Origin of the sequence: Pseudomonas sp. LAIL14HWK12:I10, from assembly GCF_900184205.1 — a bacterium.
Taxonomy (GTDB): domain Bacteria; phylum Pseudomonadota; class Gammaproteobacteria; order Pseudomonadales; family Pseudomonadaceae; genus Aquipseudomonas; species Aquipseudomonas kermanshahensis.
This window is the reverse complement of the sequence record NZ_FXWU01000019.1, coordinates 1-56,473: the sequence shown is the minus strand read 5'-3', so window position 1 is coordinate 56,473 and position 56,473 is coordinate 1. Positions and strand designations below refer to the sequence as shown.

50 protein-coding genes and 1 pseudogene (1 of these 51 cut by a window edge) are annotated in these 56,473 nt (G+C 63.1%); 26 read left to right on the top strand and 25 right to left on the bottom strand.

Features of this window, described 5'->3' with window-relative positions:
* The 6 genes from QOS90_RS26300 to QOS90_RS26275 all read left to right on the top strand — a co-directional run.
* A protein-coding gene (locus QOS90_RS26300) for an aldehyde dehydrogenase (RefSeq protein ID WP_027595376.1) crosses the window boundary here: on the top strand, window positions 1–1,235 show its 3' portion. The gene continues 247 nt to the left of window position 1, outside the view; only the last 1,235 of its 1,482 coding nucleotides appear in the window; its start codon lies off the left edge, out of view; the stop codon is at window positions 1,233–1,235.
* A 13-nt stretch (window positions 1,236–1,248) separates the two neighbouring features.
* Window positions 1,249–1,734 (top strand): flavin reductase family protein, encoded by a 486-nt coding sequence (locus QOS90_RS26295; RefSeq protein WP_027595375.1) that lies wholly within the window; start codon window positions 1,249–1,251, stop codon window positions 1,732–1,734.
* A 204-nt stretch (window positions 1,735–1,938) separates the two neighbouring features.
* Complete coding sequence (locus QOS90_RS26290) at window positions 1,939–2,328, top strand: carboxymuconolactone decarboxylase family protein (protein WP_016499260.1); 390 nt, start codon at window positions 1,939–1,941, stop codon at window positions 2,326–2,328.
* Window positions 2,329–2,417: 89 nt separating this feature from the next.
* Window positions 2,418–3,182, top strand: coding sequence for a GntR family transcriptional regulator (locus tag QOS90_RS26285; RefSeq protein ID WP_085274340.1), 765 nt, complete (start codon window positions 2,418–2,420; stop codon window positions 3,180–3,182).
* Between the two features lie 2 nt (window positions 3,183–3,184).
* Window positions 3,185–3,748, top strand: coding sequence for an NUDIX hydrolase (locus QOS90_RS26280; RefSeq protein WP_027595373.1), 564 nt, complete (start codon window positions 3,185–3,187; stop codon window positions 3,746–3,748).
* Window positions 3,749–3,952: 204 nt separating this feature from the next.
* Window positions 3,953–5,749, top strand: a complete 1,797-nt coding sequence (locus QOS90_RS26275) for a sensor histidine kinase (RefSeq protein WP_085274339.1) — start codon at window positions 3,953–3,955, stop codon at window positions 5,747–5,749.
* Between the two features lie 3 nt (window positions 5,750–5,752).
* Here QOS90_RS26275 and QOS90_RS26270 read toward each other — a convergent pair whose 3' ends face one another.
* The 3 genes from QOS90_RS26270 to QOS90_RS26260 form a co-directional block, all read right to left on the bottom strand.
* Complete coding sequence (locus QOS90_RS26270; protein ID WP_085274338.1) at window positions 5,753–7,888, bottom strand: response regulator; 2,136 nt, start codon at window positions 7,886–7,888, stop codon at window positions 5,753–5,755.
* Window positions 7,889–7,975: 87 nt separating this feature from the next.
* Complete coding sequence (locus tag QOS90_RS26265; RefSeq protein WP_085274337.1) at window positions 7,976–8,608, bottom strand: LysE family translocator; 633 nt, start codon at window positions 8,606–8,608, stop codon at window positions 7,976–7,978.
* 66 nt (window positions 8,609–8,674) lie between these two features.
* Window positions 8,675–9,289: a LysE family translocator gene (locus QOS90_RS26260; RefSeq protein WP_085274336.1), complete on the bottom strand. Its 615-nt coding sequence runs from the start codon at window positions 9,287–9,289 to the stop codon at window positions 8,675–8,677.
* Window positions 9,290–9,400: 111 nt separating this feature from the next.
* On the opposite strand from QOS90_RS26260, the gene QOS90_RS26255 reads away from it, so the two are divergent.
* Window positions 9,401–9,853 (top strand): Lrp/AsnC family transcriptional regulator, encoded by a 453-nt coding sequence (locus QOS90_RS26255; protein WP_085274335.1) that lies wholly within the window; start codon window positions 9,401–9,403, stop codon window positions 9,851–9,853.
* Window positions 9,854–10,325: 472 nt separating this feature from the next.
* Window positions 10,326–11,738 (top strand): purine-cytosine permease family protein, encoded by a 1,413-nt coding sequence (locus QOS90_RS26250; protein ID WP_085274334.1) that lies wholly within the window; start codon window positions 10,326–10,328, stop codon window positions 11,736–11,738.
* Between the two features lie 124 nt (window positions 11,739–11,862).
* On the opposite strand, the gene QOS90_RS26245 is transcribed toward QOS90_RS26250, so the two are convergent.
* From QOS90_RS26245 to glnT, 5 genes are all read right to left on the bottom strand, one after another.
* The gene (locus QOS90_RS26245; RefSeq protein WP_085274333.1) at window positions 11,863–13,164 is read right to left on the bottom strand and encodes an ammonium transporter; all 1,302 of its coding nucleotides are present in this window, start codon (window positions 13,162–13,164) and stop codon (window positions 11,863–11,865) included.
* A 62-nt stretch (window positions 13,165–13,226) separates the two neighbouring features.
* A complete protein-coding gene (locus tag QOS90_RS26240) occupies window positions 13,227–14,552 on the bottom strand; it encodes an FMN-binding glutamate synthase family protein (protein WP_027595365.1) in 1,326 nt (441 codons plus the stop codon).
* A 15-nt stretch (window positions 14,553–14,567) separates the two neighbouring features.
* On the bottom strand, window positions 14,568–15,242 hold the full coding sequence (locus QOS90_RS26235) for a GltB/FmdC/FwdC-like GXGXG domain-containing protein (RefSeq protein WP_027595364.1): 675 nt from the start codon (window positions 15,240–15,242) through the stop codon (window positions 14,568–14,570).
* A 27-nt stretch (window positions 15,243–15,269) separates the two neighbouring features.
* Entirely contained in the window at window positions 15,270–16,175 is a 906-nt protein-coding gene (locus QOS90_RS26230) for a class II glutamine amidotransferase (protein ID WP_027595363.1), read from the bottom strand.
* 65 nt (window positions 16,176–16,240) lie between these two features.
* Entirely contained in the window at window positions 16,241–17,575 is a 1,335-nt protein-coding gene (gene glnT, locus QOS90_RS26225) for a type III glutamate--ammonia ligase (protein WP_027595362.1), read from the bottom strand.
* Window positions 17,576–17,847: 272 nt separating this feature from the next.
* Here glnT and QOS90_RS26220 point away from each other — a divergent pair, with 272 nt between their 5' ends.
* Together QOS90_RS26220 and QOS90_RS26215 are read left to right on the top strand one after the other, a co-directional pair.
* Window positions 17,848–18,441: a helix-turn-helix domain-containing protein gene (locus QOS90_RS26220; protein ID WP_027595361.1), complete on the top strand. Its 594-nt coding sequence runs from the start codon at window positions 17,848–17,850 to the stop codon at window positions 18,439–18,441.
* A 294-nt stretch (window positions 18,442–18,735) separates the two neighbouring features.
* Window positions 18,736–19,665 (top strand): annotated as a pseudogene (locus QOS90_RS26215) (DMT family transporter).
* A gap of 26 nt (window positions 19,666–19,691) precedes the next feature.
* On the opposite strand, the gene QOS90_RS26210 reads toward QOS90_RS26215, so the two are convergent.
* Window positions 19,692–20,402: an NUDIX hydrolase gene (locus QOS90_RS26210; protein ID WP_085274332.1), complete on the bottom strand. Its 711-nt coding sequence runs from the start codon at window positions 20,400–20,402 to the stop codon at window positions 19,692–19,694.
* 138 nt (window positions 20,403–20,540) lie between these two features.
* Here QOS90_RS26210 and QOS90_RS26205 point away from each other — a divergent pair, with 138 nt between their 5' ends.
* A complete protein-coding gene (locus tag QOS90_RS26205) occupies window positions 20,541–21,191 on the top strand; it encodes an isochorismatase family protein (protein ID WP_085274331.1) in 651 nt (216 codons plus the stop codon).
* Entirely contained in the window at window positions 21,188–22,387 is a 1,200-nt protein-coding gene (gene pncB / locus QOS90_RS26200; RefSeq protein ID WP_085274330.1) for a nicotinate phosphoribosyltransferase, read from the top strand. Before QOS90_RS26205 ends, pncB begins: the two co-directional genes overlap by 4 nt.
* A gap of 209 nt (window positions 22,388–22,596) precedes the next feature.
* Here pncB and QOS90_RS26195 read toward each other — a convergent pair whose 3' ends face one another.
* Complete coding sequence (locus tag QOS90_RS26195; RefSeq protein ID WP_085274329.1) at window positions 22,597–23,484, bottom strand: LysR family transcriptional regulator; 888 nt, start codon at window positions 23,482–23,484, stop codon at window positions 22,597–22,599.
* Window positions 23,485–23,597: 113 nt separating this feature from the next.
* On the opposite strand from QOS90_RS26195, the gene QOS90_RS26190 reads away from it, so the two are divergent.
* Both QOS90_RS26190 and ppnN read left to right on the top strand, forming a co-directional pair.
* Window positions 23,598–24,659 (top strand): YeiH family protein, encoded by a 1,062-nt coding sequence (locus tag QOS90_RS26190; protein WP_027595355.1) that lies wholly within the window; start codon window positions 23,598–23,600, stop codon window positions 24,657–24,659.
* A gap of 50 nt (window positions 24,660–24,709) precedes the next feature.
* The gene (gene ppnN / locus QOS90_RS26185; RefSeq protein WP_085274328.1) at window positions 24,710–26,083 is read left to right on the top strand and encodes a nucleotide 5'-monophosphate nucleosidase PpnN; all 1,374 of its coding nucleotides are present in this window, start codon (window positions 24,710–24,712) and stop codon (window positions 26,081–26,083) included.
* Between the two features lie 346 nt (window positions 26,084–26,429).
* On the opposite strand, the gene QOS90_RS26180 is transcribed toward ppnN, so the two are convergent.
* From QOS90_RS26180 to pssA, 3 genes are all read right to left on the bottom strand, one after another.
* Window positions 26,430–27,590, bottom strand: coding sequence for a GGDEF domain-containing protein (locus tag QOS90_RS26180; RefSeq protein WP_085274327.1), 1,161 nt, complete (start codon window positions 27,588–27,590; stop codon window positions 26,430–26,432).
* Between the two features lie 194 nt (window positions 27,591–27,784).
* The gene (locus QOS90_RS26175) at window positions 27,785–28,564 is read right to left on the bottom strand and encodes an RHS repeat-associated core domain-containing protein (protein WP_085274326.1); all 780 of its coding nucleotides are present in this window, start codon (window positions 28,562–28,564) and stop codon (window positions 27,785–27,787) included.
* 273 nt (window positions 28,565–28,837) lie between these two features.
* Window positions 28,838–30,166, bottom strand: a complete 1,329-nt coding sequence (pssA, locus tag QOS90_RS26170; RefSeq protein WP_085274325.1) for a CDP-diacylglycerol--serine O-phosphatidyltransferase — start codon at window positions 30,164–30,166, stop codon at window positions 28,838–28,840.
* Between the two features lie 158 nt (window positions 30,167–30,324).
* Between pssA and cahR the strand changes: the two genes are divergently transcribed.
* Window positions 30,325–31,317: a transcriptional regulator CahA gene (gene cahR / locus QOS90_RS26165; RefSeq protein ID WP_085274324.1), complete on the top strand. Its 993-nt coding sequence runs from the start codon at window positions 30,325–30,327 to the stop codon at window positions 31,315–31,317.
* Between the two features lie 121 nt (window positions 31,318–31,438).
* On the opposite strand, the gene QOS90_RS26160 is transcribed toward cahR, so the two are convergent.
* The 3 genes from QOS90_RS26160 to katG all read right to left on the bottom strand — a co-directional run bounded on the left by QOS90_RS26160 (window position 31,439) and on the right by katG (window position 36,611).
* Window positions 31,439–32,773, bottom strand: coding sequence for an MFS transporter (locus QOS90_RS26160; RefSeq protein WP_085274323.1), 1,335 nt, complete (start codon window positions 32,771–32,773; stop codon window positions 31,439–31,441).
* A gap of 122 nt (window positions 32,774–32,895) precedes the next feature.
* A complete protein-coding gene (creA, locus tag QOS90_RS26155; RefSeq protein ID WP_085274322.1) occupies window positions 32,896–34,107 on the bottom strand; it encodes a creatinase in 1,212 nt (403 codons plus the stop codon).
* Window positions 34,108–34,352: 245 nt separating this feature from the next.
* On the bottom strand, window positions 34,353–36,611 hold the full coding sequence (katG, locus tag QOS90_RS26150; protein WP_085274321.1) for a catalase/peroxidase HPI: 2,259 nt from the start codon (window positions 36,609–36,611) through the stop codon (window positions 34,353–34,355).
* Window positions 36,612–37,062: 451 nt separating this feature from the next.
* On the opposite strand from katG, the gene QOS90_RS26145 reads away from it, so the two are divergent.
* Window positions 37,063–37,968 carry a LysR family transcriptional regulator gene (locus tag QOS90_RS26145; RefSeq protein WP_085274320.1) on the top strand — a complete coding sequence of 302 codons (906 nt, stop codon included), beginning with the start codon at window positions 37,063–37,065 and terminating at the stop codon, window positions 37,966–37,968.
* Window positions 37,969–37,980: 12 nt separating this feature from the next.
* Here the strand turns inward: QOS90_RS26145 and QOS90_RS26140 are convergent, their stop codons facing one another.
* Window positions 37,981–38,859: a DMT family transporter gene (locus QOS90_RS26140; RefSeq protein WP_027595346.1), complete on the bottom strand. Its 879-nt coding sequence runs from the start codon at window positions 38,857–38,859 to the stop codon at window positions 37,981–37,983.
* A gap of 247 nt (window positions 38,860–39,106) precedes the next feature.
* Between QOS90_RS26140 and QOS90_RS26135 the strand changes: the two genes are divergently transcribed.
* On the top strand, window positions 39,107–39,931 hold the full coding sequence (locus tag QOS90_RS26135) for an aldo/keto reductase (RefSeq protein ID WP_085274319.1): 825 nt from the start codon (window positions 39,107–39,109) through the stop codon (window positions 39,929–39,931).
* A 137-nt stretch (window positions 39,932–40,068) separates the two neighbouring features.
* Here the strand turns inward: QOS90_RS26135 and QOS90_RS26130 are convergent, their stop codons facing one another.
* The gene (locus QOS90_RS26130; protein ID WP_027595344.1) at window positions 40,069–42,168 is read right to left on the bottom strand and encodes a putative bifunctional diguanylate cyclase/phosphodiesterase; all 2,100 of its coding nucleotides are present in this window, start codon (window positions 42,166–42,168) and stop codon (window positions 40,069–40,071) included.
* A gap of 405 nt (window positions 42,169–42,573) precedes the next feature.
* Window positions 42,574–44,061, bottom strand: a complete 1,488-nt coding sequence (locus QOS90_RS26125) for an aldehyde dehydrogenase family protein (RefSeq protein ID WP_085274318.1) — start codon at window positions 44,059–44,061, stop codon at window positions 42,574–42,576.
* A 201-nt stretch (window positions 44,062–44,262) separates the two neighbouring features.
* Between QOS90_RS26125 and QOS90_RS26120 the strand changes: the two genes are divergently transcribed.
* The 8 genes from QOS90_RS26120 to QOS90_RS26085 all read left to right on the top strand — a co-directional run bounded on the left by QOS90_RS26120 (window position 44,263) and on the right by QOS90_RS26085 (window position 51,049).
* Window positions 44,263–45,414, top strand: a complete 1,152-nt coding sequence (locus QOS90_RS26120; protein ID WP_027595342.1) for an amine dehydrogenase large subunit — start codon at window positions 44,263–44,265, stop codon at window positions 45,412–45,414.
* A gap of 15 nt (window positions 45,415–45,429) precedes the next feature.
* A complete protein-coding gene (locus tag QOS90_RS26115; protein WP_027595341.1) occupies window positions 45,430–45,966 on the top strand; it encodes a MauE/DoxX family redox-associated membrane protein in 537 nt (178 codons plus the stop codon).
* 3 nt (window positions 45,967–45,969) lie between these two features.
* Window positions 45,970–46,611 (top strand): methylamine dehydrogenase accessory protein MauD, encoded by a 642-nt coding sequence (gene mauD, locus QOS90_RS26110; protein ID WP_085274317.1) that lies wholly within the window; start codon window positions 45,970–45,972, stop codon window positions 46,609–46,611.
* A gap of 14 nt (window positions 46,612–46,625) precedes the next feature.
* A complete protein-coding gene (locus QOS90_RS26105) occupies window positions 46,626–47,147 on the top strand; it encodes a methylamine dehydrogenase light chain (RefSeq protein WP_027595339.1) in 522 nt (173 codons plus the stop codon).
* A 4-nt stretch (window positions 47,148–47,151) separates the two neighbouring features.
* A complete protein-coding gene (locus QOS90_RS26100; RefSeq protein ID WP_027595338.1) occupies window positions 47,152–47,670 on the top strand; it encodes a cytochrome c family protein in 519 nt (172 codons plus the stop codon).
* 445 nt (window positions 47,671–48,115) lie between these two features.
* On the top strand, window positions 48,116–49,030 hold the full coding sequence (gene feaR / locus QOS90_RS26095) for a transcriptional regulator FeaR (RefSeq protein ID WP_027595337.1): 915 nt from the start codon (window positions 48,116–48,118) through the stop codon (window positions 49,028–49,030).
* Between the two features lie 118 nt (window positions 49,031–49,148).
* On the top strand, window positions 49,149–49,547 hold the full coding sequence (locus tag QOS90_RS26090) for a c-type cytochrome (RefSeq protein WP_027595336.1): 399 nt from the start codon (window positions 49,149–49,151) through the stop codon (window positions 49,545–49,547).
* Window positions 49,548–49,729: 182 nt separating this feature from the next.
* Window positions 49,730–51,049 (top strand): alginate export family protein, encoded by a 1,320-nt coding sequence (locus QOS90_RS26085; RefSeq protein ID WP_085274316.1) that lies wholly within the window; start codon window positions 49,730–49,732, stop codon window positions 51,047–51,049.
* A 42-nt stretch (window positions 51,050–51,091) separates the two neighbouring features.
* Here the strand turns inward: QOS90_RS26085 and QOS90_RS26080 are convergent, their stop codons facing one another.
* Window positions 51,092–51,604 (bottom strand): nuclear transport factor 2 family protein, encoded by a 513-nt coding sequence (locus tag QOS90_RS26080; RefSeq protein WP_027595334.1) that lies wholly within the window; start codon window positions 51,602–51,604, stop codon window positions 51,092–51,094.
* A gap of 13 nt (window positions 51,605–51,617) precedes the next feature.
* Window positions 51,618–52,742 carry an amidase gene (locus QOS90_RS26075; RefSeq protein ID WP_085274315.1) on the bottom strand — a complete coding sequence of 375 codons (1,125 nt, stop codon included), beginning with the start codon at window positions 52,740–52,742 and terminating at the stop codon, window positions 51,618–51,620.
* A 174-nt stretch (window positions 52,743–52,916) separates the two neighbouring features.
* On the opposite strand from QOS90_RS26075, the gene QOS90_RS26070 reads away from it, so the two are divergent.
* Window positions 52,917–53,396: a MarR family winged helix-turn-helix transcriptional regulator gene (locus QOS90_RS26070; RefSeq protein ID WP_027595332.1), complete on the top strand. Its 480-nt coding sequence runs from the start codon at window positions 52,917–52,919 to the stop codon at window positions 53,394–53,396.
* Between the two features lie 222 nt (window positions 53,397–53,618).
* On the opposite strand, the gene QOS90_RS26065 is transcribed toward QOS90_RS26070, so the two are convergent.
* From QOS90_RS26065 to QOS90_RS26050, 4 genes are read right to left on the bottom strand one after another with little or no spacing between them, the layout of a single operon-like run.
* Window positions 53,619–54,116, bottom strand: a complete 498-nt coding sequence (locus QOS90_RS26065; RefSeq protein ID WP_027595331.1) for a flavin reductase — start codon at window positions 54,114–54,116, stop codon at window positions 53,619–53,621.
* An 11-nt stretch (window positions 54,117–54,127) separates the two neighbouring features.
* On the bottom strand, window positions 54,128–55,087 hold the full coding sequence (locus QOS90_RS26060) for a PDR/VanB family oxidoreductase (RefSeq protein ID WP_085274314.1): 960 nt from the start codon (window positions 55,085–55,087) through the stop codon (window positions 54,128–54,130).
* Window positions 55,088–55,138: 51 nt separating this feature from the next.
* Entirely contained in the window at window positions 55,139–55,891 is a 753-nt protein-coding gene (locus tag QOS90_RS26055; RefSeq protein WP_085274313.1) for an SDR family NAD(P)-dependent oxidoreductase, read from the bottom strand.
* Window positions 55,892–55,901: 10 nt separating this feature from the next.
* Entirely contained in the window at window positions 55,902–56,378 is a 477-nt protein-coding gene (locus QOS90_RS26050; RefSeq protein ID WP_027593647.1) for an aromatic-ring-hydroxylating dioxygenase subunit beta, read from the bottom strand.
* Between the last annotated feature and the right edge of the window lie 95 nt (window positions 56,379–56,473).

Sequence of the window (56,473 nt, the reverse complement as noted above, 5' to 3'; positions counted from 1 at the left end):
ACAAAGAGCACCTGGCCCAGCTGGAAAGCCGTGATAACGGCAAGCTGATCCGCGAAACCCGCGGCCAGGTCGGTTACCTGCCCGAGTTCTTCCACTACACCGCAGGCCTGGCCGACAAGCTCGAAGGCGGCACCCTGCCGCTGGACAAGCCAGACCTGTTCGCCTACACCGTGCACGAGCCGATTGGCGTGGTCGCCGGGATCATCCCGTGGAACAGCCCGCTGTACCTGACGGCCATCAAGCTGGCCCCGGCCCTCGCCGCTGGCAACACCATCGTGCTCAAACCGTCCGAACACGCCTCGGCGACCATCCTCGAGCTGGCTCGCCTGGCCCTTGAAGCCGGCTTCCCGCCGGGTGTGGTCAACGTGGTCACCGGCTATGGCCCTAGCACCGGCGCGGCCCTGACTCGCCACCCGCTGGTACGCAAGATCGCCTTCACCGGCGGCGCCGCCACGGCCCGCCATGTGGTGCGCAGCAGCGCCGAGAACTTCGCCAAGCTGTCGCTGGAGCTGGGCGGCAAGTCGCCGAACATCATCTTCGCCGACGCCGACCTGGACAGCGCCATCAACGGCGCCGTGGCCGGCATTTATGCCGCCTCCGGGCAAAGTTGCGTGGCCGGTTCACGCCTGCTGGTACAGGACGAGATCTTCGACGAATTCGTCAGCCGCCTGGTCGAGCGCGCCAAGCGCATCCGCATCGGCAACCCGCAGGACGACGCCAGCGAAATGGGCCCGATGGCCACCGCTCAGCAACTGGCTGTGGTCGAAGGCCTGGTCGCTGCGGCCAAGGCCGAAGGCGCCAAGCTGCACCTGGGGGGCAAGCGTGCCGAGGTCGAGGGTGACGGCTGGTTCTACGAACCCACCCTGTTCGAGTGCGACAGCAACTCGATGACCATCATGCAGGAAGAGGTGTTCGGCCCCGTTGCCGCGGTCATCCGCTTCAAGACCGAAGAAGAGGCCCTGGCCATTGCCAACGACTCGCAGTTCGGCCTGGCGGCCGGCATCTGGACCCGCGACCTGGGCCGCGCCCACCGCCTGGCCCGTGACGTACGCTCGGGCATCATCTGGGTCAACACCTACCGCGCGGTGTCGGCCATGGCGCCGATCGGTGGCTTCAAGAACAGCGGCTACGGCCGTGAGAGCGGCATCGATTCGGTGCTGGCCTATACCGAGCTGAAGACCGTGTGGATCAACCTGTCCACCGCGCCGATGCCCGACCCGTTTGTGATGCGTTAAGAGGTAGCACGAGATGATCGAACCAGGCATCTACAAAGACGTGATGGGCTCCTTCCCGTCCGGCGTTACGGTGGTCACCACCCTGGACGCCGACGGCGGCATCGTCGGTATCACCGCCAGCGCGTTCAGCGCGCTGTCGATCGAGCCGGCACTGGTGCTGTTCTGCCCCAACTACGCCTCCGACACGTACCCGATCCTGCGTGACAGCAAGCAGTTCGCCATTCACCTGCTGTCTGCCGAGCAAACCGCCGAGGCGTATGCCTTTGCCGGCAAGGGCAAGGAAAAGGCCAAGGGGATCGATTGGCACCTGAGCGAGTTGGGCAACCCGTTGCTGGCCAAGGCCACGGCGATCATCGAGTGCGAACTGTGGCGCGAGTATGACGGCGGAGACCACGCGATCATCGTCGGCGCGGTGAAAAACCTGGTGTTGCCGGCAGATCCGGTCACCCCGATGGTCTACCACAAAGGCAAGCTGGGCGCCCTGCCCCCGCTGGGCTGATACCCTTGGGGCTGCCCTGCAGCCCAATCGCCGGCAAGCCGGCTCCCACAGGATCGCCACGGTCCTGTCTGCCTGTGCTGTACCTGTGGGAGCCGGCTTGCCGGCGATTGGGCCGCAAAGCGGCCCTGTTCCACCCATTTTTTAGGGGCCGCGCGACCCTCTCACCCTCGGTTGCGGCCCCTGTTTTGATTCGGAGCCAGACGCATGAGCAACGAAAAGTACGAGAAAGGCCTGCAGATCCGCACCCAAGTGCTGGGCGAGGACTACGTCAACCGCTCGATCCAGAACGCCGATGAATTCACCAAGCCCTTGCAAGAGCTGGTCACCGAGTATTGCTGGGGCCATGTCTGGGGCCGCGAAGGCTTGTCGCTCAAAGAGCGCAGCATGATAAACTTGGCCATGATTTCCGCGCTCAACCGGCCCCACGAACTCAAGCTGCACATCCGCGGCGCATTGCGTAATGGCCTGAGCCGAGAACAGATTCGCGAGATCCTGCTCCAAGTCGGCATTTATTGCGGCGTACCCGCGGCGGTGGACAGTTTCCGCCTGGCCCGCGAAGCGTTCGCCGAAGCCGATGCGGAGTCAACCCGTTAACAACGGGCTGTTCGAACCACCGTAAGGAGCAGCGCCCGGTTCGGCGTGCTCCGCGGGTTGGCGCAACAGCCTCATAAAGAGCGCACCTGATGAAACGCCAGCCACTCGACGACAGCTTCAAGGTCAACCGCAACCCCGTTACCCTGCGCGAAATCGTGCTCGACAAGCTGCGCGCCGCGATCATGAACTTCCACTTGCTGCCAGGTGACCGCCTGGTGGAGCGCGACCTTTGCGACCGCCTCGGGGTCAGCCGCACCTCTGTACGTGAAGCCCTGCGCCACCTCGAATCCGAAGGCCTGGTCGAGTTCGCCGACGCCAAAGGCCCGCGCGTGGCCATCATTACCCTGGAAGATGCCCGCGATATCTACGAGCTGCGCTGCGTGCTCGAAGGCCTGATCGTCCAGCTGTTCACCCTCAATGCCAAGGCCAAGGACATTCGCGCCCTGGAGCGCGCGCTGGAAGTCAACCGCGAAGCCCTGGAAGAAGGCGAGCTGCAACAGGTGCTCGACTCGGTGCAAGGCTTTTACGATGTGCTGCTGGAAGGCTCCGGCAACCAGGTTGCCGCCCAACAGCTGCGCCAATTGCAGGCCCGCATCAGCTACCTGCGCGCCACTTCGGTGTCGCAAGAAAACCGCCGCGGTGCCAGCAACCGGGAGATGGAAAAGATCGTCGAGGCGATCAAGGGCGGTGACCCACTGGTCGCCCACCAAGCCTCGGTCGATCACGTCCGCGCCGCCGCCAAGGTGGCCCTGGACTACCTGCGCCAGAAGCAGGATGACCACACCAAGGTGCGCGACATGGTCGAGCCCCTGGCCCTCAAAGAGCCACGTATAGAACCCCGCATAGGCCGCTGACCATGCCCAACGCCCCGCGCTACTGCCCGCACTGCACCACGGAACTGGCCCGGGGCGTTCCCACAGGCGACACCCACGAACGCCTGCATTGCACCGGCTGCGGCTACATCCACTACATCAACCCGAAAATCATCGCCGGCTGCATCATCGAGCGCGATGGCAAGTACTTGCTGTGCCAGCGGGCTATTCCACCCCGCCCTGGCACCTGGACCTTGCCCGCCGGGTTCATGGAAGCGGGCGAGACCACCGAGCAGGCGGCGTTGCGCGAGGTGTGGGAAGAAAGCGGCGTGCACGCCGAAATCGTCTCGCCCTACTCGATTTTCAGCGTGGCCAAGATCAGCGAGGTGTACATCATCTTCCGCGCCATCGCCACGCAGGAGACCGGCCAGTTCGGCCCGGAGACACTGGCCTACAAGTTCTTCGAGCCGGACGAAATCCCCTGGGACGAAATCTACTACCCGGCCATCCGGCAGATTCTCGAGCGGTATATCCTGGAGCGCCAGGCCGGGGTGTACGGCATCTACATGGGCAATGACGATACCGGTAAGGTGCATTTCATTCGCTGAGCCGGCACGATTCGGTAGGAGCAGCCTTGTGCTGCGAAGGGGCCGGGGATAACAGCGGAGATCTTCGCTGCTGTCGCTGGCCTCTTCGCAGCACAAGGCTGCTCCTACACGCGAAGAGGCCCGCACAGACGACATAAAGCCCTCGCCAATTCGCTATTCTCGGTGCACCCTTATCCTCCCAGGTATGAAGGATCGGCAGCACACATGGCGAAATGGCTAGACGGCGGCGGGCTGATGGCCGAACGCATCCGCCAGCACGATTGGACCCACAGCCCACTGGGCCCGCTCGAGGCCTGGCCGAGCGCGCTCAAGACCTCGGTGGCCTTGTGCCTGGCCTCGCGCTTTCCGCAAGCCGTGCTGTGGGGCCGCGAGCTGATCACTTTGTACAACGATGCCTTCATCCCTATCCTCGGTAGCAAACCTTTAGCCCTAGGCCGGCCGTTCAGTGAAGTGTGGCAGGAGGCCTGGGGCGAAATCAGCGCCATGGCCGAACACGCCATGGCCGGTGAGGCGGTCTACATCGAAGACTTTCCCTTGGTCATCGACCGCAACGGTGCCCCCGAACGCGCCTACTTCACCTTCTGCTACAGCCCGATCCGCGGCGAAGACGGCACTGTGCTGGGCATGCTCGACACGGTGACCGAAACCACCACCAGCGTGGTCAACAGCCAGCGCCTGAGCTTTCTCGACGGCCTGGGGCGCGAAGTGGCCAATGCCATCGACCCCGAGCGGATCATGGCGATCACCACCCGCATGCTGGTGGAACACCTGCATCTGTCCAGCTGCGCCTACGCGGTGATGGACCCCGACCAGGACGGCTTCAACATCTGCGGCGACACCGTCGCCCCCGGCTCACCGCGCCTAATCGGCCAATACCGCCTGGCCGACTTCGGTCGCCTGGCTGTCAGCCGACTGCGCGCAGGCGAACCGCTGGTGATCAATGACAACCTCAACGAACTGGCCGCCGAGGAAGCCGCGACGTTCCAGGCCATCGGCATCACCGCGACCATCTGCATGCCGCTGATCAAGGACGGTCGCCTGACCGCCCTGATGGCTATTCACGACAAGGCGCCCCGGGTATGGACGGGCTATGAACTGCGCCTGATCCGCGAAGTCACCGAACGCTGCTGGTCGCATATCCAACGGGTCCAGGCCCACGCCGAAGTGCGTGAAGCCTTGGCCGCGCTGGAGGCGCTCAACGCCTCCCTAGAGCACCGCGTCGAAGAGCGCACCGCCCAGCTGCTGCACACCGAAGCCGTGCTGCGCCAGGCACAGAAGCTCGAGGCCATCGGCCAGTTAACTGGCGGTGTGGCACACGACTTCAACAACCTGCTGACCATCATCCGCTCGTCATTGCACTTCTTGCAGCGTCCCAACTTGGATGAAGCACGCCGCGAGCGCTACCTCAAGACCATTGCCGACACCGTCGAACGCGGCGCCAAGTTGACCGGCCAACTGCTCGCTTTCGCCCGTCGGCAGGCCTTGAGCCCACAAGTGTTCGAGGCCGGGCCGCGGCTGCAGGCCATGGCCGATATGCTCGATACCGCTACCGGTGCACGGGTTCAGGTGGAAATCGAACTGCCAGAGGCGCCTTGCCATATCCGCGCCGACCTCAGCCAACTCGAAACCGCGATCATCAACCTGATGCTCAACGGCCGCGACGCCATGGCCGGGGAAGGCACCTTGCGCCTGCGCCTTCAGGCCAACCAACGCCTGCCCGTCCTGCGTGGGCAGGCCGCGCAAGCCGGGCCCTTTGCAGCCATCTCGGTAGTGGACAGCGGTGTCGGCATCGCCAGCGAGCTGCTCGATCGCATCTTCGACCCCTTCTTCACCACCAAAGCGCCCGGTGAAGGCACCGGGCTTGGCCTTTCCCAGGTGTTCGGCTTTGCCAAGCAGTCCGAAGGCGATGTGGAGGTGATCAGCGTCGAAGGCCAGGGCACGACGTTTACCCTGTACCTGCCGCAACAAGCGCCCTCTGCCGGCCCTGAGGCTTCTGAATAGCGGCTACCGTTGCGCGGCCAGTAACCGCGCCACACTCTGTGCCAGCTCGGCACGCCGGTACGGCTTGCGCAGCACTTCGAAGCCTTTGAGTTCGCGCGGAGTCAGGTTGGCGTAGCCGGTAATGATCAGCACCGGCAGGTTGGCCTGGCGCTGGCGCATCTGCTGGGCGAAGCGCACGCCAGTCATCTCGGCCATCACATGGTCGGTCACCAGCACATCCGGCACTAGCCCCCGCTCTACCAGCTGCAAGGCCGCCGCCGCACTGTCGGCCTCGATCACTTCGTAGCCGAGGTCGCGCAGTTGCAGCGCTGTGGCATGGCGTACGATCGCTTCGTCATCGACCAACAGCACGTGGTTCTTCCGGCCGGCCAATGGCGCTTCGGCTGTATCGCTGTCGCGGCAGCTTGCCGCCACATCGCTGGTCGGCAGCCACAAGGTCGCCTCGGTGCCCTCACCTGGCCACGAACGAAGGGTAAAACCGCCGCCCGACTGCACGGCCAAGCCCTGCACCATCGGCAGGCCTAGGCCGGTGCCTTTGCCCACCGCCTTGGTCGAGTAGAAGGGCTCGAAGCAGCGGCGCAGTTGTTCAGCGTCCATCCCACAGCCACTGTCGCGCACCTGTAGCCATGCCAGCCGCGCCGCGGCCACACCTTCCGGCCTCGGCGGGCCGTTTACATCGATACCGGCGACGATACTCAGCTCACCGCCGTCAGCCATGGCGTCACGGCCGTTGACCACCAGGTTGAGCAAGGCCAGCTCCAGTTGATGAGGGTCGGCCACCACGGCCGGTAGCGCCGGGTCGACCTGCACGTGCACGGTAATGGTCGGCCCCAGCGAACGGGCGATCAGCTCACGCATGTCTTCCACCAGCGCCGCCAGAGACACGGCTTGGGGTTTGAGGGTTTGCCGGCGGGCGAAACTGAGCAGCCGACCGACCAGGTTGCGCGCCCGCTCGGCAGCCTGCAGGCCGCCGTCGATCAGCCTGGGGGCACGCTCGGACTGTGGGTTGCGGCGCATCAATTCGAACGAGGCAATGATCGGCGTGAGCATGTTGTTGAGGTCATGGGCGATGCCGCCGGTCAATTGCCCGATCATTTCCAGCTTGTGGGCTTCGTGCAGCTGCAGCATCGCGGATTCGCGCTGAGCCAGGGCCGACGCCACGCGCTCCTCCAGGCTTTCGTTGAGCAGGTGCAGCGCGCGCTCGGCCCTGGCATGGGTAATCGCCGCCCACGCTTGCTTGGCGCTCTCTTCCACCAGCTGGCATTCGTCTTCAGGGCACGGGTGGGGGGTATGGAAATGCACACTCAGGGTGGTCTCCAGCCGGGCAGCGCGCAGGACCGGCACATGCAGGCTGTGAGGCTGCTGCACCACCTGCCCCGCTGCCAGTTGCTCGCGCAACGAAGCACCGAAGCTCGCGTAGGCATGCTGGCCGACGAACGAGGGCAAGCCCTCGGACCAGTCATGTGCTACCTGGAAATTGCTGCCGTCGCCTTGGTCTTCACCAAAATAGACCCGTGCCGCGCCGAGTCGCCGTGCCAACCGACTTACCGCGAACGCTTCGATCCGCTCTGCATCACCCAGCGCGGGTAAAGCACGGCCCAGCTCCAGCAAAAAGGCCTGGCGCTGCTGGAAGCGTACGCGCTCGGTAGTCTCAGTCACCAGGCACAGCACGCCACCGACGCTGCCGTCAGCCTCGCGCACAGCGGAGTAGGACACATCAAAATAGGCCGTTTCACCCACGCCGTGGCGCTCGATGTAGAAAGGGCGATCCTTGGCCGAGAAGGTCTGGCCGGTCTCGCGCACACCGCGCAGCAACGGCTCCAGGTCGTCCCACAGCTCACTCCAGTTTTCCTGGGCCGGCCGCCCCAATGCCTGGGGGTGCTTGGTGCCAATGCTCGGTGCATAGGCATCGTTGTACAGCGCCACGTAGGCCGGCCCCCAGAACAGCACGCACTGCGCTTGCGCTGGCAGCAGCGTGCCCATGACCGTCTGCAGGTGCGGCGACCAGGTGTGGGGGGGACCCACCGGCGAGCCGCGCCAGTCCATCGACTGGAGCAGGCTGCCGACGCTACCGCCGTTGAGCAGAAAGCCCAACGGTGGGTCACCCGCGTCGGTGGGGGGTTGTTGAAGCGATCTCATGTCAGGGAAGTCCCGGGCACATTGCCATCCATCTGATGGATAGGAGGCCTGCAAGTACCCGTTCGTTCCCTTGCTCTCAGACGTTTTTCAACGGCGCCCTTCAGCCAGCATGCGCAAGGCCAACCCGGCCAGCACAGTGCCCATCAACCAGCGCTGAACGCGCTGCCACAGGGGCCGCCCGCCTAAGAACACGGCGATGGAGCCGGCCATCACCGCGATCAAGGCATTGACCGAAACGCTGATGGCGATTTGCGTAGACCCGAGCACCAGCGACTGCACCAACACGCTGCCGTGACCGGGCTCGATGAACTGCGGCATCAACGACAGGTACATGACGGCGATCTTGGGGTTCAGCAGGCTGGTGGCAAAGCCCATGGTGAACAGCCGCCGCGGGCTGTCCGCTGGCAGGTCGCGGACCTGGAATGGCGAGTTGCCGCCAGGACGAAGCGCCTGCCAGGCCAGGTACAACAGGTACAATGCGCCACCGATGCGCAGCACGTCGTAGGCAAACGGCACGGCCATGACCAGCGCGCTGATGCCCAGCGCAGCGCAGAGCATATAGATGACGAAGCCCAAGGCCACACCACCGAGGGAAATCAACCCCGCCTTTCGGCCCTGGCAGATCGACCGGGAAATCAGGTAGATCATGTTCGGGCCGGGCGTCAGCACCATGCCTAGGCAGATCAATGCGAAAGTCAGCAGTTGGGCGGTGTCGGGCATGGGGCACATCCTGGTTGTGCGAAAAGTAGCGGCGAGTGTATCCGAGCGGCGTCAGCGCCGGTAGCGTCAGCCCAACTGCCCGGTAATCAGCCCCAAGGCCACGGCGATCATCGCCACGCCCGACACCCGCCCGACCACCTTCGCCGCCCCTGGCCGGGTGCTCAAGATGGCCTTGGCGCCGTACCCCACCAGCGAATAGATCACCAGCGAGCTGCACAGGTGCACCAGCCCCAGCAGCAGGATCTGCACCGGCACCGGCCAGCTTGACTGCGGGTCGGTGAATTGCGGCAACAAGGCCAGAAACAGCAGGAATACCTTCGGGTTAAGCCCACTGACGCAAAAGCCTTTAAAGGCCCAGCGCGAGCCGGACTCCCCCACCCCGTCCTGCCCCGCTTCCGGCACGCCGGGGCTCAACAACAGGTTGCCGCCCAGCCACAACAAATAGGTGCAGCCTGCCAGGGTCAGCAACGTCAACGCCAACGGGTGCCCCGCCAACAAGCTGCCCACGCCGGCCGCCACCACCAGCGTCGCAAGGAAGTGGCCCGACAACATGCCCGCCACCGCAGGCATCACCCAGCGGCCACGCATACCCGCCGAGATGGCGTAGGCCCAGTCGGCACCAGGGGTAATCACGAACAGCAACGACACGGCCCAAAACGCCGTCAGCACACTGATTGCCACTTGAATCTTCCTTATGTCTTGGCTTGGTATGCAGAAAGATTACGGATTCCTTCGGGGCATTTTCTTTCGTATATTCCCCGTCATCGCACATAAGCTGGAAGATTCTTCCCCATGGACAGAACTGATCGAAAAATCCTTGCCGAGCTGCAAAAAGATGGTCGCTTGTCGGTGACCGAGTTGGCGGATCGCGTGGGCCTGAGCCTGTCGCCCTGTCATCGCCGGCTGAAGGCGCTGGAGGAATCGGGCGCCATCCTGGGCTACCACGCGCGCCTGGCGCCGGCTGCACTGGGGCTGAACTTCGCCGCGCTGGTGTTCGTCACCCTGCGCGAGGTGACGCGCCAGCCGGTGGCTGACTTCGAGGCAGCGTTGGCCGAAATCCCCCAGATCGTCGAGGCGCAGCGGCTGTTCGGCGACCCGGACTACCTGCTGCACGTGGTGGCCAAGGACCTGCCGGCTTTTCAGAAGCTGTATGACGAACACCTGACCAGCATTCCCAACGTGAAGCGGTTGAGTTCGACGTTGGTGATGAAGGAAGTGATCCAGGACCGGCTGTTGCCCATGTAGCTGTGCAGGCCTGCTCTGGCCTCTTCGCGGGCAAGCCCGCTCCCACACCGACCGCGTTATGCCCCTATTTACAGGGCATGCGCGAACATTGTGGGAGCGGCCTTGTGCCGCGATGGGCCGCAGAGCGGCCCCAATGCAGGCGATGGATAACTTAAGTGAACAGCATTACGGCACAGGCGGATTATTTATCTGCACTGATAACGCGCACCCCGCACCACCCCGGTTCCCCAGCCATTCACCTGGATGACGCCAACCCCCCAGGCCCAGGCCTTCCAGCCCTATGGCCCGCTCCTTGCTACCACTCGTCCCTTAACCTTTTGTCAGCCTTAGGTTTTTTAAGGTTTATGGGCACATATTTACTAATTTCTCGTTATCCCCGCACCCCCCATCATCCCTCCAACAAGAACGCGTCGCCCTTCGCCGGCACGCACCCGGGCAGTACCCCATGCCCTACCTTGCCTTGGAGTCAGTCATGACCAGTGCAGCCAACTCGGCACCCCTCATAGAAAAACACACGATCGGCTACGTGCCCCCGCAAGACCGCCATGGAAAGGTAAGGGATCTGTTCACACTGTGGTTCGGGGGCAATATCGCGCCCCTGCCCATCGTCACCGGCGCGCTGGGCGTGCAGCTGTTTCACCTGAACCTGGTGTGGGGCATCGTCGCCATCCTGGTCGGCCACCTGGTAGGCGGGGTGCTGATGGCGCTGCACTCGGCCCAGGGCCCGCAGATGGGCATCCCGCAGATGATCCAGAGCCGCGCCCAGTTCGGCACACTTGGCGCGCTGCTGGTGGTGGTGATCGCCGGGGTCATGTACATCGGGTTCTTCGCCTCCAACATCGTCCTCGCGGGCAAGTCGCTGCATGGCGTGGTCGAAGCCGTGCCGGTACCGGTGGGTATCGTCATTGGCGCACTGGGGTCGGGCATCATCGGCATCATCGGTTACCGCTTCATCCATGTGCTCAACCGCATCGGCACCTGGGTGCTGGGCATCGGTATCGTGGTCGGCTTCGGCTATATCTTCACCCACGTGCAAAGTGACGACTTCCTCACCCGCGGTGGTTTCAACCTGGCCGGCTGGCTGGCCACGGTGTCGCTGGCAGCGTTGTGGCAGATCGCCTTTGCCCCGTATGTGTCGGACTATTCGCGCTACCTGCCGGCCGACGTCAAGGTCAGTTCGACCTTATGGACCACTTACTTGGGCTCTGTGCTGGGCTCGAGCCTGTCGTTCATCTTCGGCGCGGTCGCGGTGCTGGCAATTCCGGCCGGCATGGACACCATGGACGCGGTGAAACTCGCCACCGGCACCCTGGGCCCGATCATGCTGGTGCTGTTCCTGCTCAGCGTGATCAGCCATAACGCCCTCAACCTGTATGGCGCGGTGCTGTCGATCATTACCCTGATCCAGACCTTCGCCTACCGCTGGATCCCCACCGCCAAAAGCCGTGCGGTGCTGTCGCTGATCGTGCTGGCGGCTTGCAGTGTGGTGGCCGTGTGCGCATCGAAGGACTTCATCGGCCACTTCGTCGACATGGTGCTGGTGCTGCTGGTGGTGCTGGTGCCATGGACGGCGATCAACCTGATCGACTTCTATGCCATTCACAAGGGTGACTACGACATCCAGTCGATCTTCAAGGTTGATGGCGGTATCTACGGGCGTTACAACCCGCAGGCGCTGGTGGCCTACGCCGTGGGCATCGTGGTGCAGATCCCGTTCATGAACACGCCGCTGTATGTCGGGCCGGTTTCCGAGCACATCAACGGGGCAGACCTGTCGTGGCTGGTGGGGCTGGCGATTACCTCGCCGTTGTACTGGTGGCTGGCTAGCCGCGACAGTGCCTATCGTCGCCGGCAAGTGAGTGCCAAGCTGGCCATGGGGCACTGATTCATCCTGTACTGGCCTCTTCGCGGGCAAGCCCGCTCCCACAGGGGGACCACAGATTCGGGCAATGTGGTACTGCTGTAGGAGCGGGCTTGCCCGCGAAGAGGCCGGTACAGACACCTTGTAGTCAGAGGTTATAAGCCCGCTCATTGTGCTCCGCCAGGTCCAGCCCCTGCTCTTCCTCCTCCCGGCTGGCCCGCAGCCCGACAGTCAGCTTGATGGCGCCCAGAATCGCCCAGCTAACCACAAAGCAATAAACAAAAGTAAAGGCCACGCCTTTCAGTTGCACCAGTGCTTGCCCAAGGGGCGTAATGCCTTCCACATAGCCGCCCAACGACGGCGCGGCAAACACCCCGGTCAATAGCGCGCCAACCATCCCGCCCACGCCATGCAGGCCGAACACGTCGAGGCTGTCGTCATACCCCAATGCCTGCTTCAGCCGGGTCACCGCGAAGAAGCAGATAGCCCCCGTCAGCAAGCCGATCACCAGCGCCCCCAACGGCCCGACAAAGGCGCACGCCGGCGTGATGCCAACCAACCCGGCCAACGCACCTGAGGCCGCCCCCAGTGCAGTGGGCCGCCCATGCATGAGCTTTTCGGTAATCAGCCAACCGACAATCCCTGCGCAGGCAGCCACCATGGTCGCCAGCATCACCACCCCTGCCCCTTCGTTGGCCGCAAGCCCCGAGCCCACGTTGAACCCAAACCAGCCCACCCACAGCAAACCGGCACCTACCAGGGTGAAGCCGAGGCTGTGCGGCGGCATGGCCAGCTGTGGGTAGCCCTTGCGCTTGCCTAGCATCAACGCTGCAGCCAGCGCCGCCACACCGGAGTTGATGTGCACTGCGGTGCCGCCGGCAAAGTCCAGCACGCCCCAGTTGACCATCAATGCCCCTGGCCCGCCCCAGACCATATGGGCAATCGGTGCGTACACCAGGACGAACCAGGCGCCCATGAACAACAACGAGGCACTGAATTTCATGCGTTCGGCAAAGCCGCCGGCAATCAGCGCAGGCGTGATGATCGCGAAAGTCAGCTGAAATACCGCGAAGACACCTTCCGGGATGGTCCCTACCAGGCTGTCATGGCCGATGTTCAGCATCAGCGCCTTGTCCAGGCCGCCGATAAAACTGTTGAAGGTCAGTTGGCCTTCAACCATACCGCGGGTATCCACCACCAGGCTGTAGCCGAACAGCACCCAGAGGATGCCGATGAGCCCGGCCACGGCGAACAGCTGGGTGAACACCGAGAGAAAGTTCTTGGCCCGCACCATGCCGCCGTAGAACAGCGCGAGGCCCGGGATGCACATCATCAGCACGAACATCGCCGCGCAGATCATCCAGGCGGTATTGCCGGTGTCCAGGGTGGGCTCGGCGGCGTGAGCCAACGGCGTCAATGCCAACAGCACAACAGCAAGGGCAAGCTTCATGGAGTCACTCCTGTGCGAAAGGGGATGCAACGGGGGCCGCAAAGCGGCCCCAGAAGGTGGAATCAGTACTGAGCCTGGCCTGGTACCCAGGCAGTACCGGCCAGCGGCACCCGGGCCATGGCGGCTGCTTCCACGGTCAGCGCCACCAGGTCCTCAGGGTCCAGGTTGTGCAGGTGCGACTTGCCGCAGGCACGGGCCATGGTCTGCGCCTCCAGCACCAGCACGCGCAGGTAGTTGGCCAGGCGCCGACCGGCCTCTTCCGGGTTCAGGCGCTTGGCCAGTTCCGGATCCTGGGTGGTGATGCCGGCTGGGTCGCGGCCGTTCTGCCAGTCATCGTAGAAACCGGCAGCTGAGCCAAGTGCCTTCAACTGCGCATCCAGGCGCGGGTGGTTGTCGCCCAGGGCAATCAAAGCAGCGGTGCCGATGGCCACTGCGTCAGCGCCCAGGGCCATGGCCTTGGCCACATCGGCACCGTTGCGGATGCCACCCGAGACAATCAACTGCACCTTGCGGTGCATGCCCATCTCCTGCAGCGCCTGCACGGCCTGCGGGATGGCCGGCAGGATCGGGATGCCGACGTGCTCGATGAACACTTCCTGGGTCGCAGCAGTACCGCCCTGCATGCCATCGAGCACGATCACGTCAGCGCCGGCCTTCACCGCCAGCTTGACGTCGTAGTACGGGCGGCTGGCACCGATTTTCACGTAGATGGGTTTTTCCCAATCGGTGATCTCGCGCAGCTCGGCAATCTTGATCGCCAGGTCATCCGGGCCGGTCCAGTCCGGGTGGCGACAGGCGCTGCGCTGGTCGACACCGATCGGCAAGGTGCGCATCCCGGCCACGCGCTCGGTCACTTTCATGCCCAGCAGCATGCCGCCACCGCCCGGCTTGGCGCCCTGGCCAAGGACGATCTCGATGGCGTCGGCCTTGCGCAGGTCGTCCGGGTTCATGCCGTAGCGCGACGGCAGGTACTGGTACACCAGGTGCTGCGACTGGCCCCGCTCTTCCGGGGTCATGCCGCCGTCACCGGTGGTGGTGCTGGTGCCGGCGATGGTCGCACCACGGCCCAGCGCTTCCTTGGCGTTGGCCGACAACGCGCCGAAGCTCATGCCGGCGATGGTCACCGGGATCTTCAGGTGGATCGGTTTCTTGGCAAAGCGGGTGCCCAGCACCACGTCGGTGCCGCATTTTTCGCGGTAGCCTTCCAGCGGGTAGCGCGACACGCTGGCGCCGAGCAGCAGCAGGTCATCGAAGTGCGGCACGCGGCGCTTGGTGCCACCGCCGCGAATGTCATAGATGCCGGTTTCGGCGGCACGCTGGATTTCCTGGATGGTCAGGCGATCGAAGGTGGCCGACTCACGCAGTACCGGGGGGAATTGCTCGCTCATGGGGTTGCTCCTGGATCAGTACGCGGAGGCGTTGTCGACTTTGAAGTTGTACAGCTGACGGGCCGAGCCATACCGTTTGAAATCGGCGGCTTTATGGTCGAGGCCCGCGTCGTTCAGCAGCGCCTGAAGCTCTTGCAGGTGCTCGGCGCGCATTTCTTTCTCGATACAGTCCGAACCCAGCGACTGGACCGTGCCCTTGACGTAGATGCGCACCTCGTACAGCGAGTCTCCCAGCGCATCGCCGGCGTCGCCGCACACCACCAAACGCCCGGCCTGGCCCATGAAGCAGCTCATGTGGCCAATGCTGCCGCCGACCACGATGTCGACGCCCTTCATGGAAATACCGCAACGGGCACCGGCGTCGCCCTCGATCACCAGCAACCCACCGTGGGCGGTTGCACCGGCGGCCTGAGAGGCACTGCCCTTGACCCGCACCGAGCCGGACATCATGTTTTCCGCCACCCCCACGCCCACATTGCCGTGCACCGTAATGTTGGCTTTCTGGTTCATGCCGGCGCAGTAGTAGCCGGCATGACCGTCGATCTCTACCGAAACGTCTTCGTTGATACCGACAGCCAAGTTGTGTTTGCCGTCGGGGCGCGTCACGCGCCACTCACGGTCTTGCACCTCACCGTGCAGGGACTGGTTAAGGACACGCACCGAAGTGCTGGAAAGGTCGATCGTCTTCATAAGGTTCTCCAGAGGTTCGGTGGCAGGTCAGGCGCTTTCGCGCTCCCAGACGTACAGGGTGGCCGGCGCCGGCTCCCAGACCTTGGCGTTTTCAATACCGGGCAGGCTGGCCAGGGCCTGGTACTCGGAGGCCATGGCAACGTAGTCGTCGGTTTCAGCCAGCACCGCTGGCTTGCAGGCGATCGGGTCGCGAATCACCGCGAAGCCGTTGCGGGTGCCGATGGCAAAGGTGAAGAACCCGTCCAGGTCTTGCAGAGCCCCGTCCAAAGCCTTGGCCAAGGTATCGCCCTGCTGTAGGCGCCAGGTCAGGTAGCCGGCAGCCACTTCGGTGTCGTTGTCGGTCTCGAAGCTGATGCCTTCACGCTTGAGTTCCTGGCGCAGGCGGAAGTGGTTGGACAGCGACCCGTTGTGCACCAGGCACAGGTCGGCGCCGGTGGAGAACGGGTGGCTGCCCTCCAGGGTCACCGCGCTTTCGGTGGCCATGCGGGTGTGGCCGATGATGTGGCTGCCCTTCATGCCGGCCAGGCCGAAGCGGCTGGAAATCTCAGCCGGCAGGCCCATGCCCTTAAGGATTTCGATGCTCTGCCCGGCGCTCATGATGCGCACTTCAGGGGCCAGCTCGGCCAATGCAGCACGGGCGGCAGCTTCCGTGGTGTGCACCTTGAGCACGGCGGCGCTGGCGTTCTGAAACCAGTCCAGCGAGCAGCCCAAGCGCCCTTCCAGTTGCCCCATCAAGCTGGCCCACGAATAGCCCCCATCAAGGGCCTGCAACGTCAGTTTTACCCAGCCGTCGGCCACTTCATCGCCGTAAATGGCAAAGCCGGCGCTGTCGGGGCCACGGTCGGTCATGGCGTGCAGCATGGGTTCGAAGAGCTTGCCGAGCTGGGCTTCCAGCTCAGGCTTCTTCAGGTACAGACCTACGATTCCACACATGGTGATGCTCCTTACTAGGCAGTGGGCGACCGCTGTTTTGAGGGCCGCCCAAGGGATGGGGGCGGTCAGAAAAACTCGGTGTAACGCTGGATTTCCCAGTCGGAAACGTGGCGGCAATACTCCACCCACTCCATGCGCTTGAGCTTGATGAACTCGTCGACGATCTCGGCGCCGAGCACCTCGCGGAACAGGGGGTCGGCCTCGAGCGCGTCGGCGGCTTCCTTGAGCGATTGCGGCAGGGTCTTGATACCGCGTGCGGCGATTTCTTCGAGGCTCAGGGTGTAGAGGTTCTCGTTGCACATCTCGCCTGGGTCGAGCTGGCGGTCGATACCATCCAGGCCAGCCGCGATGATCGCGGCAGTGACCAGGTACGGGTTGCAGCCCGCATCCGGCAAGCGGAACTCAAGGCGCCCGTAGGGGATGCGGACCATTGCCGAGCGGTTGTTGGCGCCCCAGGCAACGAAGGCTGGGGCCCAGGTCGAGCCGGACAACGAGCGGCCAACCACCAAGCGTTTGTAGGAGTTGACGGTTGGCGCCGCGAAGGCACACAGCGCCGGGCCGTGGGCCATCAGGCCAGCGGCGAAGTGGTACGCCAGCTTCGACAGGCCCATGCCGCTGCTGTCGCTGGCGTCATGGAACAGATTCTTGTTGGTGCTGCTGGCCAGCGACAGGTGAAAGTGCATGCCATTACCCGCGCGCTTGGGGTCGGGCTTGGGCATGAACGAGCAGATCATCCCCAGGTCGTTGGCGATTTCGCCGGCCGCCATGCGGAAGAACGTGAAGCGGTCGGCCGACTCCATGGCGTCGCTGTAGGTGTAGTTGATCTCGAACTGGCCGTTGGCGTCTTCGTGGTCGATCTGGTAGATGTCGAAGCCCACGGGCTGCAAGGCTTCGGTCAGGCGCTCCAGAAACAGCCGCGACCGCGACAGGCCCTTGTAGTCGTAGCACGGCTTGTCGAGGTTGTCCGAGGCATCCACCAATTGCAGCTTGCCGCCTTCGTCACGGCGGAACAGGCTGAACTCGGGCTCCAGCCCGGTGTTCAGCGTCCAGCCCTTGTCGGCCAAGCGCTGCACCTGTTGCTGCAACACGTAACGGCTGTCATAAGGCCAGGGCTGGCCGTTGACATGGCCGACGCACACCACCCGGCCATAGCCGGGCTGCCAGGGGACCGGGATCAACGTGGCCAGGTCGCCCCGGGCCATGAAGTCCGGGCCGTGTGGCTCCATGCCCATGCCGCAGATGGCGAACCCGGCAAAACCGGCGCCCTCCTCGGCCACCATCTTGAGGCCCGAGACCGGCACCGATTTGGTCTTTGCCGAGCCATGGATGTCGACAAACTGCGCCAGCACATACTTAATGCCGTGCTGATCGAGGGTGCGCTGGGTTTCTGCTGGCAACATGGGTTGAACACTCCTGGGTAAGGGGTCGCTTGTAATTCCGCATGGGAAACTTACTTTCATCACAGGAATGCAAAGCGCTTGCCAGGTTTACCTCCACCGGCCTTTTCGCGGCGGTTCGGCGCGAAGAGGCCAGCCGCCATTACCCAGGAAATTCCGTTGTAGATATGGGAAACTTGTTTTCACCTGAGGAAAACGACTGCCACCGCAGTAGCATTTCGCACTTTCTCAGTGCGAAATCTTTATTCTTGAACTGAAACCGTGCAGGACATTAGATGCCGACCGAAACCCAACCGCGCCTTCGCCTGGAGCAGTACCTGGGCTTGCAGATCAAGCGCCAGCGCCAGGCCCAGTCCCTCAAACTCGCCGATGTGGCGCGCATCGCCGGTATCAGCCAAGGGATGCTGAGCAAGATCGAGAACGCCCAGGTGTCCACCAGCCTCGATACCCTCAGCCGCCTGTGCGATGTGCTGGGTATGCCGATGGCCAAGCTGTTCAGCCAGTACGACCAACCTGACGGCAATGCACTGCTGGTGAAGGCCGGTGAAGGGCTGGAGGTGGTGCGCCGGGGCACAGAAAAGGGCCACACCTATCATTTGCTCAATCACGCCAGGGGCCCGAAGAAGCACTTCGAGGCCTACATGGTGAGCATGGATGACGCCAGCGAAGAGTTCCCGACCTTCGCCCACCCAGGCACGGAGTTCCTGCATTTGCTGGAGGGTGAACTGGTGTACCGCCACGGCAACCAGCTCTATCACATGCACGCGGGTGACAGCCTGACCTTCGATGGCGAAACCCCGCACGGGCCGGAGCAGCTCGTGCAGGTGCCCATCCGCCTGCTGTCGATCATGAACTACGGCGAAGAGTAAGGCGGCGCGGCGCGACAACGATCAATGTCGCGATCAGACAACCAGACGTCACCCGCGACCGGCCTCGCAACCCTGTATACAAAAATAATACACACATCAGCCAGCCCCGCGCCGTGGGCTGGCAGACGCAGTAATTGCGAGTAAACAGCCTCGCTTCACAATTCCAACGCTGTGGCGCCTTTTTGCACCGGGCAATTCGTCCGGGCTCATAACGATAAAACTCCCAGTTTTGAAAACCCGCGACGCGTCGGCCGGGAGTGCTTGCGCGCGCACATTGTGAAGCATTTGACTGCCATGATCGCTACCTCCCTCCCCGTAGCCGGTGCCTCCACCGGCCACCGCAACGCGCTGCTCGTTGCCCACATCGCCGCCGTCCTGTTCGGCCTGACCGGCATCCTGGGCCACTTGATCGAAGCCGACGCCAGCATTATCACCTTCGGCCGCGCCACCTTTGCCTTCATTGCCCTGGGCTTCGTCGCCGGGCTCAAGGGCACCCGGCTGCTCGACGCCCTGACCTTACGCAACCTGCCAATCCTCGGCCTGACCGGCGCGCTGCTGGCTGCCCACTGGGTGACCTTCTTCATTGCCGTCAAGGTCGGTGGGGTGGCCGTGGCGACCCTGGGCTTTGCCAGCTTCCCCGCCTTTATCGCCATGATTGAGCGCGGTGTGTTCGGCCAACGCATTGGCGCCACCCAAGGTTTGTTATTGCTGATGGTGACGACAGGCCTGGTGCTGGTCGTGCCCACCTTCGACCTGCTCGACAAAGGCACTGTCGGCCTGCTGTGGGGTTTGGGGTCTGGCCTTGCCTTCGCCTTGCTGACGGTCGCCAACCGCCGCCGCGCATCGAGCATGAACGCGATGCAGGTGGCGTTCTGGCAGAACGTGGTCGTGGCCGCGCTGGTGGCACCGTTCGCCTTCACTCACTTGGGCAGCACCAGCCTGGGTAGCCATGACTGGGTCAACCTGGCGCTGCTGGGCGTGTTCTGCACCGGGCTGTCGCAGTTCCTGTTCGTCAAGAGCCTGGAAGGCCTTGAGGCGCGTACCGCCGGCATGATCATCGCGCTGGAGCCGGTGTATGCGATTCTTGGGGCGTGATGGTTGTTTGGCGAGCAACCGAGTGTGCGCATGGCGGCGGGGGCGGCGTTGATCGTGTTGGCAACGCTGCTGGCTGCGGCGCGCAAGGCGCCGGCGGAGCACGGTGATACCAGCCGCTGCGCGCACTAGCTCCAGCGACAGTAGCCTGCCCGCAGTTAAGACAGCCCGCCTTCCGGCAACAAACTGCGATCAAACATGAACGGCCGCTCCCCCTGCGGCGTGTACTGAAACAACTGCTGCGGCCTACCCAGCTTAGGCTGATTCTTCTCCCCGGTATCCCTCACCCACCCCAGCTCGCGCAAGCGCTCCAGGCGTTTGCGCAGCGAGGTGTTGTTCACCGCCTGCCCCAGGCACGCCTGCACCGCCCCCAAGGCATCGAGCACGGTGAACTTCTCGGCCAGCAGGTACAGCGGCAAGCTGCTATACACAGTCTTCGCCGCCAGCCGTTCGCGGGCGCGCTCCACCAGCAAGTTGTGGTCGAAGGGCAAGAGCACCTTGCGCCCCAGCACGCTGTCCATATCGACAAACGCCAGCTGCTCACCTTCAACGGTCTGCCCAGGGGCGAGCAAGGCCAGGTAGTAGGTGCTCAGCGACCAGCCACGCGGGTCACGGAACGCATTGCCTTCGGTACCCACCTGTTCCATGTAGCACGGCACCACCCGGGCCTTTTCCCGCAAAGCGCGGTCGGCCGCGCCCTCCAGGCTGGTGTCGGGGATACGGCCGTTGACGATCACACCCGGCAAGGCCCACTGGCCGGCGTGCGGTTCGCGCTCACGGCGGTGCAACAACACTTGCAGATGCTGGGCTTCAGGGGCCATGCGCAAGGCGACGATATCGACGCTGGCCAAGACTTCAGTGCTACTCAAGGGAACGCTCCACGCTTCAGTAACTCAATAATCCACCAGAGCAGTTAAGTAGCACAAGGGGCTTTGTTTCATTAGCTAGTGCTTGACACACTTAATGCACCAGGTGGAATATATGGCCATGCCAGCGAGGAGAGCACCATGAAGATCGCCAGTTTCGATGTCGACGCGCAAAACGGCTTCACCGCCAACGCCCCGCAGGAACTACCCGTGCCCGAGGGCGATGAAATCGCCGCCGACCTCAACGCCATGGCCCTGCGTGCAGACCTGCGCCTGGGCAGCAAGGACGCTCACCCGGCCAATGCAGCCTGGGTGGTTGCCGACCCGGCCCAGATGCTGCAACCGCTGCCGCTGGCCAATGCCGACCTGACCTGGGTCAGTCACTGCGTGCCAGGCACACCCGGCTTCGAACTGCTGCCTGGCCTGCCCGCCCCCATCGATTACGACTACTTCGTGTGGAAAGGCGTCGAACCCGACCTGCACCCCTATGGCGCCTGCTACCACGACCTGGCCGAACGCCGCTCCACCGGGGTGATCGAATACCTCAAGGTGCAGCAGGTGGGCGCCGTGATCGTCGGCGGCCTGGCCCTGGACTACTGCGTCAAGACCACCGCCCACCAGTTGCGCCGGGCCGGGTTCCAGGTGTTGCTGTACCTGCCGGCTTGCCGCGCCCTCACCCAGGCCGGCGCCATCGCTGCCTGCGGCGCATTGGCCGCCGAGGGTGTCATCCTCTGCGGCGACGAAGCCGCGCTCGACTACCAACTCTCGCTGATCAAGGAAGACCGCCCATGAGTGACAGCGTTTTCGGCCCGCGCATCATCCAGAACCTGCTGGACACCGACTTCTACAAGATCACCATGATGCAGGCGGTGCTGCACAACTACCCCAACGCCGAGGTGGAATGGGAATTCCGCTGCCGTAACGGTGAGGACCTCTCCCCTTACTTGGCAGAAATCCGCTACCAGGTCGAGCAACTGGCCGATGTCACCGTCACCCACGACCAATTGGCCTACCTCGAAAAAATCCCGTTCATCAAACCGGACTTCATCCGCTTTCTGAGCCTGTTCCGTTTCAACCTGCGCTATGTGCAGGTCGGCCTGGACGACGCCGGGCAGCTGGCAATCCGCGTGCGCGGGCCGTGGCTGCACGTGATCCTCTACGAGATCCCGCTGCTGGCAATCATCAGCGAAGTGCGCAACCGCTACCGCTATCGGGAAGTGGTGATGGAACACGTGGGCGAGCGGCTGTACCAGAAGCTTGACTGGCTCAAGGCCGAAGCGAATGCCGATGAGCTGGCAGGCTTTCAACTGGCCGATTTCGGCACCCGACGGCGCTTCTCGTACCGGGTCCAGGAGCAGGTCGTGCACATTCTCAAGCGCGACTTCCCTGGCCGCCTGGTTGGCACCAGCAACGTGCACCTGGCCCGCGAATTGGAACTCAAGCCCATCGGCACCATGGCCCACGAATGGTTCATGGCCCACCAGCAACTGGGCCCGCGCCTGGTCGACAGCCAGGCCGCTGCGCTGGAATGCTGGGTACGGGAATACCGCGGGCTACTGGGCATCGCGTTGACCGATTGCATCACCATGGACGCGTTCATGGGGGATTTCGACTTGTACTTCGCCAAGCTGTTCGATGGCCTGCGCCACGACTCGGGCGACCCGCTGGCATGGGCAGAAAAGGCCATTGCCCACTATGAAAAATTGGGGATCGACCCGCGAAGCAAGACGCTGATCTTCTCGGATGGGCTGGATTTCGCCAAGGCGCTTGGCCTGTACCGCGCACTGCATGAGCGGATTAACGTGAGCTTTGGCATCGGCACCAACCTCACCTGCGATATCCCGGGAGTGGAGCCGATGAACATCGTGATCAAGATGACGGCGTGTAATGGGGCGCCGGTGGCGAAGATTTCCGACAGCCCGGGCAAGACCCAATGCCGGGATGAGAACTTCGTGGCGTATCTCAAGCACGTGTTCAAGGTGGGGTGATACCGCCGCGAAAGGCCAGCTTTGCTAGGATCTGTACGGTAAGTCTGGTCATCCATCATTGTGGGAGCGGGCTTGCCCCGCGATCTGCCGCAACGCGGCAGCAAACCCTGAATTCGCGGCGGCTTTGACGCTAGTCGATATCGGGTACAGGAGCGCTTCGCACTCCATCGCGGGGCAAGCCCGCTCCCACAAAACATTTCGTACAGAGCCTAACCCTCTTTGGGCTGACCCACACACAACTCCATAAACCGCGCCGCCGCCCGCGACGGCGTGGCGGCATGGGGCATCAAGATGGAAAAGCGCCTGACCAACGGCTGCGGCGTAATGCGCAGCCGCCGCAACACGCCATCCTCATGGCGAATCGACATGGCCGACACAAAGCCAATCCCCATACCTGCCCGCACCGCTTCCTTTACCCCTTCCACACCGGCGATTTCCATCGCGACGCGCATTGCCACGCCACTGCGGGCAAACGCCCGCTCGACAATTTGCCTCACCCCTGAGCCACTCTCGCGCAGCACCAGTGGGTAGACCCCCAAGGATTCCAAGGTCTGCGCCTCGTCACCGGCCAACGGATGAGAACTGGGCACGATCGCGACGATCTCATCCTCACGCCACGGCGTGACCCCGGTGCCCAACGGCAACTCCTGCCCGGGAGGCCCTTCGATCAAGGCGATATCGACACTGCCCAGCGCGGCGACAATTTCAGCCGTGTTGCCATTGGAGGTGCTCACCGACACGTCCGGGTAGCGTGCATGGAAGTCGGCGATGAGGTACGGCAGCAGGTAGCTGGCCGGCGTGGTACTGGCGCCGATGCGCAAGGTGCCGCGCTCCAGGCCGCGCATGGCCTCGCGCAGGGCCTGGGCCTGGCGGAAGGTATCGCGCAGCCGCTCGGCATGGGCCAGCAACTGCTCACCTGCAGCCGTGAGGCGCACGCCGCGCCCTGCGCGTTGGTAAAGGGGCTCACCGAAAGCCTCCTGCAGCAACTTGAGCTGCCCGGACACAGCGGGCTGCGACAGGTGCAACGCCTGGGCCGCGTGGCTGATATTGCCATGCTCGGCGACGGTGGCGAATGTTATCAGCTGTTCTGGGGTCATGAATTCAAAATATCAGCTAAACGGATACTTCACATCCTAAATTACGATTTTTTATAAGCTTATAACCAGATTAACGTAAGGCCTTGTCGAAATACCTTTCCCGGAGGACTCACATGGCCACGGTTCCATCCCACCCCGCCTACGCGCCTACCCTCTCTACCCGAGGGCGGCTCAATGGCATTTTGTTCGTGGCGCTGTTCGCGCTTGCCGTCACCCAACTAGCAGCCTTGCCCGCCATCGCCAACCTGGGCATCAGCCCGCTGATCGTCGGTATCGTTGCCGGTGCCCTGTACGGCAACGCGCTGCGCGATGGCGTGCCGGCGAGCTGGGCGGCGGGCATCAACTTCTCGGCCCGCGGGCTGCTGCGCATCGCCGTGGCCTTTTTCGGCCTGCGGGTCAGCCTGCAGGAAATCGCCGAAGTCGGCTGGTCGGGCCTGACGGTTTCGCTGCTGGTGGTGGTCAGCACCCTGCTGATCGGGCTCTGGTGTGGCATGAAGCTGCTCAAGCTGGACCGCGACACCGCGCTGCTCACCGCTGCCGGCAGTGCCATTTGCGGCGCCGCTGCAGTACTTGCGTTCGAGTCGGCGCTGCGCAGCGCCCCGCACAAGAGTGCCATGGCCGTTGGCAGCGTGGTGCTGTTCGGCACCCTGTCGATGTTCCTTTACCCCTTGGCGATCAATGCCGGATGGCTGCACCTGGATACCCTGGGCGCGGGCCTGTTCCTGGGCGGCACAATCCACGAAGTGGCCCAAGTGGTAGGTGCAGCCAGCAACGTCAGCCCCGAGGCGACGCACATCGCCACCATCGTCAAGATGACCCGGGTGATGCTGCTGGTGCCGGTGCTGCTGGTGGTAGGCCTGTGGATCAGCCGCTCGCGCCAGCCGGGCCAGGCGCAAGGCAACGGCCGCATCGCCATGCCCTGGTTCGCTTTCGGCTTCCTGGCGCTGGTGCTGGTGAACTCGCTGCAGGTGCTGCCTGGCAGTGTGACCCAGGCGATCAATAGCCTCGACACCTTTGCCCTGACCATGGCCATGACGGCGCTAGGGATGGAGACACGCTTCAGCCAGATCCGCCAGGCAGGGCCACGGGCGCTGCTGACCGGGGCGATACTGAACCTTTGGCTGGTGGGGGGTGGGCTGGCAATTACGCTGGGTGTGCAAAAGCTCTTCGCATGACTTATGGTGTTGTCTAAGAAGGATGTTTTACCTGCACAGGAAAGACTTAGATGCCCCAACGCCATGTCATAAATGCATCCGTCAGCCCCAAAGGCAGCCTGGAGACGCTGTCGCAACGTGAAGTCCAGCAACTGAGCGAAGTCGGTACCGGTAGCCTCTACACCCTGTTCCGCCAGTGCGCGCTGGCCATCCTCAACACCGGCGCGCATGTCGACAATGCCAAAACCATTCTCGAGGCCTACAAGGACTTCGAGGTGCGTATCCACCAGCAAGACCGGGGCGTACGCCTTGAACTGCTGAATGCCCCCGCCGACGCCTTCGTCGATGGCGAAATGATCGCCAGCACCCGTGAAATGCTGTTCAGCGCCCTGCGCGACATCGTCTATACCGAAAGCGAGCTGGCCAGCCAGCGCATCGACCTGGAAAGCTCCCAGGGCATCACCGATTACGTGTTCCACCTGCTGCGCAACGCCCGCACCCTACGCCCAGGCGTGGAGCCGAAGATGGTGGTGTGCTGGGGCGGCCACTCGATCAGCAGCGAGGAATACCAATACACCAAAAAGGTCGGCCACGAACTGGGCCTGCGCAAGCTGGACGTCTGCACCGGCTGCGGCCCTGGCGTAATGAAAGGCCCGATGAAAGGCGCCACCATCGCCCACGCCAAGCAGCGTATGCACGGCAGCCGTTACCTGGGCCTGACCGAGCCGGGCATCATCGCCGCCGAAGCGCCCAACCCGATCGTCAACGAGCTGGTGATCTTGCCGGACATCGAGAAGCGCTTGGAAGCCTTCGTTCGTGTCGGCCACGGCATCATCATCTTCCCGGGCGGCGCCGGTACTGCCGAAGAGTTCCTCTACCTGCTCGGCATCCTCATGCACCCGGACAACCAAGGCCTGCCCTTCCCGGTCGTGCTCACTGGCCCCCGCAGTGCCGAGCAGTTCCTGCTGCAACTGCACGCTTTCGTCGGCGCCACCCTCGGTGAAGCCGCGCAAAGCCACTACCAGATCATCATCGATGACCCGGCCGAAGTCGCGCGCCACATGGTCGAAGGCCTCAAGGAGGTCAAACAGTTCCGTCGCGAACGCAACGACGCCTTCCACTTCAACTGGCTGCTGAAGATCGACGAGGGCTTCCAGCACCCGTTCGACCCGACCCACGCCAACATGGCCGAACTCGCCCTACGCCGCGAGCTACCGCCCCATGAACTGGCCGCCAACCTGCGCCGAGCGTTTTCCGGCATCGTTGCCGGCAACGTCAAGGACAAAGGCATCCGCCTGATCGAAGAACACGGCCCCTACCAGATCCGCGGCGACAGCGCAGTATTGGAGCCACTGGGGCGATTGTTACAAGCATTCGTCGACCAGCACCGCATGAAGTTGCCGGGTGGTGCCGCCTATGTGCCGTGCTACCAGGTAGTGACCTGAAAACGGTGATCTAGCGCCGGCTCTTGATCTTGATCTGGCTTTTGACCTTCAGCGACTCAGGAGGCCGAGCGCAGGCCTTGCGAAGGGAGGTGACGGGCAAGGATGCCCGTCAAGCGCTGGGGCCCAGGATGGGCCCTGCAGCGCGGTCCTCCCGGGAGCAAGGCCGTAGCGAGGGGACCCCGAAGCGCAGCGTAGGGGCCGTATGATGGAGCGCAGCCTTTTTTGGTTACTTTTTGGGGCGTTTGCCAAAAAGTGACCCGCCGTAAGGGCGGAAAGGTGACTAAGCATCGCCCCAATGCTGGATCAACCCCCCCCTCAAAACCAACACCAACACCCACACCAACGATCAAGAAACCAAACCCTCCCGCTCAACCAGCCGAATACTGTCACGCCCCCCGCGCTTCGACTCATACAACGCCACATCCCCCTGCTCAATCAACGCCGCCAAACTCACCGGCGGCTGATCAAACACATTAGCCCCAATACTCAACGTAACCGCCTGCGGCGTAGGCACCGTCTGCCCAGCAAACAGCTGAAACCGCTCACGCAACTGGCTACCCAGCTCCACCACCCGCTCCCGCGTCGCCTCACTGAGCAGAATCACAAACTCATCCCCCCCAAGCCGCGCCGCCAGCGACCGCTCCGGCAACACCGCACGAATCATCTCGCTCAAGGCGATCAACAGCCGATCCCCCGCAATGTGCCCGTGCAAATCGTTGACCAGCTTGAAGTTGTCGATATCGATCAACAGCAAGGCCCCCGGCCGCGCCGGGCTGACCTCTTTGAAAAAGTGCGGCGCCCGCACTTCCAGCGCCCGCCGGTTGTACAGCGCCGTCAACGGATCACGCGCCGCCAGCCGGGCGATACGTTCTTCACGGCGATAACGCACCGTCCCCGTCATCGACAGCGCAATCAACATGATCGCAATCGCCCCCTCGACCAGGGAAATCTGAATGATCAGCCCGCCAAAGGTCGCCAGGTCAATCAAGGTGCCCGGCGTGATCGCAATGATCGCCTTCGCCACATAGAACAACCCATGGATCAGCAACACATAGCGCAATTGCACCGCGCCCACGCTCAGCGACCTGCCGTGGGGCTTCAACAAAAAGCTGGCCTTGAGGGTCAACAGCGCCACCAGCAACGAGTTGACCATCAGCATCACCTTCGACCACTCCGGCCCCGCAGGCAGCAGCAGCAAGGCGAACCACACCGGCACCATCAGCAGCCAGGTGCGCGACAGGCGGTTCTGGGTGAAGCGCAACACCCCCATCAGGAAAAACGCATGCGCCACCACCAGCAACCCGTTGGCGAACCAGATGCCGATCAACAGCAAGCCAATGCCACGCAACAGGGCCAGGGTGGAGCCAACGGTAATAGTGGCGAAGCCCGCGCTCCAAAACAGGAGTGAAGCCTCGCGAACGCTGCGCCATTCGATCGCCAGGTACAAAGCAGCAGCGGCTGCCAAGGCGATCGTAATCGTCAGCATCGTGGGTGGATCAAGCGCCATAGACGGTTTGGCCTATCTGGTTAATGAGGAAAACGCCTCATTGTATTCGTTTGCCATTGGTTTTCAGAGGGGGACACGCAAACGATCATATCAATTCGAAGCTCCCTCACAGCGCAGCACCCTCCCGTTGTTACCACCATGGTATCACTGGCTTGTTCCATGCGTTGTTTGCGACAGCTTTTTTCGTACAGCGCCTACTCCGCAAGTCTTATTTTCATACCTAATCTCTCAAGGTAATCCCTGGGTGGAACTAGCCGCTCTATCGGTGGCTGGTAGTGCCCTGAATAATTATCCAACACAAAGACGCCATCGGATTTACTAATATAGCCTGCACTAATAACTTCGCCGCTATCGCCGCCCCCCAGTTGACCGTATCTAGCGATGCTGGCATGACTTAAATCTCCATCGCTGTAGCTGCCAATGAAAAAATTCTTGTCTCGAGTGAACACGAATTTATGTTTGAATCCAGGTCCAGGTAGATCATGCAAGCTACGCCCATCTGATGCCAGAGTAATGAAAGCGCTCCCCGCCGACATCAGTGCTCCTGCTTCCGCCATCTCATTAATCAGGTTCTCGGGCTCCTTATTTACGAGCGCATTTAAATGGCTGCCATTCCCTTTTCCAGATGTCAGTTTTTTCTTGAATCTGTTGACTGCTAGAACTTGAACGGCTGCCCGCTTGAACCGAGATCTTCCACTAGGGTCTTGTGAATTGACAGGGTCATTCAGGCAGTAGGCATAACAGTTGACACCCCCTTGTCGAAAAGGGCTCAGTGCGTCGGCGCTTATGAATCGCATCAAACGAGGATTGTAAATTCGATGTCCATTCCCAAGATGATAGAAGCCGCTCGGAGTGAAAACAAGCTCACCATTGAAACCCAATAAACCAGTTATTTCAATATCGGCATATCGGTAGCCATAAGCTGAATAATTACTGGTCTTGTGGCATATTGAAAGTGAAGATAGCTCTCTCATGCTTATGGTCTGCTTGATGCGGGGTGACGTATGAGTGTGGCCTAACCGAGAAGGAATGGAACCTGATAAATTTGTCAGGTGATCTAGATTCTCTTTCGTCGTAACCTAATTGCTGCGTCGGCGAGGCTAGCCGTCAAATCCTTGTTGACTTGCCTTTTACTCTTTATGTGACGTCCCGTCGTCCGAGAGCTTTCCTACCAGAACTCTGCGATCAAGTCAGCAGCGGCCACCCGAGCTGCGCTGCGGTGGCCGATGTGATGCCGCTGCAGATACTCACAGGACTCGTTTGATCAACGGTTCCAGGCGGCTGTAACGCAATCGCCGCAGGAACTTGCGCACTTCCTTGGGGTGCTCGGCCTTGACACCCAGTTCTTCAGCCGAGCTGATCTTCGGCGCATGCCGGCGAATGCCCTCCAGCTCCACCTCGCGCGACACGATCCACTGCCCCTGCGCGTCATCGATAAGCAAGCCATTCTCAAGGTCCAGGTTGAACCCGCGCGGGTTGAGGTTGTTACCGGTCAGCAGCGAATAACGCTGGTCGATCCACAGCCCCTTGGCATGGAAGGTGTGCCCAGGGTCGTTCCAAATCCGCACTTCGAGCTGGCCATTGGCAAGCGCGGCCTGGCGACGGCGGGCAAAGGCGCGCAGGTTGTCCTCGTACAAGTAGGGCAACGCACCGCTAGCACTGAACGGCTCACCCGGGGCTATATAGAAGTCATTGGCCGTGCGATCGCCAACGATCAGCTCCACGCGCACGCCACGGTCCAGGGCGTGGTCGATTTCGCGCATCAATACCCGAGGCGGGTTGAAATAAGGCGTGCTGATGATGATCTGCGTGCGTGCAGCGGCCAGCAGTGCGCAAAGTGCTTTGTTGAGCGGGTTGCCCCGCCCAACGCCAAGCAGCGGGATGACCCGCAAGCCCTGCCCCGCTTCGCCGGCGGGTACCTCATAGACCATGCGCCGCAGCCGCGCGCGCAAACGCCGGATGTCACCGCGCAAGCTGCGGGTCGCTGGCGGTGCCGGCAAGTCCAGCCGCGGTGTGGCGGTGTGGTGCAGCAAACGTCTAACCAGGTCGACCATGGCATCGGCCAGCGCAGGCGACTGGAACAGGTGATAGCGATCCAGGCGATAGCGGTCGAAACGGTGCAGGTACACGTTGTTGAGGCTGGCACCGGTGTAGATCACACAGTCGTCGATGATGCTGCCTTTCAAGTGCAACACACCAAACAGCTCGCGGGTTTGCACCGGAACGCCATGGATCACCACATCCAGCCCACGCAATTGACGCTGGGCCTGATACCAGGCCGCATTACCCGGCTGCCGCCCGCCCCCCAGCAGGCCACGGCGGGCACGGAACCAGTCAACCACAATGGTGATTTCCAGGCCTGGCCGCGCGGCCTTGGCCTGGTACAAGGCATCGAGCACTTCCTGCCCGGCCTCGTCTTCCTGCAGGTACAGGGCGACGATGACGATACGCCGGGTCGCCGTCGCGATGCGCTCGAGCAGGCAGCGACGGTACGCCGCAGCATCGGGCAATACCTGGATCGCCTCAGGCGCGAGGGCAAAACCTGGCAGCGCCGCCAGCATGGATTCGGGGTTCACGTAGGTTCACCTTCTGTCTGCATTCAGGTCCATTCCTGGCCACCAGCCCGGGGTGTAAGATCGACCGGGTAACGACCTATAACAACAAGAATCATGCGAGGCCTGTTTTTCTCACTGCCCCCGACGAATCACGCCTCAGCTTGCACAGGAAGATCGCAATGGTCCACCCCGTTTCTGCAATCGTAACGCCTTCGCCCGCCAAGACCTTCGGTTTTCTGATCTTGCCCAACTTCACCACCATCGGCCTTGCGTCCGCGGTGGAGACCCTGCGCATGGCCAACCTGGCGGCCCGCCGGCCGATGTACCGCACCGTGCTGATCGCCGCCAGCGATGAACCGGTGGCGGCCAGCAACGGCATGCGCGTGTTGCCTGACTACAGCATCGGCAACGCCCCGGCGCTGGACGCCCTGTTGGTGGTCGGGGCCAACCCGATCGATCGCAGCCGTGGCAACCGGCCCTTGATCGACTGGCTACGCCAGCTGGCCCGTCAACGCCTGCCGTTGGGCGGCATCTGCACGGGCAGTTACCTGCTGGCCAAGGCCGAGTTGCTCAAGGGCTACCGCTGCACCATCCACTGGGAAGACATGCAGACGTTGCAGGAGCAGTTCCCCGGTATCGTCATTTCTGGCCAGCTGTTCGAACTAGACCGCGACCGCTACACCTGCTCGGGCGGTGTGGCGGCCATGGACATGATGCTGCAACTGGTGGCCCGGGAAGAAGGCGGCCAAGACATCGCCGCCAAGGCCGCCGAACTGCTGCTGTGCGACCGTGTGCGTGGCGAGCGCGAACGCCAGCGGGTGCCCCTGCGCACCCTGCTCGGCAGCGCCCAGCCCAAGTTGAGCCAGGTGGTGGCGATCATGGAAGCCAACCTGGAGGAGCCACTGGCGCTGGAGGAGCTGGCCAGCCTCAATGAAGTGACCGTGCGCCAATTGGAGCGGTTGTTTCATAAATACCTGCAGCGCACGCCCAGCCAGTATTACCTGGAGCTGCGGCTGTCGCGGGCGCGGGAGCTGTTGTTGCGTAGCGATGTGCAGGTGCGTGAGGTGGCGCTGGCGTGTGGGTTCAGCTCGCCGGCGCATTTTTCCAAGAGCTACAGCCGGTTTTTTGGGCTGTCGCCGCTGGGAGAGCGGCGGCAGGCTTCGTTGCACTGACATCAGACAGTGCTGGGCTCTTCGCGGGCAAGCCCGCTCCCACAGGATTTCCACTCACCTTGAGCGCGGTGGGGGACCGGCGGGAGCGGGCTTGCCCGCGAAGAGGCCGGCACAGATCGAATCAATCCTTCAGGGCCGCATGCGCCGTCTCCCGGCACATCAGCATCGCCACCAGCGCCACCAGTGCTGCGGCCAACAGGTACCCCGCCGGCGCCAGCTTGCTGCCGGTCGCCTGTATCAGCCAGGTGGCAATGAACGGCGCCGTCCCGCCAAACAAGGCATTGGCCACGTTGAAGCTCAGGGCGAAACCACTGAAGCGCACCCGCGTCGGGAAGATCTCCGCCAACAGGCACGGCAAGGTCCCATCGTTCATCGCCAGCATCGCGCCAAACAGAATCTGGATGGCCAGAATCACCAGCAGCGGTTGCCCATCGAGCAACGTGAACAAGGGCACGGTGAGCCCCAAAAACAGCAGCGAGGCGATCACCAGCATGGTCTTGCGGCCAAACTGATCAGACAGCCGCCCCATCAGGAAAATCAGGCCGATGTAAGTGGCCAATGAAACCGTCGAGGCAATGAAGGCATCTCGCTCGGTCATGCCCAGCTCAGTAGACAGGTACGTCGGCATATAGCTGAGCAGCAGGTAGAACGCCACCGCATTCAGGCACGTCACGCCGATACCGATGCCGAGGCTGCGACGATGCTGGGTCAGCAACTCGCGAATCGGTGCCGGGGTCATGCAGGCCTTGTTCTCGAGACGCTGCTCCATCTCCAGAAACTTGGGAGTGTCCTGCAGGCTCATGCGGATGTAACGGCCCACCAGCCCGAACGGTGCAGCCAGCAGGAACGGCAGGCGCCAGCCCCAGCTGTGCAGGTCCTCGGTGCTGAGTAGCTCATGCAGCACCGCCACAAACGCCGCACCGAACAGCAACCCCGCTGCCGTGCTGGCCGGCACGATACTGGTGTACAGGCCACGCCGGCCCTGGGGCGCGTATTCGGCCAGGAAGGCCGATGCCCCCGCGTATTCGCCCGACGCCGAAAAACCCTGCACCAGGCGTATCAGCAGCAACAGGCACGGTGCCCATAGGCCGATCTGCGCATAGCCAGGCAGCAGCCCGATGCAGAAGGTCGAGATCGACATGATCAGGATCGACAACGACAGCGCGTTGCGTCGCCCATGGCGATCACCAAAGTGGCCCCAGACCACGCCGCCCAGCGGGCGAACGAGAAACGACAGGGCGAACACCGCGAAGGTCGCCAGCAGGCCGGTAGTTTTGTCGGTTTGCGGGAAAAACGTGGCGGCAATGATGGTGGCGAGGTAGCCGTAGGCGGCGTAGTCGAACCATTCGACGAAGTTGCCCATGAAACTGGCGCGCGCGGCCTTGCGCAGGGCCTGGCGTTCGGCGCTGTGCACGGCGCCGCCGAGGGTGGGAGCGTTCAGGGTGGTGCTGGACATGACGGGTACCCTCTGGTTCTTCTAATTGGAGGCAGGGTCTGGTGGTCATACAGTGATTTTATTGTTGTTGGTGCCGGCCTCTTCGCGGGTAAACCCGCTCCTACAGGGGCCGGCACTGAGCATCATTTGCGGATGATGTTGTGCTCCGGCCCGTACGGGAACTTGGTAATGTTTTCGGCGCCGCTGTCGTTGACGATGAGGATATCGTGCTCGCGGTAGCCGCCTGCACCCGGCCGCCCTTCGGGCAGCATGATCATTGGCTCGATCGACACCACCATGCCCGGCTCCAGCACGGTGTCGATGTCTTCGCGCAGCTCAAGCCCCGCCTCGCGACCGTAGTAGTGGCTCAACGTCCCAAACGAATGGCCATAGCCGAACGTGCGGTACTGCAGCAGGTCGTGACGCAGGAAGATCTCGTTCAGCTCACGGGCAATGTCACTGCAGCGCATGCCCGGGCGCACGAGTTTCAGCCCAGCCTCATGCACCTCGACGTTGGCCTGCCACAGGCGCAGGTGATCATCCGGGCAATGGTCGAGGAACAAGGTGCGCTCAAGGGCGGTGTAATAGCCGGCGATCATCGGGAAGCAATTGAGGCTGAGGATCTCGCCCTTGCCCACCGTGCGGCTGGTGACCGGGTTATGCGCGCCGTCGGTGTTGAGCCCGGACTGGAACCAGGTCCAGGTGTCCATCAGCTCGCCGTCGGGGAAAGACGTGGCGATCTCGCGAACCATCGCCTGGGTGGCGTGCAGCGCCACTTCGTACTCGGGCACATGCTCACGCAGGGCCTCGACCACTGCCGCGCCGCCGATATCGGCCACCCGCGCGCCGTGCCGGATCAACGCCTGCTCTTCTGCGGACTTGATCATGCGCATGCGCATGCACGGGGCGCCGATGTCCAGCAACTCGGCCTTGGGGTAGCAGGCGGCGAGCTTGGCGTGGTTTTGCAGGTTGAGGTGGTCGTATTCCACGCCGATGCGTGAGGCCAGCGGCAGCGCTTGTTGAATGGCGACGAAGAAGTTGTCGCGTTGCCAGTCGGTGTAGACGATGTTGTCGGTGCCGACCGTGCGCCGCCAAGGCTGGCCGCCATCGATGTTGGCACTGATCGAGACGACCTTGTCCTGGGTCACCACCAGTGCATAGGGGCGGCCAAACGAGCAGTAGAGGAAATCACTGTAGTAATTGACGTTGTGGTACGAGGTGAAGATCGCCGCTTCGATGTCCTGCTCGGCCATGTAGGCCCGCAGACGGGCGTGGCGGGCTGCGTATTCCTGAGCGGAGAAGGTCGCTTTGACCTTGTCGCCGTTGCGGATCTTCAGGGTTTTTGGCATGTGCATGGTCGGGTTCCTTGTCGTTGTGAGCACGCTGTTTCAGGCCGGCCGCCTGAGAAGCATTGCAACAGAACGAACGAGGACACTTTTGTATCTATCCGACCTGGAATTGGCGGGATGGCCACCGACGTGTAGGAGCAGCCTTGTGCTGCGAAGAGGCCGGTACAGGCAGCCCGAATTGCGGCTATCTGTACCGGCCTCTTCGCAGCACAAGGCTGCTCCTACACGGGTGGTGAGGTTTCAGGCACGCTTTATTTCAGATCAAAGCGGTCCAGCTCCATGACTTTTACCCAAGCTGCAACGAAGGCCTTCACAAACCTGTCCTTGCCATCGCTGCTGCCATACACCTCGCTCAACGCCCGCAACTGGGCATGCGAACCGAACACCAGGTCAACACGGCTGCCCGTCCATTTAACCTGCCCGGTCTTGCGGTCCCGGCCTTCAAAGCGCTCGTTGTCGGCTGACGTCGGCGTCCATTCCACGCCCATGTCCAGCAGGTTGCGGAAGAAGTCGTTGCTCAACGTACCCGGCTTGTCGGTGAACACCCCGTCCTTGCTGCCGCCATGGTTGGCACCCAGCACGCGCAGGCCGCCGATCAGCGCGGTCAGCTCGGGCGCCGTCAGGGTCAGCAGTTGGGCCTTGTCCAACAGCAGCTTCTCGGCTTTGACGCTGTAGCGGTCCTTGGTGAAGTTGCGGAAGCCATCGGCCAACGGTTCCAGCACGGCGAACGACTCAACATCGGTCTGCTCTTGGGACGCATCGACGCGGCCGGGGCGGAAGCCGACGCTGCCACTGTAACCCGCATCCTTGGCGGCCTTCTCGACGGCGGCGGTACCTGCCAGCACGATCAGGTCGGCCAGGGAGACCTTCTTGCCACCGTTGTTGAACTCGCCCTGGATCTTCTCCAGCGCTGCCAAGACCTTGCCTACGCCCTGGTTCGCAGCCCAGTCTTTCTGCGGTGCCAGGCGCAAGCGTGCGCCATTGGCTCCACCGCGCTTGTCGGACCCACGGAAGGTCGAGGCTGAGGCCCAAGCGGTCGATACCAACTCGCCCACGCTCAAGCCTGAAGCCAGAATCTTGGCCTTGAGCGCTGCGACATCCTGCTCGCCCAACGGTACCGGTTCGGCTTTAGGCAGCGGGTCTTGCCACAGCAATTCCTCGTTGGGCATTTCTGGCCCGAGATAGCGCGCCAGCGGGCCCATGTCGCGGTGGATCAGCTTGTACCAGGCACGGGCAAAGGCATCCGCCAATTGGTCGGGGTTGTCCTTGAAGCGGCGGGCAATCGGCTCGTAGATCGGGTCAAAGCGCAGCGCCAGGTCGGAGGTGAGCATGGACGGCGCATGGGTTTTGCTGGGGTCATGGGCATCCGGCACGGTGCCTGCGCCTTTGCCTTCCTTCGGCCGCCACTGGTGCGCACCGGCCGGGCTCTTGGTCAGCTCCCACTCGAAGTTGAACAGGTTGTTGAGGTACTCGTTGCTCCATTTGGTCGGGGTTGAGGTCCAGGTCACTTCCAGGCCGCTGGTGATGGTGTCGGGGCCTTTACCGGAGCCGAATTTGTTGGCCCAACCCAGGCCCTGCATCTCCAGGCCCGCAGCCTCGGGCTCGGCCCCCACATTGTCGGCGGGGCCTGCGCCATGGGTCTTGCCGAACGCATGGCCACCGGCGATCAGCGCCACGGTCTCTTCATCGTTCATGGCCATGCGGCCGAAAGTTTCGCGGATGTCTTTGCCCGAAGCGACCGGGTCAGGGTTGCCTTCCGGACCCTCCGGGTTGACGTAGATCAGGCCCATCTGCACGGCGGCCAGCGGGTTTTCCAGGTTGCGCTCGGCCTGCAGGTTGCGGCTCTGTTCTTCACCGTGCTTGGCGGGTTCGGCCACCAGGTCACCCTGGCCGGGTTCCTGTGCCTTGACCTGCTCCTTGCCGTAGCGGGTATCGCCGCCCAGCCAGACCTTTTCCGAGCCCCAGTACACATCTTCATCCGGCTCCCACACATCGGCACGCCCGCCAGAGAAACCAAAGGTCTTGAAGCCCATGGACTCCAGCGCGACGTTGCCGGTGAGGACGATCAGGTCGGCCCAGGAAATCTTGTTGCCGTACTTCTGCTTGATCGGCCACAGCAGGCGCCGGGCCTTGTCCAGGCTGACGTTATCCGGCCAGCTGTTGAGCGGGGCGAACCGCTGCTGACCGGAACCGGCGCCACCGCGGCCATCGCCAATGCGGTAGGTCCCGGCGCTGTGCCAGGCCATACGGATGAACAGCGGGCCGTAGTGGCCGAAGTCGGCGGGCCACCAGTCCTGGGAGTCGGTCATCAGGGCCGTCAGGTCTTGCTTCAGGGCCTGGAAATCGAGGCTCTTGAAGGCGTTGGCGTAGTCGAAATCCGGGTCCATCGGATCGGATTTGGCGGTATGTTGGTGAAGGATTCTCAGGTTGAGCTGGTCAGGCCACCAGTCACGGTTGGTGGTGCCGCCACCTGCGGTTTGATGGAACGGGCATTTCGATTCGTTCGACATCTGTGGGTACCTTTGGGTCGGTTATCCAGATTTCCGGTCTATGCCAGGTGTTCTATCAGCCGAGCGCTTGGGCTCGTGCCTACCCCTCATCAGGTCTGGTCGGTGTCTTGCCGACACGGGGCTTGCGAAGCTGTCACGGCGGGGCGCTACGGTCTTGAACACAGGTGCTCAGGCGCGCCCCGGCCGCGGAATTCACAGGGCCAGGGGAAAGACTAGCCGAGCTTGGGCAGACTTCTAATAGAGCGAGTATTACGGGGTAATAGGCTGGCTCTGTCAGCGTTCTGCCGTGCCGGCCTCTTCGCGGGGCAAGCCCGCTCCCACAGGTTGAGTCAAGGCCCGTGCCAAACCTGGACTGCCCCGCGAAGAGGCCCGCACATCCATACAAGGCAATCGGGCCTGCGCCGTGCTTCAATACACCGCCAATCCCCTCAGCCCCCGTGAGCCAAGCCCCATGAACCGCAACGACCTGCGCCGCGTCGACATGAACCTGCTGGTGCTGTTCGAAGCCCTGATGATCGAACGCAACCTGACCCGCGTCGGCGAAAAACTGTTCATCACCCAGTCCACCGTCAGCGCCGCCCTCGCCCGCCTGCGCGAGCTGTTCGACGACCCGCTGCTGATCCGCAACGGTCGGGCCATGGAGCCCACGCCACGGGCGATGCAGATTTTCACCGAGCTGGGGCCGGCCATGGATGTGATTTCTTCCGCCATCAGCCGTGCGCGGGCGTTCGACCCCGCCAACAGCTGCAACGTATTCCGCCTCGGGCTTTCGGACGACGCCGAGTTCGGCCTGCTCCCTGCCCTGCTTCAGGCCTTGCGCGAAGAGGCACCCGAAATCAGCGTGGTGGTGCGGCGGGCCAACTTCCTGTTGATGCCAGGCCTGCTCTCCAGCGGCGAGATTTCGGTGGGCGTGAGCTACACCACCGACCTGCCGGCCAACGCCAAGCGCCGCAAGTTGCGCGATATTGGCGTGCGCGTGCTGCGCGCCGACGATCGACCGGGGCCACTGACCCTCGACGAGTACTGCGCCCGCCCGCATGTGATGGTGTCGTTTTCTGGCGACATGAGCGGCAACATCGACCTGGACCTGGCGCGCATCGGCCGATGCCGCAAGGTGGTGCTGGCCGTGCCGCAGTTCGGCAGCCTGCGCGCGCTGCTGCGCAACACCGAACTGATCGCCACAGTACCGGACTACGCCGCCTGCGCCCTGGCCGATGACGGCTGCTTGCGCGCCGACCCAGCGCCCTTCGAAATCACCGAGGCAGAACTGTCGATGGTCTGGAGCGGCGCCCAGGACAACGACCCGGCCGAGCGCTGGTTGCGTGAGCGGATCCTGCAGTTCATGGCATCGCCATGAACCCAGGCCGTGTCACTTGCTCCGCTGCATCCACGCCGCGCCCAGGCCACTGATGCAGATGATCGAGATCCCCACCAGGCTCAGGCTGTCTGGCACCTGGCTGTAGAACAGCAGCCCAAGCAGCCCGGCAAACACGATCTGGCAGTAGCTGAACGGCGCCAGCAGCGCCGGTGCAGCATGGCGAAACGCCTGGGTCAGCAGCAGGTGGGCCGTCATGCCGAAACCACCCAGCGCCAGCATCAACAGCGCGTGGTCCCAGCGCGGCACCTCCCAGAAAAACGGCACCAGTGCACTCATCGCCAGGGTGTTGCACAGCCCTGCATAGAAGTTGCTGGTGGTGGGGCTGTCATGGGCAGCCAGAATCCGCGTCAGCAACTGATAGAAGCAGAAGCCCAGCGCCGAGCCGAAGGGGTACAGGATCGCCGGCGTGAACATCGCACCCCCGGGGTGCACCACCACCAGTACCCCGATAAAGCCCATCACCACCGCCACCCACTGCCCCACCGTCACCCGCTCCTTGAGCAGGGGTGCCGACAAGGCCGTGACCAGCACGGGCGCGAGGAAGTTGACCGCCGTGGCCTCCGCCAGCGGCAGGTATTGCAGGCCGGTGGTGAACAGCAGGCTGGTGCTGAGCAGGCTCAGGGCACGCAGGGTCTGTAACAACGGGCGACGGGTGCGCAGTACATTGAGGCCAGACTTGGGCAGGAAGATCCCGGCCATCAGCAGGGTGTGCACCACATAACGCGCCCACACCACCATGATGATCGGGTACAGGCCACCGAGGAACTTGGACAGGGCATCGTGGCTGGCGAACAGGAACGTCGCCACCACCACCAGGGCGATGCCACGCAGCGGTTGGTTGACTCCGGACAGCGGTGTGCTGGAACTCATGGCGTTCTCGACGGCGGCGCGGCCGGATGCTGCGCCCAGGGAAAGCCGCACAGGGCTGGCCTGGCGGATGAAACAGCTCGAATTCTAGAAGAGATAGACGAGGATAAGGAAGTTCAATTGGCGCTTGTCGAGGCCAAACGCAATTTCCGTTCGCTGATCGACCACTTTCGCCCCGCCGCGCATGGTCCGCGCCGGGCTGATCGAAGACCATCCCCTACGGACTCTGTAACCACTACAAGGAACTGTCATGCGAAGGCTCACCACCCCTAACGGCCTGGACCTGCCCTGCATCGGCCTGGGCACCTGGCCGATGACCGGCAGCGAGTGCACCCAAGCCGTGCGCCAGGCCCTGGACCTGGGTTACCGACACATCGACACCGCCACCGCCTACAACAATGAAGCGGCCGTGGGCCAAGCCCTGCGCGAGAGCGACGTGCCACGCGAGCAGATCCACCTGACCACCAAGGTCTGGTGGGACCGCCTGGACCCCAAAGCCATGCGTCAGTCGCTGGAAGACAGCCTGCGCGTGCTGGGCACCGAGCAGGTCGACCTGTTCCACATCCACTGGCCGGGCAAGGACTGGGACCTGGCCCGCAGCATCGAGACCCTGGTAGCCCTGCGTGACGAAGGCAAGGCGCGCAGCATTGGTGTCGCCAACTTCCCGCTTGGCCTGCTGCGCCAAGTGGTCGAGACGCTGGGCGCGCCGTTGTCGGCCATTCAGGTGGAGTACCACGTGCTGCTCAACCAGCAGCCGTTGCTCGACTATGCGCGCCGCCACGACTTGCTGCTCACGGCCTACACCCCGCTGGCACGCGGGCAGGCGGCGCAACAAGAGGTGATCCAGGCGATTGCCCGCAAGCATGGCGTCCTGCCGAGCCAGGTGGCACTGAAGTGGTTGCTCGACCAGGACGGCGTCGCCGTGATCCCCAAGGCCAGCAGCCGCGAGAACCAGTTGGCGAATTTGGCAGCGCTTGACGTGCAGCTGGATGATGAAGACCGGGCATTGATTGCGGGTTTGCCGAAAGATCAGCGCGTGGTCAGCCCCGACTTTGCGCCTGACTGGAATAGCTGATACTGGCCCCCTGTGTAGGAGCAGCCTTGTGCTGCGAAGAGGCCGGTGATAGCACTAAAGATTCACTGTGTTATCACCGGCCTCTTCGCAGCACAAGGCTGCTCCTACAGGGATCGCGCGGGGCCGCCGGGCATCACCTAGCCCCACAGCAACGCCACCTGCTTCAACCGCTCACTCGCCGGCACAGGCCGCCCATACAGGTAGCCCTGGAAATGCGAGCACCCCTCTGCCGCCAGGCGCCGCATCTGCTCCTCCGACTCCACACCCTCGGCCGTGGTCTTGATCATCAGGCTGTTGGACAGGTCGGTAATGGCGCGGATGATTGACATGGCTTCGCGGCTGTCGCACATGTCATGCACGAACGACTTGTCGATCTTGATCCGGTCGAACGGGAACGAACGCAAATACCCCAGCGACGAATACCCGGTACCGAAGTCGTCCAGCGAAATCGACACACCCAGGTCTTTCAGCGCCCGCAAGGTGCGCACGTTCTCCTCACTGTTGCCCAACAACACCGACTCGGTGATCTCCAGCTCCAGGCGCCGCGCCGGCAAGCCCGAATCTGCCAGGGCCAAAGCCACGGTGTGGACCAGGTTGGCATTCTTGAACTGTACCGGGGACAGGTTGACCGACACTGTCTGTTCGCTGTCCCAGCTGGCCGCCTCCTGGCACGCCAGGTTCAGCGCGCGGATGCCGAGCTCGTGAATCAGCCCGGTCTCTTCGGCGATGGGGATGAAGTCCATGGGCATGACCATGCCGCGGGTCGGGTGCTCCCAGCGCAACAACGCCTCATACCCCGTCACACTGCTGGTCTGCTGGTCGACCACCGGCTGGTAGTGCAACTGCAGTTGACCAAGGTGCAGCGCCGTACGCAGGTCGGTTTCGACCAGGCGGCGTTGGCGGGCGGCGACATCCAGCTCGACATTGAAGCACTCGTACCGGTTGCGGCCATTGCGCTTGGCTTCGTACAACGCCATGTCGGCATAGCCCAGCAGTTGCTCGGCCTGGTCGTTGTCATCCGGGGCGATCGCCACGCCGATACTCACACCCACCGTGAACTGATGCCCCTCGATCTGAAACGGCGGGCAGATGGCATTGATCAGGCGCTGCGCGGTATTGCACGCGGCATCACGGCCATCCAGCCCCGTGAGCACGATGGCAAACTCGTCACCGCCCAGGCGGGCCAACGTGTCGTGCTCGCGCAGTTCGCGGCGCAAGCGCTTGCCTAGCTCACGCAGCAGCTTGTCGCCGAACGCGTGACCTAACGAATCGTTGATGTTCTTGAAATTGTCCAGGTCCAGGCACAGGGCAGCGGTCAGCTTGGCGTTCTCATCACCACGCACCAAGGCTTGGCGCAAACGCTCATGGAACAGCGTGCGGTTGGGCAGCCCGGTGAGGGCATCGTGGTGCGCCATATGGTGGATTTGCGCGTGGGCCGCCAACTCTTCAGTGGCATCTTCGGCCACGAACAGCACATAGTCGGCCTGGCCCTCGCGGTGCTGGCTGAGCAGCGTACGGCTGCGCAGGGTGCGTGGCCCGCACTGGGTGTCGACCCGGGTTTCGGCGGCATAGCCCTTGGTGCTGCGTGCCCCGCGAGCGAGCTGTTGCTCCAGGTAATCGGCTGCAGCCGGCGCCAGGCTTTGGGCAGGCAGTTGCCCAATCATGCTCGAACCCGGCACACCAAACAGGCGTTCGGCCTGCTGGTTGGCCAGCAGGATGCGCTGGCTCTCCAGGTCCTGGACCATGACACTGGCCGGGATGTTGGCAATGACCGAGTCGAGAAACTGCGACAGCTTGGCCATCTCTTGGCTGTACTGTTCGGCCAGTTCCTTGGCTTTGAGCAGCTCCAGCTCCTGCTGGTGGCGTTCGGAGATGTCGCGGGTGACCTTGGCGAACCCCACCAGGCGGCCGTCATCGTCATGCACCGCGTCGATCACCACATGCGCATGGAAGGCCGAGCCATCCTTGCGCAGCCGCACACCCACCTCTTCGAAGCGCCCCGTGCAACGCGCCTGTTCAAGGTTGTGCGCGGGCAGCCCGGCAGCCCGCTCGGCCTCGCTGTAGAACAACGAGTAATGCTGGCCGACGATCTCGTCGGCAAGGTACCCCTTGGCCCGCTGGGCGCCGGGGTTCCAGTTGGCAACAATGCCTTCGGGGGTGAGCAGGTAGATGGCATAGTCCACCACGCTCTGGATCAACAGCCGATACATGATGTCGGGGCTTGCGACTAGCGACATGAAATTAACCTGAACCTTCGACGGGCACGAAAAGGACCCCGGCGCTACGCGACCGGGTCTTGTACAGAGGTGATGGCATTATGCCGGTCACTCGGATTTTGTGAAGTGGTTCACAAAATTTTGCTGCACTGTCCTTTGCCGAATGAAGGCGGGCGAGTCTTGCGCATAGCAACGCAGCAGCCAGTTGCGGATCAGAGGGGCCTGATCAGCGGTGGTCGGCAGCAGTTCGATGGGCAACATGGCGTTGCGGGCTCGGGTAAAACGACCATTCTAGAGCACCCGCGTTGTAGGAGCAGCCTTGTGCTGCGAAGAGGTCGGTGATAACACAGTGAGCATTTGCTGGTGTCACCGGCCTCTTCGCAGCACAAGGCTGCTCCTACACGATTAAACGATTGCTAGCTTTGCTCAGTACCTGATCATCACCGATTTGAGCTCGGTGTAATCCTCGATGAACGCACTGCCAAACTCACGCCCTACCCCCGATGCCTTCGACCCACCAAACGGCACCGCCGGGTCGAGGAAGGTGTGCATGTTGACCCACACCGTGCCCGCTTCGATCTGCGGGATCAGCCGTAGCGCCTTGGACAGGTCGTTGGTCCACAGGCTGGCGGTCAGGCCATAGGGGCTATCATTCATCAACGCCAGCAGCTGCTCTTCATCGTCGAACGGCAGCACACAGACGATCGGGCCGAACGTTTCCTCGTGCAGCAACGGGTCACTGGCGTCATTGGCCAGCACCACCGTAGGCTCGACGAAGTAGCCCGGCCGGTCGAGCGCCTTCGCCCCACAGACCACCGTGTTGCTGGCCCGGGCACGCTCGAAGAAGCCGAGAATCTTCTGCAGGTGCGCAGTATTGGCCAAAGGGCCGAACTGGGCGTCGGGGTCCAGCGCCGAACCAATCTTCAACTGCCCCAGCGCTTCACCCAGCTTGCGGGTAAATTCCTGAACCTTGCTGCGGTGCACATACACCCGCTCCGGCGATGCGCACACTTGCCCCTGGTGCACGAAGGCAGTCTGCAGGATGCCTGACACGGCACCGTCCACGTCCACATCGGCCAGCAAGGCAGCCGGGTTCTTGCCCCCCAGCTCCAGCGTGGCGCGGGTCAGGTTCGCCGCCATCGCGGCCTTGCCGACGGCGATACCGGTCGGCACCGAGCCTGTGAACGCGACCTTGGCCACGAGCGGGTGCTCGATCAACAGCTGGCCCGCCTGCCCGCGCCCATTGACCACGTTGAACGCCCCCGCCGGCACCCCTGCCTCGACCGCCAGTTCGGCGATGCGCAGCAGCGTCAGCGGCGTGAATTCGCTGGGTTTGATCACGATGGTGCAACCGGTTACCAAGGCAGAGGCGATCTTCCAGATACCGATCATCACCGAGAAATTCCACGGCACGATCCCCGCGACCACGCCCACCGGCTCACGCAGGGTAAAGGCGGTGTAGCGCTCGCCACCGAATGAAGGCAGCGACGGGGTCATGGTCTGCCCAGTGATCTTGGTCGCCCAACCCGCGAAGTAACGCAGGAAGACTACACTTTGAGCGATCTCCAACCCCCGCGAGAGGTTGATCGACTTGCCGGAACACAGGGTCTCGAGCTGTGCCAGCTCTTCGGCATTGGCCTCGATCAGGTCAGCCAAGCGGTTGAGCACCACGCCTTTCTGATAGGGCGAAACCTCAGCCCAACTGCCCTTGAAGGCCTGCCGGGCACTGTGCACCGCACGTGCTACTTCCGCCTCGCTGGCCTCGGCAACCCGGCTGATGACTGTGCCGCTGGAGGGGTCGTGGATATCGACTGACGGCCCCGCCTCACCCGCCTGGTATTGGCCATCGATGAAATGGCCATGGGGCCTGGCGAGGAACTCGACCACGGCAGGTAACAGCTGGATATCGCTCATGACATGACTCCTGGAAGGCAGCGCAAAAGTGTGTGCGGGCCGATCTTCAGGCCCCCGCCTACCCGCCTGCCAGCCCCGACTGGCGTTTTGTCAGGGAGCCTCAAGAGAATGTCACGCTGGCCAAATCACCACGCCGGCCCAGGCGGCACACTGCGATCACTGCGATATCTGCATAACCCATAACAACATCGGAGATAGCCAATGCGTCGCGTAGACAGGCTTAGCATCTCGGCAGCCCTGGCCTTGGCCCTGGCTGCGAGCACAAGCGCGGTGCGGGCCGACCTGCCCGCCGAAGAGATCGGCCAGAACAACCTGCCGTTCCCGCCGGACCCTCACCGTGTCTACATCCTCGATGTGGACTTCAAGAACCCCATCGCCGGCAAGGTGGTGGTGGTCGACCCCAAGGCCAAGCGCATGCTCGGCATGACCACCAACGCCTTCGTCGCCCCAACGGCGCTGAGCCCGGACAACCGCACCCTGTACTCGGCCAACCTGTTCTACTCGCGTGGCACCTACGGCGAACGCACCGACGTACTGGTGGCGTGGGACACCCAGACCCTGCGCCCGCAATGGGAAGTGGTACTGCCCGCCAAGCGCGCCTCCACGCTCACCGAGAAGTACGCGATGGGCGTCAGCGCCGACAGCAAGCTGGCATATGTCTTCAACCTGACGCCGTCGACATCGGTGACCGTGGTCAATACTCAGACGCACACGGTCGCCAGCGAAGTCGCCATCAGCGGCTGCGTACTCAACTACCCAGTCGGCAAGCGCAGCTTCGCGTCACTGTGCGGTGACGGCCAACTGCTGGTGGTGACACTGGATGATGACGGCAAGGAAGTCTCGCGTACCCAGACGCCGTTCTTCGACCCGAACAAGGTCCGCCTCAACGAGCGCGCCATCGCCAACGGCGACACCTACTATTTCACCACCACCCATGGCGAGGTGTACCCGGTGAGTTTCGAAGGGGGCAAGGCCAAGCCGCAGCCCACCTGGTCGCTGGTCAGCGACGAGGAACGCAAGCAAGGCTGGGCGCCGGGTGGCTGGCAAGCCCTGGCCTTGGCGCCAGGCCTGAACCGGCTGTATGCGCTGATGCATGACCAGCACACCGATGGCAAATGGGAAGACCCGAGCACCACCATCTGGGCGTTCGACCTGAAGACGGGCAAGAAATTCGGCACGCTCGACTCGCCCAAGCCGGTCTGGAGCCTGCAGGCCAGCCATGACAAGGCGCCCATCCTGGTGGCCACTGACCTGGAAGGCGGCGTGCAGTTCTTCGACCTGGCCACCGGCAAGCACAGCGGTGCCATGGACCAGATCGCCGACACGCCCGTGCTCACCTTGGCCCCTTGGTAAACAGGAGACCCGACCATGCTCGACCCTGTTCTCGTGATTGCCAGCAGTACCGCTTTGGCGACGCTGCTGGCCAGTGCCGCCAGCCACAAGCTACGTGACCTGCGCGCGTTCAGCGCCATCGTGCGCGACTACCAACTGCTGCCAGCACCCCTGGCACCGGTAGCCACGGCAAGCCTTGCACTGGCCGAACTGGCCCTGGCGCTGGCCTTGCTGCTACCCGGTGGGCGAGCCAGCGCGGCGTTGGCGGTGGTGCTGTTGATGGCGCTGTATGCCAGCGCCATCGGCATCAACCTGTGGCGTGGCCGCCGCGACATCGATTGCGGCTGTTCAGGCCCCGGCGCTGCCCAGCCACTGCGCCCAGTGCTGTTGCTGCGCAACCTGGTGATCGCCCTGTCGGCCGGCCTGGCGGCGCTGCCCATGGCCGAGCGTGCACTCGGTGCCCTGGATATTTTCGTGGTGATTGCGGCCAGTGCCGTGGCGCTGCTGATTCATGTGGCGGTGGATGGCCTGCTGGCCAACCAGCCGCGTCTTGCCAAATTGACTGGGAGATAACCCATGCAACTGCTTATCGCATCGAACATTTTGCTCTGGCTGCTGCTGATCGCGGTGGCGTTCACGGTCATGGCCCTGGTGCGCCAGATCGGCGTGCTGCATGGCCGCATCGCGCCTGCCGGTGCGCTGATGGTAGACAAAGGCGTGACGGTCAACGACCCCGCCCCACAGGTCACCGCCGCCGACCGTCATGGCCGCCCGGTAAACATCGGCTACTGCAGCGAACGCTCGCAGCTGCTGTTCTTCCTCGCGCCCGGCTGCCCGGTGTGCAAATCGCTGCTGCCGGCGGTCAAGTCGATTGCCAAGGACAACAGCGGCGAGCTGGACGTGATCTATGTCAGCGACGGTGATTTTGCCGAACAGCAGGCCCTGATCGACGCCAACGACTTGCAGCAAGCCACCTATGTGGTCGGCCCCGAGATCGGCATGACCTACCAGATTGGCAAGCTGCCGTACGCCGTGTTGATCGACCAGGCCGGCACCCTGCGCGCCAAGGGCCTGGTCAACTCCCGCGAGCACCTCGACAGCCTGTTCGAGACCGTGCACCTGGGCAGCGCGAGCCTGCAGCAGTACCTGCACGGCAACCACGCGCACGGCCATGCTCACGACCATGACCATGCCCACCCACACAGCGCGCAACACTGATCGCGGAGCACACCATGAGTTTTCTCGACAAACTGTTTGAACGCTCCAGCCGTCATGTCGCCGACACCACCTCACGGCGTAAGGTGCTGGCACGCCTGGGCTCGCTGATCGTCGCCGGCGCGGCCCTGCCGGTGCTGTTGCCGATCGACCGCACCGCCAAGGCGCTGGCCGCCGAGCAGCCGAAAATGGGCGACCCAGGTGACCCGACCAGTTGTGACTACTGGCGCAACTGCTCGATCGACGGTTTCCTGTGCTCGTGCTGCGGCGGTTCGATTACCTCCTGCCCGCCCGGCACCGATGCCTCGCTGGTGACCTGGATCGGCACCTGCCGCAACCCGGCCGATGGCAAGAACTACATCATCTCGTACAACGACTGCTGCGGTAAGCACGCGTGCGGCCAGTGCGCCTGCTCGCGCAACGACGATGAACAACCCTTGTATCGCCCGTTCAACAACAACGACATCAACTGGTGCCTCGGGGCTGAGTCGAAGATCTACAACTGCACCGTTACCATCATCCGCGGTGTGGCGGTCTAGCGCCGTGAAGGCCCTGACCGCGGTGTTGATCCTGTGCCTGCTGGCGCCTGTCGCCCAGGCCAGGACCCTGCCCAACCCCAACCAGCGCCCGGCGTCGGGCAACGAGGTGCCACCGGTGCCGATTGCCCAGGCCGGCTACTCGGTGCCGGTGAATTACCAATTGCAGTGCGCCGGCTGCCACCGCGACAACGGCGAAGGCTCGGCGGCCAACGACACGCCGCGCATGCAGGGGTTTGTCGGCAACTTCCTGCGGGTGCCGGGCGGGCGCGAGTTTCTGGTGCGGGTACCGGGGATTTCCCAGTCGGCGCTTAATGATCAGCAGATTGCCGATTTGCTTAATTGGCTGCTGGCGCGGGATGGGATGGCCGGCAACAGCTCACCCGAGCAATGGCCGCCGTACAGCGGCGAGGAAGTGCATCGGGTACGTCAGAACAGCATGCTCAACCTGCCGCATGTGCGCGCCGGGTTGATCGAAGCGATGCAGGCCAAGGGCATTGCCATCAGCGATGGGCTTGGCCACTGAATCACGCAAGCGTTGTGCCTTCAGCCCGCCCTGTCAGCGGGCTTTTTTTTTGGTTGTCGGGTGGTTTTTTTTGGGGGGGGTTGGGGGTGTTCGTCGCAGGATTTTCGGCGCCTGTGAGATCGAGCGCCACCTCACAACATGAGGCAGGCACCTCGTCGCCCTCCCCCAACCTGCCAAAGTGCAACATCTGGAAACAAACCTGTATCAATTGGCTACATCCCAGCGCATTCCAGCGCACTAATCACACCACTACCACTGCCAACACCCTCATCACAAATAAAATTAATCCCAATTAAAACAATGCACTAGCAAATACCCCCTGCTACACCACCCCCTCTCAGGCCCGATTTTTGCTTGAAAATTCAAGTGAATTATAATGCTTTAAGGCACCCCTCCAAGAGTTCGCTCAAGCGAACCGTTCCACGTCCTACCGTGCGAGGCCCCCATGACACCAGCAACCCGTGTTACCGACGATCACTTCCAGGCCTGGCTCAGCCAGGTCAACGATGCCTGCGGCCACTTCAACGCCCGCAAGCTCGACGCAGGCTTCGTCGGCCAGCTCGAAAAGTGCCAGGTAGGCCAGATTTCCATGAGCATCGTCGACATGACCCACGTCAACCTGTTCCGCGGCCCGCGGGAAATACGCGCCAGCGGTGCCGACAACTACTATGCCGTCTTGCAGATGGCCGGCACCTCGCATATCGAGCACCAGGATGCACGCATCGAACTGCGGCCCGGCGACCTGACCCTGATCGACGCCAGTGCCCCGTTGGACATGCACTTTCACCAGCGCTCGCGCCAGTTGTCGCTGATTTTGCCGCGCACTCAGGTCCAGAGCAGTACCCGCGGCGTCAACGTGGCCTGCGCCAAACGCATCGAAGCGCAAACCCCGTTGGCCAGCATGGCCCGCCAGATGATGCTCGAAGCCGGCCGCACCCAGCACATGGCCAACAACGAAAGCCAGGCGGTACTGGAGGCGCTGATCGCCTTGCTGCGTCCCGCCATCACCCAGGACTCGGTGCCCGGCAGCCACGAGCGGATGTTCCGCAAGGCCCTGGCACTGATTGACCAGCGCATCACCTGCGAAAGCCTGACACCTGAGTTCATTGCCCGCGAAGTGGGCATCTCCATGCGCAGCCTGTACCGCATCTTCGCCAAACACGACTTGGTCATCGCCCAGTACATCCGCAACCGCCGCCTCGACTTCTGCGCCGAAAGCCTGCGCAACCCGTCGATGGATCAGAAGGTGTCGTCGCTGGGGTATGCCTGGGGGTTTTCCGATTCGAGTTACTTCAGCACCGCATTCAAAGGCCGGTTTGGCATGACCCCAGGCGAGTACCGCAAGCGTCACGCCAACTGACAAGCCCAGCAAACACCCTGGCAGGCACAACAAAACCCGCCCGCCTGTACTCGCACACAATCAAGCAGAACACCAACAAGAAGCAGCCCCGCGCTGCCCTACCCAGGAACCGTGCGTGATGTCGACCGTCGTATCCAGCAAGTTCGTAATGCCCTTCCTGCTCGCCGCGCTGGCCAGCCCGCTGGCCCTGGCCGAAGACTGCGCGGCCCCGCAGCGCCAACAGGGCGAACAGGTGTTCGCGCGTGACTGCGCCGCGTGCCATTCGGCGCAAAAGGATGGCCCAGTGATGATGGGCCCCAACCTGCACGACGTGGTGGGCCGTACCCCCGGTACCGTGCCAGGGGCCAATTACTCTCAGGCCATGAAAACCCGCCAGGCGGCCTGGACGGCGCAAAGCATCGGCGCCTTCATTGCCCAGCCACAGGCGGCAGTACCCGGCACCTACATGCCTTATGCAGGGTTGCCGGACGCTGGCGAACGCCAGTCGGTGACGTGTTTCCTCGCCGGCCTCAAGTAACCACGTTTGCCCACGAAGGCCCCGCGATGGGGCCTTCTGCGTTTTTAACGCCCGCCCCATCAGCTTGGCACACCGCCAAAGTCAACTGGCAGCCAGGGCAAAAGCCCAGGGCTGAGCTTGCTTCATGATCATTGGCACGTCTTCGGAACTTCTGCCAAAACCATGACAAAGGAAGCCAGACCATGCACCATCGCCCGTTCCGCCTAACCTTGGCCGCACTCCTGGCCGGGGCTTCGCTGAGTGCGTCCGCGCACGAGCTGTACAGCGATGCCGAACGCCATCTGAACGCCAATGTGGAAGCCGTGTTCGGTGCATTCCACAGCGAACGCAGCTACGCCATCGCCCGCGACCAACCCGGCTCCACCTCGTGGCGGGAAGGCTACATCAAGTATGGCTTGAGCGCCGACCAGGCCCTGGGCAGCGTCGGTTCGCTGTACGGCGCCTTCGCCATGCTCAGCTCAGCGACCTGGGGCGACGGTGATGCTGCCGGCTTTAGCGATGGTAGCGAACGCACCAGCAAGATCGAGGATGCCTACGTGGGCTGGAAGTCCGGCAACCTGGTGCCGATGCTGGGCGAGGACGGTATCGACCTGTCGTTCGGCAAGCAGATGGTCGCCGTGGGCGATGGGTTTCTGCTTCAGGGTGACTCGCTGAACGTCGGCCATGGCCTTGCCGATGGTCAGTTCAACCGGGGCGGTGCGTACTACCTCGCCGCTCGCAAGAGCTTCGACAAGACCGCCGTGCTGCGCCTGGGCGGCAGCAGTGGTTGGCGCGGCGACCTGATGTGGCTACAGTCAGACAACCGCGCCCAGGCCAACACCGAACTGCACGTGGCCACCCTTGAGCATGTGGCGGACGCCGGCACCGTCGGCCTGACTTATATCGGCACTACCCATGTCGACGAACAGTACGCCTCTCCGCTGCAACTGGAACGTGATGGCATGAAGACTTACAGCCTGCGTGGCCAGGGCAATGCCGGGGTAGAAAACCTGTTTCTGTCCGGGGAATACGCCAAACAGGACAAGCCCCATACCGCCACCGAGGACGCCTGGTACCTAGAAGCCGGTTGGACCTTCGCCGACCTGCCCTGGCAACCGAACCTGAGCTACCGCTACAGCCGCTTTTCCGAGCAGTACGACACGCTGTTCTATGGCCTCGGGCGCGGGTTGGGTACCTGGTTCCAGGGTGAGGTGGCCGGTAACTATGCCGGGCCGTTCAACAGCAATGCGCGGGTGCAGAAGGTCGGCCTGACGGTCAGCCCGACGCCGACGTTGAACCTTGGCGTGATGGGGTTCCATTTCGACACCATCGATCGCAGCCTGGGCAATGTGGACGGTCGCGAGCTGGATATCTATGCCGAGTGGACCCTCAATGATCACCTGATGATCGTGCCGCTGGTGGGGTTGTATCAGCCGGATCGCAGCGTGGAGCAAGGGGGGACGCAGTTGGGCAACAACCACGACAACCTGTATGGCCAGGTGGTGTTCGTCAGTACCTTCTGAGCTGCAGGCACTGGGGCTGCTTGGCAGCCCCAGCATCCGTGACTACCGCTCTGGCACCGGCAACGGCGCGTCGCTGTTCCACGCCGTCACTGGTCGGCTGAACAGGTTCTCGGTCTGGAAATGCGCCATGCGCCACTGGCCCTCTTCCAGCGCAAAGCGCACGGTCAGCCGGGCAGCATTGAGGTGCGAGGCGCCGTCGGCAAAGGTACTGGTCTGCAACATCACCCAGCGCCCCACTCCTTCCTCACCGGCCACCTCGATAACCTCACTGGTCAGAAAGTGCACATTCAAAGCGAAATGCGCCGGGGTCTTCATGTAGGTGGCGAACATCGCCCGGATCGCTTCGCGCCCGCGGTAGCCGCCAAAGCTCTCGGCGTACTTGGCGCCCTTGCCCTCCCACACCGCATCACGGCAAAACAGCTGCGCCAGTTCATCGAGCGGGGATTGCGCGTCCAGTTGGTCGCACAACGCCATGTAGCGGTTGATGCAGACGCGGATGGCCTGCTGGTTTTCAAAGCTGCGCAGGCGGGCCTGGAGTTCGAGGATATCGGTCATCGCAATCGTGGCCTCAATGATCGTTGCCGGCGTACAGGTTCAGCAGCAAGCGCTCGGCCACTGCCAGCAATTTCTCGTCGGCACCTTTGGCCGCCACCAGTTGCAGGCCGACCGGCAAACCGGCCTCGCTGCCCAGCGGAATGCTCAACGCCGGGTGCCCCGACAGGTTGAACGGCCGCACCAGCGAGGTCATGCCCAGCACCGCGCGGGTATCGGCGGCGTCCTCCAGGCGCAGTGGGAAGTCCGGCATGGTCGGCAGGGCCAGGACATCGAAGTTGGCCAGGGCCTGGTCGACTTCTTCAGTAAAGCGTCGACGCACTTCCTCCGCCTCGGCCAGCGCCGTGTCAGTGGTCTGCCCCGCTGCCGCCAGGCGCCCGGCGATATCGCTGCCGACCTTGCCGGTTTGCAGAAGGTGGCCACAGCCTTCGAACGTCTCGCGGTTGATCACGACCATGCCGGCGTCATAGGCGGCGCCAAAGTGTTTGAGTTCGACATTGCCCAACGGCAAGCCACTGGCGCTCAGGGCCCCGTGCACCACTTTGTGGATGGCGGCCTCGGCGGTCACCCGCAATACGCCGATGCGCGCCTTGGCCGGTACCTGGGCGGGGACGAAACTGGGGTCGATCATGCTCATGGCGCGTACCAGCATCGGCAGGCTCGCGGCGAACGGGCCAACGCAGTCGAGGCTGGTGCGGGCCGGCATCACGCCTTTACGGCTTACCCGACCAAACGTCGGCTTGAGGCCAAACACGCCACAGCAACAGGCCGGGACACGCACCGAGCCACCGGTGTCGGTGCCCAGGCTGAAATCCGCCAGGCCCGCGGCCACCGCAGCAGCCGAGCCGCTGGACGAGCCACCGGGTATGCGCCCCGGAAAGCGCGGGTTGGCGGCCGTGCCGGTATAGCGGTTGATGCCGGTCGTGCCGAACGCCAGTTCGTGCAGGCTAACCTTGCCGGTCAGCCGGGCACCGGCCGCCAGCAACTGGCTGACCACGTCGGCATGCCGCTCGGCCAGCGGCGCATCCTCTAACGCCTGGCTGCTGGCGCGGGTCGCGGTACCGGCGACATCGATGGTGTCCTTGACCACGACCCGGGGGCCGGTGCCGCCCAGATCAAGGGTTTCTACTATGATTGTCATTGTTGTGCAGCCCTCTTCAAGAATGGATGCCGGGCCTGGGCCCAGCCGATAAAATGCGTGCCGATTACTTGAAATGTCAACTGAACATTCCAGTATTATGCGCTCGCTTTACGGTAGCCAAATGCGCGGAAACGTCTATGATGTCGCGACTATTTCCGCACAAGTAGTGAATCGATGAGCAACTCGAAAAACACAGGCCACAGCCACCACGACCCGGCCAGCGATGAATTTCGCAAGGAAGATTTCCCCTTCTACTGGCTGGCGCGCGTGCATGGCCGCTACACCCAGAACATGGAACGTCTGCTCAAGAAGATCGACCTCGACGTGCCGCGCTGGCGCGTGCTGTGGATCCTCAACGAGAACGGTGAATCGAGCATTTCCGAGATCTCCACCCACGCCATCGCCAAGCTGTCGACCATCACCAAGATCGTCTACCGCATGAAGGACGACGGCCTGGTCGATACCGCACCAAGCCCGGAGGATGGGCGCGTGACCCAGGTGCGGATCACCGAAGTCGGCCTGCAGAACATCGAGCGCATGCAGGACGTGACGCGGGAACTGTTCCAGCGCAGTTTCAAGGGGCTGACCGAAGCACAGGTGCAGCGCCTGAACCGGATGCTGGAAGTGGTGTTCCATAACCTCGAAACCCCTTAACACCCAATCCCCTCCCTGTAGGAGCAGCCTTGTGCTGCGAAGAGGCCAGTGCAAACGGCACACAGCGCCGGTACTTTCACCGGCCTCTTCGCAGCACAAGGCTGCTCCTACACAGGGTCAGCGCAAGCTGCTCAGCACGCCTTCGAGAGCACACATCGCGGTTGCTTTCACCGGCCTCTTCGCAGCACAAGGCTGCTCCTACACAGGGTTAACGCAAGCTGCTCAGCACGCCTTCGAGGCCTCGCATACCCGGTGATAGGCCCGGTTGAAATACACCAGCCCATCGTCCGCCCCACCATGGCGGATATCCTGGATCTCGCAGTAGAAAATGCTGTGCGAACCCACCTCATGCACCTGGGCAATGCGGCAGTCAAAGTTGACCAGCGCCTCCTGCATCACCGGCGCGCCGCTCTCCAGCACGGTCCAGTGCGTGGTCGCAAAGCGCTCTTCCGTGCTCAGGTTGCGGTTGGCAAACGCCCCCGACAACTCCTGATGGGTACCGGCCAGCACGTTCACGCACAGCGCGCCGTTGGCCTTGAATTGCTCATTGGAATACGAGGCGCGGTTCATGCACACCAACAAGGTGGGCGGCGCGTCGGTCACGCTGCACACCGCCGACGCGGTAAAACCGAAACGGCCTGCGGGGCCATCGGTGGTGATGACCGATACGGCGCCACCGAGCAGCGCCATTGCATTGCGAAACTGGCTTACATCTACCATGGTCATGCTCCTCAGATATCCAGCACCAGCTTGTTGGACTTAGCCCGCGAGCAGCACACCAGGATCTGGTCGTTCGCGGCTTTTTCTTCATCGGTCAGGTACACATCGCGGTGGTCCGGCTCGCCTTCGAGCACTTCGCACATGCAGGTCCCGCAGACGCCCTGCTCGCAAGAAATGTCGATCTTGATGCCAACCTGGGCAAGCGCTTCGAGGATGGTCTGCCCCTCGGCCACCTGCACGGTCTTGTTGCTGCGCGCCGCCACCACTTCGAAACCTTGGCCACTGGCGTCGACCTCGACCTGGAAGTACTCCTTATGGATGTGGTCTTCGGCATAACCCTGCCGACGCGCGCCCTCAATCACCCAGTCCATGAAGCCGGACGGGCCGCAGGTGTACAGGTGGGAGCCCTGGCTGGCAGCGCCCAGCACCGCCTCCAGGTTCAGCCGCTGTGCCGGGTCTTCATCATCGAAGTGAGTGACCACCCGCGCGGCGAACGGCGCCGCCGCCAGCGCCTCGAGAAACGCACTGCGGCTGCGCGAGCGCCCGCAATAATGCAGTTCAAAATCCGAGCCCTGCTGGTGCAGGGCGTGGGCCATGGCGATCATCGGCGTGATGCCAATACCACCGCCCAGCAGGATCGAACGGCTGGCCTGCGGCGCCAGCGGGAACAGGTTGCGCGGCGCACTGATCTGCAGCTCGCGCCCTTCCAGCAAGGTCTCGTGCACGCCCACCGAACCGCCGCGTGAAGCCGGGTCTTTCAGCACGCCCAGGCGATACACCGAAGCATCGGCCGGGTCACTGCACAGCGAATACTGGCGCACCACGCCGGGCGCGACGTGGATATCGACATGCGCGCCCGCCTCGAAGGCCGGCAACGCCGCGCCATCAGCGCGCCCCAGGTCGAGGACGACCACGTCGGCCCCTTGGATCTCGCGCTTGCGCACGACTACGTTCAACAATTGTTCATTCATGGCCGGTGTCCCGTGTAACGACAGGAGGCGCGCAGCGCCCCGCAAAAAAAATCAACGCATGAACAGGCCGCCGTTCACGTCCCAGGTCGCCCCGGTGGTGAAGTAGGCTTCGGGCCGCGCCAGTTGCACGATCAGGTCGCCCAGAAAACCGGCGTCCCCCAGGCGCTGCACCGGGATGTTCGCCAGTAGCCCTGGCAGGCGCTCGGCAGGCACCGCGGCATGCACCGCCGGCGAATCGATCGGGCCGGGGGCGATGGCGTTGACCGTGACGCCACGGGCAGCGAACTCCTTGGCGAAGATCTTGGTCAGGGTGACGATCGCGCCCTTGCTCGCCGCGTAGTGCGCGCCGGTCGCGGTGCCGCCGTTCTGCCCGGCCAGCGAGGCCATGTTGATGATCCGCCCGTAACCGGCCTCGGCCAGGTACGCGCCGAACACCTGGCAACCGAGGAACACGCTGCGCAGGTTCAGGCCAACCACGGCGTCGAATTCTTCCGGGCTGATCTGCATCAGCGGCGTGGTCTTGGTCACCGCAGCGTTGTTGACCACCACGTGCAGGGCGCCAAAGTGCTCCAGCACCTGGGCCAGCGCCTGCTCGAAATCGGCCTTGCTGGCGACATCGAGCTTGACCGCGAGGGTACGGCCGCCCTGCCCTTGCCGGGCTTGCTGCAGTTGTTCGGCGCTGGCCTCAGCGAGCGCCAGGTCACGGTCCGAGACCACCACGTCAAAGCCTGCGGCAAGCAGTTGCGCGCAGAAGCGCTGGCCCAAGCCCTGGCCGGCGCCGGTTACCAATGCGACTTGGTTCATGGTCGGTTCCTCACAGGATGTAGCCGATACCGGCGAGGGTATCGTCACTGTTGATCAGGCTGATCACCTTGCGGTGGATCTTGAAGCTGCCTTGCGCCCGTACCAGGGTGTAGGTCAGGTCGGCGCTGTAGTGCTTGAGGCTTTCCTTGCGGAACTCACGCACGTTCTGTGCGCAGCGCACGGTGACGTTGACACCGTCGTCGCCCAGCACCCGGAAGCGCGAAATCGTGCGCACGGTGCGCGGCTGCGGGCTGGTGGAAATCGACTCGCCGCCGATCAACCGCTGCACGCGCAGGCCACGCATGTGGTGGTCGTCGTAGGCGTAGTTGAGGGTGTTCTCGTAGTCGCTCTCGCGCGGGTCGATGGGAATGATGTACGTGCCTTTTTCGGTCCATTGGCCGAGCCAGGTGTCGTACTCGCCGTGGTCGAGCATGTCGCCTTCCTGCCAGATGAAGGCGGTGACTTCTTGCAGCAATTGCAGGTTCATAGGGTTCTCCACGCTCACGCCGACATCATCTTTTTCCACTGCTGGTACGCCGCGCGCATGCCGGTTTCGGCACTCACGTCGGACACCAGCCCGTC

What these genes read in the sequence shown, in the direction of transcription:
- QOS90_RS26295 (WP_027595375.1), top strand. Translation starts at nt 1,249, where the DNA reads ATGATCGAACCAGGCATCTACAAAGACGTGATGGGCTCCTTCCCGTCC.
- QOS90_RS26290 (WP_016499260.1), top strand. Translation starts at nt 1,939, where the DNA reads ATGAGCAACGAAAAGTACGAGAAAGGCCTGCAGATCCGCACCCAAGTG.
- QOS90_RS26285 (WP_085274340.1), top strand. Translation starts at nt 2,418, where the DNA reads ATGAAACGCCAGCCACTCGACGACAGCTTCAAGGTCAACCGCAACCCC.
- QOS90_RS26280 (WP_027595373.1), top strand. Translation starts at nt 3,185, where the DNA reads ATGCCCAACGCCCCGCGCTACTGCCCGCACTGCACCACGGAACTGGCC.
- QOS90_RS26275 (WP_085274339.1), top strand. Translation starts at nt 3,953, where the DNA reads ATGGCGAAATGGCTAGACGGCGGCGGGCTGATGGCCGAACGCATCCGC.
- QOS90_RS26270 (WP_085274338.1), bottom strand. Translation starts at nt 7,888, where the DNA reads ATGAGATCGCTTCAACAACCCCCCACCGACGCGGGTGACCCACCGTTG.
- QOS90_RS26265 (WP_085274337.1), bottom strand. Translation starts at nt 8,608, where the DNA reads ATGCCCGACACCGCCCAACTGCTGACTTTCGCATTGATCTGCCTAGGC.
- QOS90_RS26255 (WP_085274335.1), top strand. Translation starts at nt 9,401, where the DNA reads ATGGACAGAACTGATCGAAAAATCCTTGCCGAGCTGCAAAAAGATGGT.
- QOS90_RS26250 (WP_085274334.1), top strand. Translation starts at nt 10,326, where the DNA reads ATGACCAGTGCAGCCAACTCGGCACCCCTCATAGAAAAACACACGATC.
- QOS90_RS26245 (WP_085274333.1), bottom strand. Translation starts at nt 13,164, where the DNA reads ATGAAGCTTGCCCTTGCTGTTGTGCTGTTGGCATTGACGCCGTTGGCT.
- QOS90_RS26240 (WP_027595365.1), bottom strand. Translation starts at nt 14,552, where the DNA reads ATGAGCGAGCAATTCCCCCCGGTACTGCGTGAGTCGGCCACCTTCGAT.
- QOS90_RS26235 (WP_027595364.1), bottom strand. Translation starts at nt 15,242, where the DNA reads ATGAAGACGATCGACCTTTCCAGCACTTCGGTGCGTGTCCTTAACCAG.
- QOS90_RS26230 (WP_027595363.1), bottom strand. Translation starts at nt 16,175, where the DNA reads ATGTGTGGAATCGTAGGTCTGTACCTGAAGAAGCCTGAGCTGGAAGCC.
- glnT (WP_027595362.1), bottom strand. Translation starts at nt 17,575, where the DNA reads ATGTTGCCAGCAGAAACCCAGCGCACCCTCGATCAGCACGGCATTAAG.
- QOS90_RS26220 (WP_027595361.1), top strand. Translation starts at nt 17,848, where the DNA reads ATGCCGACCGAAACCCAACCGCGCCTTCGCCTGGAGCAGTACCTGGGC.
- QOS90_RS26205 (WP_085274331.1), top strand. Translation starts at nt 20,541, where the DNA reads ATGAAGATCGCCAGTTTCGATGTCGACGCGCAAAACGGCTTCACCGCC.
- pncB (WP_085274330.1), top strand. Translation starts at nt 21,188, where the DNA reads ATGAGTGACAGCGTTTTCGGCCCGCGCATCATCCAGAACCTGCTGGAC.
- QOS90_RS26195 (WP_085274329.1), bottom strand. Translation starts at nt 23,484, where the DNA reads ATGACCCCAGAACAGCTGATAACATTCGCCACCGTCGCCGAGCATGGC.
- QOS90_RS26190 (WP_027595355.1), top strand. Translation starts at nt 23,598, where the DNA reads ATGGCCACGGTTCCATCCCACCCCGCCTACGCGCCTACCCTCTCTACC.
- ppnN (WP_085274328.1), top strand. Translation starts at nt 24,710, where the DNA reads ATGCCCCAACGCCATGTCATAAATGCATCCGTCAGCCCCAAAGGCAGC.
- QOS90_RS26180 (WP_085274327.1), bottom strand. Translation starts at nt 27,590, where the DNA reads ATGGCGCTTGATCCACCCACGATGCTGACGATTACGATCGCCTTGGCA.
- QOS90_RS26175 (WP_085274326.1), bottom strand. Translation starts at nt 28,564, where the DNA reads ATGAGAGAGCTATCTTCACTTTCAATATGCCACAAGACCAGTAATTAT.
- cahR (WP_085274324.1), top strand. Translation starts at nt 30,325, where the DNA reads ATGGTCCACCCCGTTTCTGCAATCGTAACGCCTTCGCCCGCCAAGACC.
- QOS90_RS26160 (WP_085274323.1), bottom strand. Translation starts at nt 32,773, where the DNA reads ATGTCCAGCACCACCCTGAACGCTCCCACCCTCGGCGGCGCCGTGCAC.
- creA (WP_085274322.1), bottom strand. Translation starts at nt 34,107, where the DNA reads ATGCACATGCCAAAAACCCTGAAGATCCGCAACGGCGACAAGGTCAAA.
- katG (WP_085274321.1), bottom strand. Translation starts at nt 36,611, where the DNA reads ATGTCGAACGAATCGAAATGCCCGTTCCATCAAACCGCAGGTGGCGGC.
- QOS90_RS26145 (WP_085274320.1), top strand. Translation starts at nt 37,063, where the DNA reads ATGAACCGCAACGACCTGCGCCGCGTCGACATGAACCTGCTGGTGCTG.
- QOS90_RS26140 (WP_027595346.1), bottom strand. Translation starts at nt 38,859, where the DNA reads ATGAGTTCCAGCACACCGCTGTCCGGAGTCAACCAACCGCTGCGTGGC.
- QOS90_RS26135 (WP_085274319.1), top strand. Translation starts at nt 39,107, where the DNA reads ATGCGAAGGCTCACCACCCCTAACGGCCTGGACCTGCCCTGCATCGGC.
- QOS90_RS26130 (WP_027595344.1), bottom strand. Translation starts at nt 42,168, where the DNA reads ATGTCGCTAGTCGCAAGCCCCGACATCATGTATCGGCTGTTGATCCAG.
- QOS90_RS26125 (WP_085274318.1), bottom strand. Translation starts at nt 44,061, where the DNA reads ATGAGCGATATCCAGCTGTTACCTGCCGTGGTCGAGTTCCTCGCCAGG.
- QOS90_RS26120 (WP_027595342.1), top strand. Translation starts at nt 44,263, where the DNA reads ATGCGTCGCGTAGACAGGCTTAGCATCTCGGCAGCCCTGGCCTTGGCC.
- QOS90_RS26115 (WP_027595341.1), top strand. Translation starts at nt 45,430, where the DNA reads ATGCTCGACCCTGTTCTCGTGATTGCCAGCAGTACCGCTTTGGCGACG.
- mauD (WP_085274317.1), top strand. Translation starts at nt 45,970, where the DNA reads ATGCAACTGCTTATCGCATCGAACATTTTGCTCTGGCTGCTGCTGATC.
- QOS90_RS26105 (WP_027595339.1), top strand. Translation starts at nt 46,626, where the DNA reads ATGAGTTTTCTCGACAAACTGTTTGAACGCTCCAGCCGTCATGTCGCC.
- feaR (WP_027595337.1), top strand. Translation starts at nt 48,116, where the DNA reads ATGACACCAGCAACCCGTGTTACCGACGATCACTTCCAGGCCTGGCTC.
- QOS90_RS26090 (WP_027595336.1), top strand. Translation starts at nt 49,149, where the DNA reads ATGTCGACCGTCGTATCCAGCAAGTTCGTAATGCCCTTCCTGCTCGCC.
- QOS90_RS26085 (WP_085274316.1), top strand. Translation starts at nt 49,730, where the DNA reads ATGCACCATCGCCCGTTCCGCCTAACCTTGGCCGCACTCCTGGCCGGG.
- QOS90_RS26080 (WP_027595334.1), bottom strand. Translation starts at nt 51,604, where the DNA reads ATGACCGATATCCTCGAACTCCAGGCCCGCCTGCGCAGCTTTGAAAAC.
- QOS90_RS26075 (WP_085274315.1), bottom strand. Translation starts at nt 52,742, where the DNA reads ATGACAATCATAGTAGAAACCCTTGATCTGGGCGGCACCGGCCCCCGG.
- QOS90_RS26070 (WP_027595332.1), top strand. Translation starts at nt 52,917, where the DNA reads ATGAGCAACTCGAAAAACACAGGCCACAGCCACCACGACCCGGCCAGC.
- QOS90_RS26065 (WP_027595331.1), bottom strand. Translation starts at nt 54,116, where the DNA reads ATGGTAGATGTAAGCCAGTTTCGCAATGCAATGGCGCTGCTCGGTGGC.
- QOS90_RS26060 (WP_085274314.1), bottom strand. Translation starts at nt 55,087, where the DNA reads ATGAATGAACAATTGTTGAACGTAGTCGTGCGCAAGCGCGAGATCCAA.
- QOS90_RS26055 (WP_085274313.1), bottom strand. Translation starts at nt 55,891, where the DNA reads ATGAACCAAGTCGCATTGGTAACCGGCGCCGGCCAGGGCTTGGGCCAG.
- QOS90_RS26050 (WP_027593647.1), bottom strand. Translation starts at nt 56,378, where the DNA reads ATGAACCTGCAATTGCTGCAAGAAGTCACCGCCTTCATCTGGCAGGAA.